At 41.2% G+C, this 57,671-nt stretch carries 51 protein-coding genes (1 of these 51 running past the window's edge); 28 read left to right on the forward strand and 23 right to left on the reverse strand.

Annotated features, from left to right (window positions below; translation table 11 throughout):
- Positions 1-91 precede the first annotated feature (91 nt).
- Positions 92-217: a hypothetical protein gene (locus ACFQZJ_RS12230; RefSeq protein ID WP_379934889.1), complete on the forward strand. Its 126-nt coding sequence runs from the start codon at positions 92-94 to the stop codon at positions 215-217.
- Between the two features lie 179 nt (positions 218-396).
- On the opposite strand, the gene ACFQZJ_RS12235 is transcribed toward ACFQZJ_RS12230, so the two are convergent.
- Complete coding sequence (locus ACFQZJ_RS12235; protein WP_379934890.1) at positions 397-2,874, reverse strand: TonB-dependent receptor domain-containing protein; 2,478 nt, start codon at positions 2,872-2,874, stop codon at positions 397-399.
- A 1,162-nt stretch (positions 2,875-4,036) separates the two neighbouring features.
- On the opposite strand from ACFQZJ_RS12235, the gene ACFQZJ_RS12240 reads away from it, so the two are divergent.
- A complete protein-coding gene (locus ACFQZJ_RS12240) occupies positions 4,037-4,288 on the forward strand; it encodes a hypothetical protein (protein WP_379934891.1) in 252 nt (83 codons plus the stop codon).
- Positions 4,289-4,310: 22 nt separating this feature from the next.
- Here the strand turns inward: ACFQZJ_RS12240 and ACFQZJ_RS12245 are convergent, their stop codons facing one another.
- Positions 4,311-5,012 (reverse strand): arylesterase, encoded by a 702-nt coding sequence (locus tag ACFQZJ_RS12245; RefSeq protein ID WP_379934893.1) that lies wholly within the window; start codon positions 5,010-5,012, stop codon positions 4,311-4,313.
- Positions 5,013-5,074: 62 nt separating this feature from the next.
- Here ACFQZJ_RS12245 and ACFQZJ_RS12250 point away from each other — a divergent pair, with 62 nt between their 5' ends.
- The 17 genes from ACFQZJ_RS12250 to ACFQZJ_RS12330 all read left to right on the forward strand — a co-directional run bounded on the left by ACFQZJ_RS12250 (position 5,075) and on the right by ACFQZJ_RS12330 (position 23,341).
- Entirely contained in the window at positions 5,075-5,764 is a 690-nt protein-coding gene (locus ACFQZJ_RS12250) for an ABC transporter ATP-binding protein (RefSeq protein WP_379934895.1), read from the forward strand.
- A gap of 47 nt (positions 5,765-5,811) precedes the next feature.
- On the forward strand, positions 5,812-8,310 hold the full coding sequence (locus ACFQZJ_RS12255; RefSeq protein ID WP_379935305.1) for an ABC transporter permease: 2,499 nt from the start codon (positions 5,812-5,814) through the stop codon (positions 8,308-8,310).
- A 113-nt stretch (positions 8,311-8,423) separates the two neighbouring features.
- Positions 8,424-8,918, forward strand: coding sequence for a GNAT family N-acetyltransferase (locus ACFQZJ_RS12260; RefSeq protein WP_379934897.1), 495 nt, complete (start codon positions 8,424-8,426; stop codon positions 8,916-8,918).
- A 522-nt stretch (positions 8,919-9,440) separates the two neighbouring features.
- Positions 9,441-9,974: a dihydrofolate reductase family protein gene (locus tag ACFQZJ_RS12265; RefSeq protein WP_379934899.1), complete on the forward strand. Its 534-nt coding sequence runs from the start codon at positions 9,441-9,443 to the stop codon at positions 9,972-9,974.
- 243 nt (positions 9,975-10,217) lie between these two features.
- A complete protein-coding gene (locus tag ACFQZJ_RS12270) occupies positions 10,218-10,769 on the forward strand; it encodes a TetR/AcrR family transcriptional regulator (RefSeq protein WP_379934900.1) in 552 nt (183 codons plus the stop codon).
- A gap of 2 nt (positions 10,770-10,771) precedes the next feature.
- Positions 10,772-11,158 (forward strand): hypothetical protein, encoded by a 387-nt coding sequence (locus ACFQZJ_RS12275; RefSeq protein ID WP_379934902.1) that lies wholly within the window; start codon positions 10,772-10,774, stop codon positions 11,156-11,158.
- A complete protein-coding gene (locus ACFQZJ_RS12280; RefSeq protein WP_379934903.1) occupies positions 11,151-11,732 on the forward strand; it encodes an NAD(P)H-dependent oxidoreductase in 582 nt (193 codons plus the stop codon). Before ACFQZJ_RS12275 ends, ACFQZJ_RS12280 begins: the two co-directional genes overlap by 8 nt.
- 444 nt (positions 11,733-12,176) lie before the next feature.
- Positions 12,177-12,413: a hypothetical protein gene (locus ACFQZJ_RS12285; RefSeq protein WP_379934904.1), complete on the forward strand. Its 237-nt coding sequence runs from the start codon at positions 12,177-12,179 to the stop codon at positions 12,411-12,413.
- 472 nt (positions 12,414-12,885) lie between these two features.
- On the forward strand, positions 12,886-13,281 hold the full coding sequence (locus tag ACFQZJ_RS12290) for a DUF7079 family protein (RefSeq protein ID WP_379934905.1): 396 nt from the start codon (positions 12,886-12,888) through the stop codon (positions 13,279-13,281).
- Positions 13,282-13,553: 272 nt separating this feature from the next.
- Complete coding sequence (locus tag ACFQZJ_RS12295) at positions 13,554-14,852, forward strand: M24 family metallopeptidase (RefSeq protein ID WP_379934906.1); 1,299 nt, start codon at positions 13,554-13,556, stop codon at positions 14,850-14,852.
- Positions 14,853-15,114: 262 nt separating this feature from the next.
- A complete protein-coding gene (locus ACFQZJ_RS12300; protein WP_379934908.1) occupies positions 15,115-16,041 on the forward strand; it encodes a ClpXP adapter SpxH family protein in 927 nt (308 codons plus the stop codon).
- Positions 16,042-16,170: 129 nt separating this feature from the next.
- Positions 16,171-16,818, forward strand: coding sequence for a hypothetical protein (locus ACFQZJ_RS12305; protein WP_379934909.1), 648 nt, complete (start codon positions 16,171-16,173; stop codon positions 16,816-16,818).
- 338 nt (positions 16,819-17,156) lie between these two features.
- Positions 17,157-18,509, forward strand: coding sequence for a DEAD/DEAH box helicase (locus tag ACFQZJ_RS12310; RefSeq protein WP_379934910.1), 1,353 nt, complete (start codon positions 17,157-17,159; stop codon positions 18,507-18,509).
- 553 nt (positions 18,510-19,062) lie between these two features.
- Positions 19,063-21,270, forward strand: coding sequence for a DNA (cytosine-5-)-methyltransferase (gene dcm / locus ACFQZJ_RS12315; RefSeq protein WP_379934912.1), 2,208 nt, complete (start codon positions 19,063-19,065; stop codon positions 21,268-21,270).
- The gene (locus ACFQZJ_RS12320; protein ID WP_379934914.1) at positions 21,267-22,445 is read left to right on the forward strand and encodes an MvaI/BcnI restriction endonuclease family protein; all 1,179 of its coding nucleotides are present in this window, start codon (positions 21,267-21,269) and stop codon (positions 22,443-22,445) included. The genes dcm and ACFQZJ_RS12320 overlap by 4 nt, the downstream gene beginning before the upstream one ends.
- A gap of 259 nt (positions 22,446-22,704) precedes the next feature.
- A complete protein-coding gene (locus ACFQZJ_RS12325; protein WP_379934915.1) occupies positions 22,705-22,881 on the forward strand; it encodes a type II toxin -antitoxin system TacA 1-like antitoxin in 177 nt (58 codons plus the stop codon).
- A gap of 238 nt (positions 22,882-23,119) precedes the next feature.
- Positions 23,120-23,341: a hypothetical protein gene (locus tag ACFQZJ_RS12330; RefSeq protein ID WP_379934916.1), complete on the forward strand. Its 222-nt coding sequence runs from the start codon at positions 23,120-23,122 to the stop codon at positions 23,339-23,341.
- Here the strand turns inward: ACFQZJ_RS12330 and ACFQZJ_RS12335 are convergent.
- On the reverse strand, positions 23,325-23,897 hold the full coding sequence (locus tag ACFQZJ_RS12335; RefSeq protein WP_379934918.1) for a TlpA family protein disulfide reductase: 573 nt from the start codon (positions 23,895-23,897) through the stop codon (positions 23,325-23,327). The two genes, ACFQZJ_RS12330 and ACFQZJ_RS12335, sit on opposite strands and share 17 nt — an antisense overlap.
- Before the next feature lie 210 nt (positions 23,898-24,107).
- On the opposite strand from ACFQZJ_RS12335, the gene ACFQZJ_RS12340 reads away from it, so the two are divergent.
- Positions 24,108-25,412 carry an alpha/beta hydrolase family protein gene (locus ACFQZJ_RS12340; protein WP_379934919.1) on the forward strand — a complete coding sequence of 435 codons (1,305 nt, stop codon included), beginning with the start codon at positions 24,108-24,110 and terminating at the stop codon, positions 25,410-25,412.
- A 752-nt stretch (positions 25,413-26,164) separates the two neighbouring features.
- Positions 26,165-26,422, forward strand: coding sequence for a hypothetical protein (locus ACFQZJ_RS12345; RefSeq protein WP_379934921.1), 258 nt, complete (start codon positions 26,165-26,167; stop codon positions 26,420-26,422).
- Between the two features lie 183 nt (positions 26,423-26,605).
- On the opposite strand, the gene ACFQZJ_RS12350 is transcribed toward ACFQZJ_RS12345, so the two are convergent.
- From ACFQZJ_RS12350 to ACFQZJ_RS12435, 18 genes are all read right to left on the reverse strand, one after another.
- Entirely contained in the window at positions 26,606-28,192 is a 1,587-nt protein-coding gene (locus ACFQZJ_RS12350; RefSeq protein ID WP_379934923.1) for an amidohydrolase family protein, read from the reverse strand.
- A gap of 42 nt (positions 28,193-28,234) precedes the next feature.
- Positions 28,235-30,754 (reverse strand): M14 family zinc carboxypeptidase, encoded by a 2,520-nt coding sequence (locus ACFQZJ_RS12355; protein ID WP_379934925.1) that lies wholly within the window; start codon positions 30,752-30,754, stop codon positions 28,235-28,237.
- Between the two features lie 111 nt (positions 30,755-30,865).
- Positions 30,866-32,080 carry a sensor histidine kinase gene (locus ACFQZJ_RS12360; protein WP_379934926.1) on the reverse strand — a complete coding sequence of 405 codons (1,215 nt, stop codon included), beginning with the start codon at positions 32,078-32,080 and terminating at the stop codon, positions 30,866-30,868.
- 112 nt (positions 32,081-32,192) lie between these two features.
- Positions 32,193-33,587 (reverse strand): Gfo/Idh/MocA family oxidoreductase, encoded by a 1,395-nt coding sequence (locus ACFQZJ_RS12365; protein WP_379934928.1) that lies wholly within the window; start codon positions 33,585-33,587, stop codon positions 32,193-32,195.
- Positions 33,588-33,996: 409 nt separating this feature from the next.
- Complete coding sequence (gene secA, locus ACFQZJ_RS12370; protein ID WP_379934930.1) at positions 33,997-37,359, reverse strand: preprotein translocase subunit SecA; 3,363 nt, start codon at positions 37,357-37,359, stop codon at positions 33,997-33,999.
- 406 nt (positions 37,360-37,765) lie between these two features.
- Entirely contained in the window at positions 37,766-37,990 is a 225-nt protein-coding gene (locus ACFQZJ_RS12375; protein ID WP_027064442.1) for a DUF2795 domain-containing protein, read from the reverse strand.
- Positions 37,991-38,123: 133 nt separating this feature from the next.
- Positions 38,124-38,699 carry a cob(I)yrinic acid a,c-diamide adenosyltransferase gene (locus ACFQZJ_RS12380; RefSeq protein WP_379934932.1) on the reverse strand — a complete coding sequence of 192 codons (576 nt, stop codon included), beginning with the start codon at positions 38,697-38,699 and terminating at the stop codon, positions 38,124-38,126.
- 195 nt (positions 38,700-38,894) lie between these two features.
- Positions 38,895-39,035: a hypothetical protein gene (locus tag ACFQZJ_RS12385; protein WP_379934933.1), complete on the reverse strand. Its 141-nt coding sequence runs from the start codon at positions 39,033-39,035 to the stop codon at positions 38,895-38,897.
- A 30-nt stretch (positions 39,036-39,065) separates the two neighbouring features.
- The gene (locus tag ACFQZJ_RS12390) at positions 39,066-39,560 is read right to left on the reverse strand and encodes a hypothetical protein (protein ID WP_379934935.1); all 495 of its coding nucleotides are present in this window, start codon (positions 39,558-39,560) and stop codon (positions 39,066-39,068) included.
- A gap of 191 nt (positions 39,561-39,751) precedes the next feature.
- The gene (locus ACFQZJ_RS12395; protein ID WP_379934937.1) at positions 39,752-39,988 is read right to left on the reverse strand and encodes a hypothetical protein; all 237 of its coding nucleotides are present in this window, start codon (positions 39,986-39,988) and stop codon (positions 39,752-39,754) included.
- Between the two features lie 415 nt (positions 39,989-40,403).
- Positions 40,404-41,378 (reverse strand): aldo/keto reductase, encoded by a 975-nt coding sequence (locus ACFQZJ_RS12400; RefSeq protein ID WP_379934938.1) that lies wholly within the window; start codon positions 41,376-41,378, stop codon positions 40,404-40,406.
- A 154-nt stretch (positions 41,379-41,532) separates the two neighbouring features.
- Positions 41,533-42,753 (reverse strand): bifunctional alpha/beta hydrolase/OsmC family protein, encoded by a 1,221-nt coding sequence (locus ACFQZJ_RS12405; protein ID WP_379934940.1) that lies wholly within the window; start codon positions 42,751-42,753, stop codon positions 41,533-41,535.
- A gap of 211 nt (positions 42,754-42,964) precedes the next feature.
- Entirely contained in the window at positions 42,965-43,426 is a 462-nt protein-coding gene (locus ACFQZJ_RS12410; RefSeq protein ID WP_379934942.1) for a carboxymuconolactone decarboxylase family protein, read from the reverse strand.
- A 10-nt stretch (positions 43,427-43,436) separates the two neighbouring features.
- A complete protein-coding gene (gene msrA / locus ACFQZJ_RS12415; RefSeq protein WP_379934943.1) occupies positions 43,437-43,946 on the reverse strand; it encodes a peptide-methionine (S)-S-oxide reductase MsrA in 510 nt (169 codons plus the stop codon).
- A 153-nt stretch (positions 43,947-44,099) separates the two neighbouring features.
- On the reverse strand, positions 44,100-44,330 hold the full coding sequence (locus tag ACFQZJ_RS12420; RefSeq protein ID WP_379934945.1) for a peptide methionine sulfoxide reductase: 231 nt from the start codon (positions 44,328-44,330) through the stop codon (positions 44,100-44,102).
- 294 nt (positions 44,331-44,624) lie between these two features.
- Entirely contained in the window at positions 44,625-45,155 is a 531-nt protein-coding gene (locus ACFQZJ_RS12425) for an N-acetyltransferase (RefSeq protein WP_379934946.1), read from the reverse strand.
- A 359-nt stretch (positions 45,156-45,514) separates the two neighbouring features.
- Positions 45,515-47,386 (reverse strand): ABC-F family ATP-binding cassette domain-containing protein, encoded by a 1,872-nt coding sequence (locus ACFQZJ_RS12430; protein ID WP_379934947.1) that lies wholly within the window; start codon positions 47,384-47,386, stop codon positions 45,515-45,517.
- A gap of 152 nt (positions 47,387-47,538) precedes the next feature.
- Positions 47,539-48,711 (reverse strand): lipoprotein N-acyltransferase Lnb domain-containing protein, encoded by a 1,173-nt coding sequence (locus ACFQZJ_RS12435; RefSeq protein WP_379934949.1) that lies wholly within the window; start codon positions 48,709-48,711, stop codon positions 47,539-47,541.
- A gap of 244 nt (positions 48,712-48,955) precedes the next feature.
- On the opposite strand from ACFQZJ_RS12435, the gene ACFQZJ_RS12440 reads away from it, so the two are divergent.
- The 7 genes from ACFQZJ_RS12440 (at position 48,956) to ACFQZJ_RS12470 (ending at position 56,004) form a co-directional block, all read left to right on the forward strand.
- Positions 48,956-49,711, forward strand: a complete 756-nt coding sequence (locus ACFQZJ_RS12440) for a CDP-alcohol phosphatidyltransferase family protein (RefSeq protein WP_379934951.1) — start codon at positions 48,956-48,958, stop codon at positions 49,709-49,711.
- 45 nt (positions 49,712-49,756) lie between these two features.
- The gene (locus ACFQZJ_RS12445) at positions 49,757-51,463 is read left to right on the forward strand and encodes a hybrid sensor histidine kinase/response regulator (RefSeq protein ID WP_379934953.1); all 1,707 of its coding nucleotides are present in this window, start codon (positions 49,757-49,759) and stop codon (positions 51,461-51,463) included.
- Positions 51,464-51,594: 131 nt separating this feature from the next.
- The gene (locus ACFQZJ_RS12450) at positions 51,595-52,887 is read left to right on the forward strand and encodes a sensor histidine kinase (RefSeq protein WP_379934955.1); all 1,293 of its coding nucleotides are present in this window, start codon (positions 51,595-51,597) and stop codon (positions 52,885-52,887) included.
- A gap of 104 nt (positions 52,888-52,991) precedes the next feature.
- On the forward strand, positions 52,992-53,531 hold the full coding sequence (locus ACFQZJ_RS12455) for a GNAT family N-acetyltransferase (protein WP_379934956.1): 540 nt from the start codon (positions 52,992-52,994) through the stop codon (positions 53,529-53,531).
- 44 nt (positions 53,532-53,575) lie between these two features.
- Positions 53,576-54,847: an MFS transporter gene (locus tag ACFQZJ_RS12460; protein WP_379934957.1), complete on the forward strand. Its 1,272-nt coding sequence runs from the start codon at positions 53,576-53,578 to the stop codon at positions 54,845-54,847.
- Positions 54,844-55,230, forward strand: a complete 387-nt coding sequence (locus tag ACFQZJ_RS12465) for a DUF4345 domain-containing protein (protein ID WP_379934959.1) — start codon at positions 54,844-54,846, stop codon at positions 55,228-55,230. Before ACFQZJ_RS12460 ends, ACFQZJ_RS12465 begins: the two co-directional genes overlap by 4 nt.
- Before the next feature lie 204 nt (positions 55,231-55,434).
- Positions 55,435-56,004, forward strand: coding sequence for an arsenate-mycothiol transferase ArsC (locus ACFQZJ_RS12470; RefSeq protein WP_379935307.1), 570 nt, complete (start codon positions 55,435-55,437; stop codon positions 56,002-56,004).
- Between the two features lie 109 nt (positions 56,005-56,113).
- On the opposite strand, the gene lptB is transcribed toward ACFQZJ_RS12470, so the two are convergent.
- Both lptB and tatC read right to left on the reverse strand, forming a co-directional pair.
- Positions 56,114-56,854: an LPS export ABC transporter ATP-binding protein gene (gene lptB / locus ACFQZJ_RS12475; protein WP_379934960.1), complete on the reverse strand. Its 741-nt coding sequence runs from the start codon at positions 56,852-56,854 to the stop codon at positions 56,114-56,116.
- Between the two features lie 87 nt (positions 56,855-56,941).
- Positions 56,942-57,671, reverse strand: partial view of a twin-arginine translocase subunit TatC gene (tatC, locus tag ACFQZJ_RS12480; protein ID WP_379934962.1) — the 3' portion only. The gene runs 194 nt beyond the window's last position; 730 of the gene's 924 nt are visible here — the last part of the coding sequence; its start codon lies beyond the right edge, outside the window; it ends in the stop codon at positions 56,942-56,944.

The following is a 57,671-nucleotide window of genomic DNA, read 5'->3' on the forward strand; positions in this document are numbered from 1 at the left end:
AAAAATGCTAGAGTAACTAAGGCATTATCTTTTACTACAAAAAGAAACAAGGCTAAGATGGCTTAATGCAGACCAACTAAAATCAATACAGATGAAAAATTTAATTATTGAAAATATCAAGAGCTTGCTAGATAAAGTAATCGTAGCTCAACAGCCCAAACGTGAGGCAAAAATGGTTTTGGTTTATGTGAGAAGAGATGATAACTCCGAGAGATAAATCAATCTAAAAAAACAAGAATTCATCGTACTATATTTTGATGATCAAAGTTCTTTGATTGTTCTACTTTAGACCTGCCAGGTTTTTAATCTTGTCACCTTGGTTATTTTAAAAACCTATTTTTTAAATACTATTCTTTAAAACAGTTAGCCACATAGCATAGGGTATAAACAAAACACCTAAAACTCACGCTTACCAAACTCGCTTTCTATAAACTTAGATTCGTTTTTATTCTTGTTAAAGGAATAGGATAGATTCAGCAACACCATATCTACTTCGTACACATAATTTGTGGTGGTAAAAAATTCACCTCGCCTTGCGGTGGTAATTCGTTGTTCGTTTGAATTGAGTACTCCTAAATCTATTTGTTGCCATTGTAGTGTGGCTATCAATCTATTTTCCAAAAACGATTTTCGAAATGTCAAATTCGGTGAATAGAATTCCGAATCTTCACCTTGGGCCGTATTTCTGGCGGATAAATAATTAAATGTAAACTGTAGGGATGCGCTGTCGGAAAATCGTAATGTGCTATTCGCATTTATAGAAAAGTTAAAAGCACTTGTTGATATGGGTTTATTGTCAAAACATCCATCAATGGAATAGGTATAAAAGTTGGCTCCCAAAAAGTTGCTCCAATTTTTTGTAGGTTTAAATTCACTTCCCAATTCCAGACCCAATGCCCGCCCGCGACCTACGTTGGAATAAATACGGTTGAGGATACTATCATTAAAAATAGTGTTTACCCTATTTACTACATTTTTTACGTTTCTATAATATGCCGTCGCAAACAGGGAATTGCCGCCCTTAAGGTTTCGGCTAAGTCCCAGTTCTAACAAATCTATAAACTCCGGCAAGAGTTCCGGGTCTCCCTGCTCTAAGGTTTCCGAATGTTCCCGTTCTGGAAAAGGGTTCATTTTAAAGGTAGTGGTACGTTCTATCCGCTTACTGTACGCGGCTTTAAGTTTTGTGTTTTTTGTCGTAGTAAATTGGACAGATGCGGATGGAAAAGGGCGAACAAAATTATAGGTATAGGTAGTATCTATGGTATTGTTACGGTCCCTTAGGTCAAAGTTACGATCCATAGCTTCTAGCCTTAGACCTGCAGCATAGTCCCATTGGTCTTTGGTACCGTTTAGTTGGGCATAGCCAGAATGTATCGTTCGGCCCAGGTCTACCGCACTTGAAAATTCGGGTACTAGCTCAAAAACTCCAGTGTCATTGTTGCGCCGTTCATAAATAAAATCTCCTTTGTGGTCCAGACTTCTATATTGATATCCGGTTTCCAGGGTTCCAAAAGAAAAGGGCTTCCATTCGTAATCAATTGAAAAACGAGTGCCGTATAGCGGGTTATCGTTTGTATTGAATTCGTCCTGTAAAACAATCGATGTGTCGGGAAAACCTAGATTACGATTTGTAGTTGGGCCGCCCAAGAGCGTATATTCGAATAAAAAGGAAGTAGTTAATCGGGATAAATTGCCAAAAACGTGCGCATAGTCAAAACTCCCCAAGACAAAATCACCTTTTCTAATCCTTAGGTTTTCGTTAAAATATTGAAAGTCATATAACGTACTGCCATTGATTACCGGTGTACGTGCCGTGTTGTTAAAGTATAGGATATCTGCGGTGCGGTCTTTACTTCGCTTGCCACCATAGAAACCTAATGAAAAGCTATTTTCTTCGTCCGGTAAGTAATCTATGGTAAAGCGACCGCTATAATTAAGTTCATCAAAACTGCGTTCCCCGTCCGATGGGAATTGGGTCAGCGTATCGTTAATGATGGTAAAAACGTCCCCTTCGCGTCTTCCGGCCAGGTCGTTTCGTTGATAGTTGGCACCAAAAGCAAAGTTCCATTTATCCGTTCGTAATGTATAGGTCGCATCCAAACCATAACGTTGCGGGGCTTTGGTATTGGCATAAGATTCTATGGACGGCATTCCCGCACGTACATTTACCTGGGCAAAAGTACCGTTGGCAGCTCCTTTCTTTGTAAGAATGTTGAGGATGCCCGATTTCCCTTCGGGGTCGTATTTGGCGGATGGTGCCGTGATGACTTCCACACGCTCCACCGAATTTGCCGGTAACTGATCCAAAAGCGTTGTTGCATTTCCTTGCACGGGTTTGCCATTAAGCAGCACCACAAAACCGGAACTTCCCCGTACCTGCAACCCGCCAAGTCCGTTCACGGAGACCGATGGTAGGTTGCGTAACACATCGGTTGCCGTGCCGCCTTGTGCATTTTGGAATTTTTTGGCATCGAATACTTGCCTATCTATTTTGTTGATAAGGGTTGCACTTTCTGTAACGACCACGACTTCATTTAGCTGATTGGCACCCAGAACCAAGGCGATTGTCCCTAGATCTAAAACTGCTTCATTTTTTGATAGGTCGATATTTTCTATGCGTTGTTTGGCATAGCCTATAAAGGAGACTTCTAAGAAATAGGTGCCTTCCTTTATAGATGCTATTGTAAAACTTCCGTCCGATGCTGTAATCACTCCTGTAATCAAAGCCTCGCTCTGTTGGTCGTACAAAGCTGCTGTAGCATATTCTAGCGGTTCTTGGGTATTGGTATCGATTAATTTGGCTGTAATGCTTTGTGCCGAAACGCTTGTTAGGTGTAATAATATTGTAACTAGGAAGATATACTTGAATTTCATTTTGTGTTTCGGTAGGTTGAAAAGTTTAAAAATAAGCGATAATTCTATAGCTGTAAAGAAGTCTTATAATTCTTTACAATTAGCTGAAAGGTTGTTCATTTTCTTTATTGATTTTAGGGTAGTACAGAAAATGGTTTTTGAACTAGTCTATTGGTAGTTAGCTGCTGCATAGATTTATTAGGGTTAATTTAAAGACCGAGAGAAGCTTCTCCCTTCAGGCGAAGGGAGGTGGCTTCGCTTTAGCGAATGCGGAGGGTTTGACCACGTACTGCTTTGCCGTCCCAGCCAGAAAAACAACCTGTTCCTGAGCAAGTTTGCGGGTCAAACCCTCCGTCCGCAAGCGGACACCTCCCTTTATCCAAAGGGAGGAGCTTATAATCAAGGAGATTTGGAATTAGGGTTTTGAACCTCGAATGATTTTGACGTAGGACTATTAGACCTAGGACTTAAGACAAAAAATGTTTTCAACACCATACATCAGTAGTGAATAGCAACAATAGTGATAATTACACGGAAAAAGTTCTACGTCTTAAGCCCATCCATCTTATGTTAAATTTCAATGTTCAAAATACTTACCTACAGAAATAATGGCAGAACTTTTTTTTGGCTCTCCACTTTGGACAAAGGTGAGAATGAATCCGCCTTTGGCGGAGAAAGAGGGGTTTGACCCGTAAAGATGCTCACGTATTAATAGGCACATGAGCAGTGCCGTTCCAGCAAGAAAAGAAAGCTGTTCCTGAGCAAGGTTGTGGGTTAAAGCCTCCGTCCCCGATAAATTGGCGCCACCTCCCTTTGAAAATAAAGGAGGAGCATTTAAAAAGTCACTCTGGTGTTTACGGATAATTGGGTTAACACTTCATATTCAAGTTAATCCATCTTTTGGCAGCTAACTGGAAGTTTTAGGGATGCCGCATCAAGATGAATAGGATAGTAAAATAGCCGAAATCATTATGTTACTTATTATTTTGTAAGAAAAATACTAATAAATCGATTAAAGGTCATATTATATCGATTAAATACAAAACGCTTTGTAGGAATTTCTCTTACAGATACCGTAGTTCATCGAATAGTTTGAAGTTCATCGGTAAAACCGACCCATTTGTCGAAAGGGAAATTCTATAACCCTTGTATGTAGAGTTATATAGAAACCAAATTACCTACCATGCGAATTGTATTTTTTTCATTTCTTTTTCTTTTTAGCGTTTCAACTGCGGTAGCGCAGGACCAAAACTTAAACGGCCCGGCCAAAGAAGTAAAAGTAGAAACCCTGAGTTTTTCAATTGCTACAGTTGTACCATCAAACTTTTCACTAGAGGGGACGAATGCCACAGCCGGAATTTTCGTTATGAAAAATTCCAGGGTAAAGCGCGCCTTGAGTTTTAAGGTAAAAACAAGAAATCCAAAATTAGCCTAAACCATGAAAAATTTCGACCAAGCTATTTCAGAATGGGTTTCAATACTTGCCAAACGGTATTCGCAACAATTTTTTGACCATCAGCAGTGGGGTGTATCCCATCTTCCAAGTTTAGTTCCGGTACGCCGGCAACCCCTTCCAGTAAAAAGGGAATCAGGGCAACATCGTTTGCCTTGGCCAGTTCCGGATAGATATTCCTAAATTCCGTCGTATACTCCATTCCCATGTTTGGGGGAATCTGCATGCCGGCCAAAACAATACGGGTTTCCGGGTTTTTCTCCCGCACCAAATCGATCATGGCCTGTAGGTTGGCGCGTGTTTCCGTTAGGGGAATACCCCGTAGTCCGTCGTTGGCCCCAAGTTCCAGTACAAAAATATCCACTTCTTGGTTCAATACCCAATCCAGTCGGTTGCGCCCGCCCGCCGTGGTTTCGCCACTGAGTCCGGAATTTATCACCGTATAGTTCAATCCCAGGGAATCTATCTTTAGTTGAATTTGATTGGGGAAACCTTCCTCGGTATCCAAACCATAGGCAGCGGTAAGGCTGTTGCCAAAAAAAAGGATAACGGCGTCGTCTGTTTCTTCGGTTTCCGTAGCAACGCTATTGGTTTCTTCCGTTTTGGTGGTAGGGGTATCTTCTGTTTTCTGCTGTTTTGGGGTTTCTCCGCAGTTCCACAACAGGAGCGCCACCAAAAAATAACGAAACTTTAATACTCTGTCCATACACATCTCCACTTTAAATTGAAATCATTTCCTTATTTTGGGTGCTTGACCGAAAATGAGTTATGACAAAGATATTAAACGTAAGTAAGCTACGGAAAACCTATACCAGTGGTTCCAAAGATTTAACTGTTTTAGACGATATTTCCTTTAGTATAGAAGCCGGTGATACCTTCGCGATTGTAGGGCCCTCGGGCAGTGGAAAAACAACCTTATTGGGCCTTTGCGCCGGACTGGACCGCTCCGATGACGGAACCGTGACCCTGTGTGGGGAAGATCTGGGCAGCTTGAACGAGGACGAACGCGCCTTTTTACGCAACCAGAAAGTAGGCTTTATTTTTCAGGATTTTCAATTGTTGCCAACACTCACCGCCTTGGAAAACGTAAGTGTTCCCTTGGAACTGCAAGGGGCGTCCAATGCCGCTGCCGTGGCTTTGGAACTTTTACAGAAAGTAGGTTTGGGGGATCGTTATGATCACTATCCCTCCCAATTATCGGGCGGGGAACAACAGCGAGTGGCCCTGGCAAGGGCGTTTTCTACCAAACCCGATATTTTATTTGCGGATGAACCTACAGGAAATTTGGACGAGGAAACAGGGGAGAAGGTCATTAAATTATTGTTCGACCTGAATAAAGAAGCAGGCACCACCCTGGTCATCGTAACCCACGATCTGGATCTCGCCAGATTGAACAATCACGTCCTGCGTTTAAAAGGCGGAAAAATAATCGCGAACGAAACTACGACCGTATCTTGAGCACTACTACAAAACAGAACAAAGCCCCTTTTAGCTGGTTGCTAAAAATGGCATGGAGAGACGGAAAAGCGAGCGGAAAACGATTACTGTTGTTTATGGCATCCATTATTTTAGGGATTGCCGCCGTGGTTTCCATACAGTCCTTTAGTCAGAACTTGGAAGAGAACATCGGCCTACAATCCAAGGCCTTGATGGGTGCGGATTTTCTAATCGATAGCAACCAACCCGCAAACGAACGGGTGGTGCAGATCATAGACTCCCTTGGCGGTTCGGATGCGATGGAAGTAAAATTCGCTTCCATGGCCGCCTTTTCAAAAGACAACGCCAGCAAATTTGTACAAGTACGCGGGGTTGAAGGCGGATTTCCCTTTTATGGCGAACTGGAAACGGAACCCAAGGAAGCCGCAAGCACCTACCAACAAAAGGAAGGTGCTTTGGTAGATGCTACCGTAATGCTACAGTTTGGGCTACAACCTGGCGATAGTGTTACCCTTGGCACCACCAAATTTCCGATTATCGGGTCCTTGATTACCGCACCGGGTAGTACCGGAATAAGCGCCTCGGTGGCACCTCCCATCATGGTGCCCTATAAGTTCATGGAAGCGAGCGGACTCTTGGAGAAGGGGAGCAGGGTAACCTACGCCTACTATTTTAAAAATACCGAGGCCGATTTAACTGCTTTGGACGAAATAGTAGATCCCCTATTGGACGCTGAAAATGCCGATATGGATACCCATACGGCTACCAGCGAACGTTTGGGAAGGCGGTACAATAATGTAGGTCGGTTTTTAAACCTGGTCGCTTTTATAGCCCTATTATTGGGCTGTGTGGGTATTGCCAGTTCCGTCCATATTTATATCAAGGAAAAGCTACGGGCCGTAGCCGTGTTAAAATGTATGGGCGCCAGCAGAAAGCAGACCTTTTTGATTTTTCTCATACAGATTGCGGGCATGGGCCTTATCGGAGGTATCATAGGAACCGGTGTTGGCTTGCTATTACAGCAATCGTTTCCGTTGATTTTACAGGAATTTTTACCTTTTGAAGTTGTCATAGGCACCTCCTACCAGGCCATTGCGGTGGGACTTCTGTTGGGTGTGTTCATGTCGGTCTTGTTTGCCTTGTCGCCCTTGATCAATACCTGGTATGTTTCGCCCTTACAGGTCTTGCGCGTACAGGAAAATGTGGGGGCCAGATCACGGCCCGCTCAGATAGGCGTGCTTATTGCCATTGTTGTTTTTGTCTTCCTTTTTGCCTATTGGTTGTTGAACAACTTAGGTTATGCCGCCGGTTTTGTGTTGGGTATCGCCTTTACCTTTGCGGTATTGGGCGGTATTGCGCTGCTCTTCATGCGCTTGGTAAAACGCTATTTTCCCAAATCGTGGAGTTTTTCCGCACGGCAGAGTCTATTGAATCTGTTCCGGCCCAATAACCAGACCGCCGTACTTATCTTGGCTATCGGTATTGGTACTTTTTTGATCAGTACCTTATATTTTACCAAGGATTTTCTATTGGCCAAGGCTACGATGGAAAGTAGCGCGCAAACCCCCAACATCATCCTTTTTGATGTGCAGAGCCACCAAAAAGAGGCCGTTGCACAGACCATTGCACCCAGGGGATTGCCCATTTTGGATAATATTCCCATTATTACGATGCGCATTCAAAAGATAAAGGACCGCAGTGTAAACGAACTCCGTTTGGACAGCACCGGCACCATGCGCCGCTGGGTATTGAACCATGAGTTTCGCGTAACCTATCGCGACTCCCTAATGGCCTCCGAAAAATTGGTTGCCGGTGAGTGGGAACCAAAGGTTGCGGCCAAGCGTCCCGTTCCCATTTCCATATCCGAAAACGTGGCCGAAGATGCCCAAGTAGTGTTGGGCGATACCCTACAGTTCAATGTCCAGGGTATGTTGATGGAAACCGTTGTTGCCAGCATTCGCCAAATAGATTGGGGACGCATGCAAATGAATTTCAATATTGTCTTTCCCAGTGGGGTCTTGGAAAAGGCGCCCCAGTTTCACGTACTCAGCACCAATGCCCCGGATAAGGCCACCTCCGCTTCCCTGCAGCAAGAACTCGTGCAGAAGTTCCCCAATGTCTCCGTTTTGGATTTGCGGCAGGTATTGGAACTGGTAGAAGGGATCCTGGACAAGATTTCTTGGGTCATTAGTTTTATGGCCTTTTTTAGTATTATCACGGGAATTATTGTGTTGATAGGCTCCGTGCGTAATAGCAAGTACCAACGTATTCGGGAAAGTGTCCTCCTGCGTACCTTGGGAGCCAAAAGCGGACAGATCCTGAAGATTACGGCTTTAGAGTATCTGTACCTGGGCGTTCTAGGAAGCGGGATCGGTATTTTATTGTCCTTGGTGGGGAGTCAGTTATTGGCCTTTTTTGTGTTCGATACCGCCTTTGTACCGTCTTGGGTGCCCTTCTTGGTAGTGCTGCCGGGGATCACCCTGCTCGTTTTGGCCATAGGGCTTTCCAACAGCAGGAGTGTGTTGCAAAGTCCGCCGTTGCAGGTGCTTCGGAAGGAGGGGAGGTAGTTGGCGTTTTCTGTAAATTGAATGCTTGGATTTAGTATCTTGGTTGCCATATAAAAGCTTATATAGATCATATTGGCTATATCCATACTGTTAAGCCATTAAAAAAAGCGTAATTGATAATTCGAGAAATAGCGAAAAGTGAAATTGGATTCTTAAAGGAAATGCTTTATGATGCGATTTTTGTGGAAGAGGGACAACCGAAACTACCAAAATTTATTATTGAAGAACCAAGTTTGGCAAAATACATAACAAATTTCGGGTCGAATGAATATGATTTATGTTTAGTAGCCGTAGAAAATGAAGAACTCATAGGAGCCTGTTGGGGACGAATTTTTGACGAATACAACAAAGGATACGGATTTTTAGATACTGAAACACCTGAACTTAGCATTGCTGTAAAAGAACAGCATAGAAACAAAGGAATTGGAACTAAATTAATTTACAATATTGCGGAATACTACAGCGGATTAAACATAAAAACTCTATCCTTGAGCGTTGACAAAAAGAATTTAGCAATTGGACTTTATAAAAAAATTGGATTTACAACAATGAAAGAAACGGAAAAATCAGTCGTTATGCGGTTGGAATTAAGTTCGGACGGGATTTAAAATTAAAAGGTAAATATTATGCAAATCGACTTTACCCCCGCTACCGCCAGTTTGTAACTGGAGGCCACAACCGTAGGACTACAATAACTAGCCTAAAAAACCAACCCCCCCGCTGTCGCCAGTATGTCAACAGCAGCGTGAATGCTAGCGCCCCGCTACCGCCAGTTTGTACCTGGTGGCCACAACCGTAGGATTACAATAGTTACCCGCTAGCGCGAGCATCTTTCTGCTCGTGCCCTCCACAGTAAGAAACCCACAGTAAGTTGCAGATAATAGTTTCACAACTAAATAAAATGAAGCCCCGAGGGATTTGTCCCCTCTTTTTGCGCCATAGGGCTTTCCAACAGCAGGAGTGTATTGCATAGTCCGCCGTTGCAGGTGCTTCGAAAGGAGGGGAGGTAGTTGGTGTTTTCTGGAGATTGAATGTTTGGATTTAGTATCTTGGTTACACATATAAAAGATTATATAGATCATATTATCTATATCCATACGTTGTGGCTAATACAAAAAGAGACGAAATAAATGACAAGAATAATTTACTACGTAGCAAGTTCAATTGATGGATTCATAGCAGGAAAAAATGACGACATAGGCGATTATGCAGCAGGTGGAAAAGGCGTGGACAAATATTTAGCTGACCTACAAAATTTTAGGACTGTGATAATGGGTCGAAGAACCTACGAATTTGGATATAAATATGGACTTGAACCAGGTAAACCTGCATATCCGCATATGGAACACTTCATTTTTTCAGATTCATTGAAAATTGAAACCTTGGCTGATACAGTTCACATTGAGAAAAAATCTATTGACCGAATTAAGGAAATAAAAGAGTCAGCCCAGTCTGACATATACTTGTGTGGTGGTGGAGAATTTGCAGGTTGGCTTTTTGACAACGGACTTATCGACCAGTTGAAATTGAAATTAAATCCAATTATTCTTGGAAACGGAATTAGACTTTTTGGCAACTCACAAACTAAAGCGAAATGGAACCTAAAAGAAACCGAATCATTTGATGATGGACTCAAAATCCTAACATATGACATTGAAAAATAAAAGTACTAGCCAAAACAACACCTATACGCAATGTCCTGCGGGACACTGCGCATAGCCAAAACGTTGTGCCTAATGTTGAAAAATCCACCGACCAAAATTTTAAGAGAAAAATAGAAACTTCTGCTCGACAAATTGATTTCCCTAGCGAACGTTAGTAAGAATTAGAGAACAAATCCTATTAGACGGTATCGTTTATTAAAATATTGTATTACATTTACCAAATAGACGCAAACGTTTAATAGAATGCCGAAAATAATCGCAACAAAAGAAGATTGGATTAAGCTGGGATACAGGCAATTCTCTGATAAAGGAATTTCGGGAATTGTAATCGAAAGTATGGCAAAGAAGCTGAAAGTAAATAAATCTAGTTTCTATTGGCATTTCTCAACTAAGAAAGCATTTATTCAATCGATAATCAATTTTTGGGAAATTGAAAGCACTTCAAAAATAATTTCATTGGTCCGGAATAATGTAAATCCAAGAAGCAGATTTGAAAAATTAATTGAACTTTCATTTCTAAAGGACAATGAGATGGACTTCTTTTTTTACCTCAAGAAATATGCAAGATCCAATAAGTCGATCGCAGACAAAATAGAAGAATTAGATAAGCAGCGTATAGATTTTACTGCAGATACTCTTTGCCAATTAGGCTACCCAAAATCTGAAGCTAGAGTCAAATCAAACATATTTTATAAGTATTTAATCGGGTATCACGAAATGATTAGGTACAAGAAACAGAATTCAAACTACGTGACACAAGTAAAAAGTGAATTAAGCCATTTTATAAAATTCTAATAATGAAAAATAGATACATTAAAATAGCAGGAACCCTAAACCTCTTAACCGCATTCCTTCACTTAATTGCTGGACAAATAGATCTGGTTAATCCGTTGTTGGGTAGTAGTCTAACTCTTCAACAAAAAGGTGAATTAACTGGGGCTTGGCATATTGTTACCATTCTTTTGTTTTACACGGCTTTCATCGTCCTTCAATCAGGGTTTAGGAATAGGGGTGATCAAAATTTTCAAAAACTCAAATCACTTGCCATTTTCTACATATTATCGGGTATTCCGTTCATAGGGATAAGTGTGTGGTTTGGAATATTTGCACCCCAATGGATATTATTGATGCCGATTGGAGTGCTACTATTATTTGGACTACGAAAACCAACTGACGATGAGTAAGCGGATAGTAATTATAATCGGACACCCAGATAAAGAGAGCTTCAATTTTGCTTTGGCACAGGCGTATAAGAAAGGAGTGGGTAAATCAGATTCCGAATTTCAGGAAATAATAATTAGAGACCTAAACTTTAACCCTAATCTTCAATATGGATATAGGAAGCGAACAAAACTTGAACCTGATTTAATAAAGGCACAAGAGACTTTAAAATGGGCTAACCATATTGTTTGGTTTTATCCTGTCTGGTGGGGTTCAGTTCCTGCAATTATGAAAGGTTTTTTAGACAGAGTTCTTCTTCCTGGATTTGCATTTAGGAAAAGAGAAGGTTCTGTATGGTGGGACAAATACTTTACAGGAAAAACATCTCGATTGATTTGTACGATGGATCAACCAAGTTGGTATTACCGACTAATAAACAGAAGTCCATCTCACAGTGCAATGAAAAAACTAACAATGAATTTCATTGGAGTTAAGTCCGTAAAAATCACATCAATTGGACCGTTAAGATTGTCAAAGGAAGAATGGCGAAAGAAATGGTTGAATAAAGTTGAAAAACTTGGCGAACAGAATAAATGATAATTGGCTACAACACTGTATATGAAATCATAGCCGTCTATCGGCAGGCTACCCCGCTAGCGCGAGCATCTTTCTGCTCGTGCCCTCCAGGTAAGAAACCCACAGTAAGTAGCAGATAATAGTTTCACAACTAAGTAAAATGAAGCCCCTAGGGATTGGCCCCCTCTTTTTGCGCCATAGAGCTTTTCAACAGTAGGGGTGTGTCGCATCGTCCGCTGTTGCAGGTGCTTCGAAAGGAGGGGAGGTAGTGGGCGTTTTTTTAATGTTGCATTGGCAGATCTCTTATGTTAGTTCTACATAGAAAAGATATACAGATTATCTGATTTATATCTTAGCCTTAGCGGTAAGCTAAAAATTATCGTACTAAAATTGACTATATCTGGAAATTAAAAAGCTTCGTATCTACTTGACAAAAAATATTATCTTGTTTAAAATATTTGCGTTATGAAAACAATAGAAATTAAAAGGAAATTAATTAACGAGATTAACCTATCTAAGAACAAAAAACTATTTGAGGAATTTTATTGTTTCTTAAATCTCGAAAACGAGATCGAAGAAACCTACAAGCTCAATTCGAAACAAAAATCTGCAATTACCAAGGCAAGAGAACAAATTAAAAATGGCGACTGTTTGACAAATGAACAAGCAAACCAAGAGATTGATGAATCGTTAAACAAATAATTTGGTCGAAAATAGCGCAAACCGACAGAAAAGAAATTTTTAAATATTGGAATAAAAGAAACAAATCCAACCGCTACAGCTAAACGCTGAACGAACTTTTCAAAGCGGCTGTAATACTAATATCGGAATACCCAGAAATTGGTAAACCCACAGATGACAAAAACGCACGAATTAAAATCGTTGGAGATTATCTAAATAATTTATTAAGTTGATTTAAAAGACCGCATTATTGATTCTTACAATTTGGGACAGCAGACAAGACCCGAAAAGATCAGAAAGAATATTGCGAAAATAGCCTACCGCTAACGCGAGCATGCCCTCCACAGTGAGAAACGCCGATGGGGAAGGTTTAAGGGTTTGGTGGTTTTTATGGAATTTTTCGCTCTTTGGCCTGCTTATAGGGCTATTAACGGGATACCATAGGAACTCCGGCAAAAAGTAACACATCCCTAGGCATAATATATTTATTCAAATGATCGATAGCGTAAATTATGAAGAGCGTAAACCTATTTGGATAGCCTTGTCGGAATTGTATTTGGATACGGAATTACAAGCACATGATTTCCGATATATTGCCCGTGTAATCATGGAAAGTCCATATACCTTTGATGAAGTTAAGCAAATAAATACCTACGAGGTTTTTCCTGTGTTACAGTACAATCTGTTAAGCGTAGCAGGTGTATGGTCCGGTTTTCAAGAAGAATGGTTGGTCAAAGAAATCAAGGAGGCATTAAAAAGGCAATCAAAAATCAAAAAAATTGGGATTTCAATTCGGTGGAGGATGGGTAAATGGATGCAAAAAACATACTGGCAAAAACTGGAAGAAATATACACGGAGCTGACCGCTACCCCCGATTCTTTGGCCTAGAATACCTGCCCTTTGGACACAACTATAACGAATTAAAAAAGAGCGTATGCGTACGTCCATTTAATTTTTATTGTATCATTCTGGGGGAAAATCCCTCGCCCTCAGGCGACGACTTTAGTAGCTCCTGGAATAGTTATTGGTTAATAGTTATTAGGTCGTAAAATTTTGGGGTTTCGGTTCTTTAGTCGCCTTTAGGCGAAATAAAACCCATCTGTCTTTAGTCGATGGTAGTTTAGTTTTCCTATTTTTAAGCCAACGTAAAACCACCAACCATGAGAAACATCGTATTCTTCTTAGCCCTACTGATTACCGCACAAACCTTTGGACAGGAAGCCATGCGCCGTTGGCGCAAACTAAATCAGGTACGTGCGGATAAATTTGACCTGGTCTTGCCAGAGGCCATGCGCGATAACAAGATAGACATGTGGATCGTGACCAATCGCGAGGGAAATCTAGACCCCTTATATACCGACATGGGCGAGGGCTACGTGACCAGTAATGCCTATTACATTTTTACGGATATTGGGGAAGAACGCATTGAACGGGCCGCCCTTGGCGTTGGAGGTTATTTGTTAGAAGAAGGTGATACTTATGATTACTACGGAAGCGCGGAGGAACTTAGGGAATTTGTAACTAAGCGTGACCCCAAAAGGATCGGACTTAATATCTCCAAAAATTTTGGTGGCGCGGACGGCTTGACCCATTCCGCCTACCTGGAACTGACCGAAATTTTAGGAGCCGAATATGCCAAACGTTTTGTCTCCGCAGAAAAATTGGTTTCCGATTTCAGGTCCAGACGGGTGGCGAGTGAAATAGCCATTTATGGGGAAGCGGGCGAGTTTTCGTATACCATTGCAGAAAAGGCATTTTCCAATGCTGTGATCACGCCGGGCGTTACCACCTTGGAAGATGTGGCCTGGTTTATGAAAGACGAGCAATTCAAGAACAATTTAGGGTCGTCGTTCGGGATGCCGTCGGTGTATGTAACCGGACCCGATGGGGTAATTGCGACTTCCACCGATCGTATCATCCAACGTGGCGATGTGCTAATGTTGGATTGGGGCGTAGGCCTCATGAATATGTTTACCGATATGAAACGTATCGCCTACGTGCTCAAGGAAGGCGAAACCGAAGTGCCGGCCGGAATAAAAAATGCTTTTGACCAAGGCGTTAAAGTTCGAGACATCATCAAAAAGACCATTAAACCGGGCGTTACGGCCCAAAAGGCGGAGGACGCCATCTATGAGGCCCTTACCAAAGCGGGATTCAATAAAATGAAAGGCTTTAACCAATACACCGATTTGGATAAGACCGATGTTATTATTGGCTGCCATTCGGTCGGGAACTGGGGACACGGTATTGGTCCGTCTATCGCTTTTTTTAATCCGGTGCGTTTGGGTTATGAGCTAAAGGTCTCCAATCTCATTTCCATAGAGTTGTTCGCCTATACCAAGGTACCGGAGTGGGGCGGTAAAAAATTACGCGTTCCCCTAGAGGACGATGCCTTGATTACTGAACGCGGTATCGAATGGCTGTACCCCATCAACCCTAAGATATTAGTGATCAAATAGGAGGTATCCATAACACTGGTTATCTGTTATTTTTCCGATGTAACTTTACAGTTTTGGGGCACGAAAAAATTATCAAGTTGCTAAAATGACATGTTATTGTTTCAATTTTGCAATAGTGATAAGTAAAGGCGCCCTGAAACCACTTCCCAAAAGGAAATCCATATTAAAAATACAGGTATTTCCGCGTACCTTTGTATAGGTATACAGTACAAGAAATCGTCGCTTTGTGCCTTGCGCCCAAGAGACCTTAAAAAAGAATAAAATGAAGAAGGAAACGGTAACGAACAACCCGCTTATATGCGATCCGGAGACTGGAATCTGCGAAATTCCCGGAACGGAAAGCAAGGAGAATACGGCAAAATCAGAAAAGGCCTCCGAAAATAAAATAAAACTGCTGTACTTTACAGACCCTATCTGTTCCTCTTGCTGGGGCATTGAACCACAACTGCGGAAATTGAAATTGGAGTATGGCGATCATATCGATATCGAATACCGTATGGGCGGTCTACTTCCGGATTGGAGCTATAACAGTGGAGGGATCAGTAAACCATCGGACGTAGCCCATCACTGGGACGAAGTCAGCCTACATTATGACATGCCAATTGACGGTGATCTTTGGTTGGAAGATCCGCTGGATTCGTCCTATCCGCCATCCATCGCTTTTAAGGCGGCGGAGTTACAGGATGCGGAAAAGGCCTTGTTGTTTATGCGGGAAATACGGGAAATGGTTTTCCTACAAAAGAAAAACATTGCCAAATGGGTGCATTTGGCCACTGCTGCCAAAATAGTGGGACTGGACGTTTCACAACTAAAAGCTGATATCGATGCGACGGCAAAAAAGGCATTTCAAGAAGATTTGGGTATCGCAAGGGAAAATGGGGTACGCGGTTTTCCTACCATTTTTGTTGTAGACGATGCCGGCAATAAGGAGATGGTCTATGGGGCACGGCCCTATGCTTTTTACGAAATGGCAATCCTAAAGTTAAACCCGAACATCATAAAAAACGAGTATGGCAAAGGGTGGGAAACCCTGTTTTCCCTGTACCCTTCGCTCACCGTGCGGGAATTCTCCGAACTATCGGGAAACCCGAGGGCCGAAAGCGAGCAATTGTTGAACGACCTAACCAAAGACGGAAAGTTGGACGAGTGGAACACCAAGAACGGGTCCATCTGGTATCGCAAAGGATAGGTCATACCGGCAGACAGTCTATTGGACCAACAGTGTTTAGGTTTTGTCCCTTTGGTTATGGCACAATAACGAGATGTGTTTCGAGTTTTCTTTATACGCATGTTGTACACCATATCCCAAAACCCCCAAATGAACAATAAACAGCACCATTATATGAAAATTAAAAGCTATCTATTTTGTAGTGTTGTTCTTCTAGGTATCTCGTCCTGCAAGACAATAGCGATTACGAATAACGAACCTTTAGATACTATGGTACTCGTTACAGGAGACACCTTGTACGGTAAGGTCGATTACTTCAAAGAAGGATTTGCTTGGAGTGAGTTCTACAAGAAAATAAGACTGACGGATACAAAAGGCAGAAAAAAAAGATTCAAGCGTAAAAAAATACGTTCTTACAGCATAAACGGAGACGACTACGAAAGCTATAGACTGGATTTAGAAACGAAACTGTTTCATAATGGGCGTCTTTTTGACACCAAATATTATATCGACGAAAAAGGGGATCAACATTTTTTAAAAGTAAAAACGAAAGGAAAATTATCGCACTATGAACTGGAGTGGATAGACCGTGATAACAACGATCTGGAATCGGTGGATTTGATAAAGAAAGCGAAACACGGTTTCTTCGTTCCCGCGGAGAATGGACTAAGCCGAGTATTAAAAAAAGTGGTTAGTGACTACCTTTCCGACTGCCCAGCGGTACAGAAGAAAATAATGGAAAAGGAGTTTAAGTATGTTTTTCAGGTGGTGGACTTTTACAACGAGAATTGTGAATAAGAAAGATGGGCTTTGTCCTGCAATTTGATAAGGCTTTAGTTCGGAATATAACAAAATTACCTTATACCGAAATGGTTGTGGGTAATTTTCTGTTTTACCCTACGTTGAAAATGCCACAGGATTTTCTAAGGTGTTGCAAAGGTACAAAGGTAAGGGACACCTCTGGCAACTATGCATGGCCCGGGCCACATCAAAAAGACCGGGATACAAGATAGTTAGCTAAGCCGAAGCGACCGTGATACTAGGGTAGTGCCTTAAACGCCACATATTATTCACCAATTCCCCCTATTTTTAAAATTAACCCATAGCTTTGCAACGGCAACAAAGAAGCCGCATGTATGTCCGTATTTACCGACTTTAAGATCAACAATATGCTACTGAAGGCCCTTTCGGATTTAGGGTTTCGTGCACCAACACCCATTCAGGAACAGGCCTTTCCTGTGGTCATGAGCGGCGCCGATGTGGTGGGAATTGCCCAAACAGGAACGGGAAAGACCTTCGCCTACCTGCTTCCCATACTTAACACGCACAAGTTTTCTAAGGATATCCATCCCAGGACCATGATTTTGGTGCCTACCCGCGAACTGGTGGTGCAAGTGGTAGAAGAGGTAGAGAAGCTGGGAAAGTATGCCTCCGTAAGGGTCTTGGGAGTGTATGGAGGTACCAGCATGAACAAACAAAAAGAGGCCTTGGCCCTGGGAACGGACATTATCGTAGGTACCCCGGCACGGCTCTATGATCTGGTCTTGTCAAGGGCCTTGCAGTTGAAGAACATAAAAAAATTGGTCATCGATGAGGTCGATGTTATGCTGGATCTAGGGTTTCGGTTTCAGCTCATCAACCTGTTTGAACTCTTGCCCGATCGCAGACAGAACATCATGTTCTCCGCCACCATGACCGAGGATGTGGAATTACTGATCAACGACTTCTTTGCAGGCGTAAAGAAAATATCCGTAGCCGTAAGCGGCACGCCATTAGAAAATATTGCACAATCCGTATACGCCGTTCCCAACTTTTACACCAAGGTAAATTTATTGGTGCACCTGTTGCAAAACGCAGCGCTATTTCATAAGGTATTGGTATTTGTGTCCAGCAAGCGCACGGCAGATCTGTTGTTTCAGGAATTGGCAGAATTCTTTAGCGAGGAAATCTGTGTCATACATTCCAACAAAACGCAGAATTACAGAATGCGTTCCATCAATCAGTTCGATTCCGGTCAGAATCGGATCCTGGTCACCACCGATGTCATGGCCCGTGGTCTGGATCTGGACGAAATTTCCCATGTCATCAATTTTGACACCCCCGCGTTCCCCGAAAATTATATGCACCGGATAGGTAGAACGGGCAGGGCGGAGAAGGAGGGGAAATCCATACTCCTGTATACCGAAAAGGAGAAAGAAGCCAAAGAGGCGATCGAGCACCTTATGGCGCAGGAAATTAATGCGGTCCCATTGCCTAAGGCAGTTGAAATCTCAAAACGATTAACAAGGGACGAACAGCCCAAACACGTAGAGCACGAGAACCCATTGCGCGAGAACGAAGACGAACGCGGTGCCAGCTTTCACGAAAAATCCGCCAAGAACAGTAAGCAGAATCAGGGCGGTTCCTACAAACGCATCATCAAGAAAAAGTACAGCAAGCCCAAGACCAGGGGCGATAAGAACTTTGGCAAGAAAGGTAAAAAAAGGTAGTGTTCCGCTGGCTATTTCCCCAGTCGTGCTAATGGCAAAACTTAGTAAAAAAAAGGTGATTTGGGCGTGCCCCACAAGGGGTCGGGCTATACGTTACAAGTCCGCGCTCGTGCCTCGCTGTGGGCTTTTCACTCCTATCCCTCACGCGGGGTCAACGTATCTATGAAATACTTGCCAAATAGCAGGGCGCCTTGGCACCATTTCCCCAGTAGCATACCGATTCTAAAATTAGGTATTACCTTGTGTATATCCCAAATATAATAAACAAAGGTATCGCCTATACCCGATTGTAATTTAAAAACTTGAGAATGGCACCGAGCTATTTTAACCAGAAGGAATATGGATTTGGGTGGTTTTATGTGGGGTTAGATAAACTTTTTGTTAAGTGTAGTTGTAGTTTTAAAAAGATTGAACAAATTCATCTTTAAATGTAATTGTTGTCGTATCTCATAGTTCGCAGAAAATAATACAAATAGTTTTGATATAATATTTAATTTGTCCGTAAATTTGTCCGTAAATTTGTCCGTGTACGTAAAAACGTCCGTGAATAATTATGGCAACAATTAATTTTTATTTGGACAAACCTGACAAAAAAGGGTTTGCGCCAATTCATCTTCGAATAAACTGTAATGGAAATCAAGTTAAAGTTTCTACAGGACAGAAAATAGAACCGAAAAACTTCAATAAAACCAAACAAAAAGCGATTGGATTGAGTGTTGAATCTCACGAAATTAATCATTACTTAGACTTCCTAAGAGAACGAGCGGACGAACTTTTGCACCATTCAAATAAAAAAACTTTTGTGCAAGACGAAGTTAAAAGCGTATTGAACGAGCATATCAAAAACTACAAAGAAAGTAACAATGTAAATATTGTAAAAGAGCAAGTTGCGCTTTATGGAAAACCATTCACTTTTGTAGATTTATTTGCTGGAGCAGGCGGTTTTAGTGAAGGTTTTTTACAAGCCGAGCATAATAATAAATTCTTTGATTTTGTTGTTGCCAATGACATCAATGAAAATTGTGAATTAACTCATGTTGTCCGTTATAATCATCAATTAGGATTGGATGCGGAATTTCTTAAACAAGACATTACAGAGCCAGACTTTTTAGATAATTTATTAGGAAAAATTGACGGTCGTCAAATTGATGTTGTCTGTGGTGGACCACCTTGTCAAAGTTTCAGTCTTGCAGGGAAAAGAAAAAAGTTTGATAAAAAAGATGATTTGTTTTCACATTATTTAGAAGTAATAAAGGTTTTGCAACCAAAATACTTTGTAATGGAAAATGTCAAGGGAATTTTGACAAAAGAAAAAGGCAAAATAAAAGAACTAATCATCAAAGAGATTAACTCTATTGTGGACACAAAAGAAATCCCATTACTAATTTCTTTTATCAAAAAAATAGGCAAGGAATCAAATTCATTTCTTTTTGACAGTATTGTAAAGCGAGTAGAACTAGAAAAACTACTTGAAAAAGATAAAGAAACTGGAAAAGCTGATTTCATCACTTTTGTAGAAAATAGATTTAGAAAATTAACGCCAAAAATTGCTGATTACAAAACGAGTAAAACGGATGAAAACATCAACACCATACGTCACGGTTTTAACCTTTTGGCTAGAACAAAAGAATGGGAAAAGCTAAAACGTGATATTATAAAGGAAAAAGATTTTTGCAATATTGACAGCGACAATTTCGCAAATGCGTTCACAGATTTCCTTACAGAAATCAGTTCTGAAAATGTGATTTCAAAAATTGAAGACGCGTTCAAAATTTTAAAAGTACCAAGTACTTATAAAAAAGATTGTGAAGACATCATTACATCTTTAAAAATCTACACAACGTCTTTTGATGAATCCATTGAAATATTAAAATCGCATTGTGATACTAAACAAAATAAAGAGTTAGAAACTATCCTTGAAAGCATAAGGCTTTACAAAATAGAAAAGCCATTTGTTGCTAACGCATCAGATTATGGTGTTCCACAAAATAGGGAAAGAGTCCTTTTTATAGGTTGTCGCAAAGACCAAAAGTATATTTCTGAAATTCCAGCAACAGTTTCAGAAGAAGAAAAAGTCACCATTTTTGAAGCTTTGTATGATTTAGATTTTATTGGAAATAATCAAGAAGCACATCGTTATGAAGAAATTGATATTTCAGCACAATACAATGGAACAGCTAAGAAAATGGCTAAACTTTTGAAGAAACGTAGAATTGATGGAAAGCCAATTTCAAAAGGCGGAAAATCATTTGCCGAATGGTCAAAAAAAGGTCGATTGATTGAGCGATTCAAGCCACTGACTAAGCCGTTTTATGTTAGAAATAGCGAAGCACTTGAGAATGGAGAAAAGTATTTCGACTTACTGAATAATCACAAAACAAGTAACCAAAACGAAACTGTTATTGAAAGACTTGGTGTCATTTTAAAAAATGGTAGTTACAAAAAAGCACAACCAGAACTTGAAAAATTAAATCTTTCTACAAACAAAAGAAACTACAATGTTTTAAAGCCAGACGAACAAAGTTCTACGATAATGACTATTGCAGACGATTATGTTCACTATAATTCACCAAGGTCTTTAACTGTTAGAGAAATGGCACGTTTGCAATCTTTTGACGACTCTTTTGTATTCCAAGGCAAACGCTCAACAGGTGGAAATAATAGAAAAACAGAAGTGCCACAATACACTTTAGTGGGTAATGCTGTTCCACCATTATTAGCAAGAGCAGTTGCAAGTGAAATTTTAAAATATATTAAGTGAGAAAGCTTACAGACGTAGAACAGGAAAAGATAAAATTACTGACAAAAAACCAAGTTTCTCTTACTTTAATTGAACCAACCGAAACTGGATTAAAAAAATCCATAATGGATGCAACTGGTTCTGTTCGTAGTTATTTAAAAAGTGAAAATATTCACGATTACGAATTACAGAATCAAGGAACAGAGAGTAAGATATTAATCCCAACGGTCATTCATACTGGATATAAAACCATAAAATCCAAAGCGTCTTTGTATCGACCTTTAACCAAAAAAGGCGATCCTAGAATTTGGTTTTATAGTTTAACAAAAGTTGCTGACCCAAATGACATTATTGCACTTACATATTTTGATAATCAATTTCAAGTTTTCAACTTGACAAAATTGGACATCAGAGAATTGATTAATTCTTCAATTTTGAATCCATTTCAAGAGTTAATTAATGCAATTAACATAACTGAGAACGAAGTCGCTTTTGAGCTTTTGGCTATGTTAAGAAAAATAGCAAATGCTGGTCCAATTCCTTCAATGGTTGATGCTGATACTTCTGTAGGTCGAACACTTGAAACTGCACTCGGAATAGATATTAATTCTTCCAAACAACCGGACTACAAAGGAATTGAGCTTAAATCGTTTAGAAATAGTAGAGCTAACCGAAAAAATTTGTTTGCACAAGTTCCAGATTGGAAATTGAGCAAGTTTAAAAGTTCAGCGGAAATTCTTGATAATTTCGGATATGAACGTGATGAGGATTTTAAACTTTATTGCACAGTTTCGGCAATTACCAGAAACTCTCAAGGTTTAAATTTAAGAATTGACAGCGACATAAAACAACTAATTGAAAACTCTGATAAGCATGAGATTGGAGATTTTGTAGTCTGGACATTAGACAAGCTTCATAATCGGCTAAGGTCAAAACATAAAGAAACGTTTTGGGTAGAAGCCGAAAGTACCAGAATAAATGACCGAGAGCATTTTCAATATAAGTTGGTAGAACATACTAAAAAGCCAATCACTTCTCAATTTGATTTGTTAATTGAGCAAGGAATTATAACACTTGACCATTTAATTAAGCGAAACTCAAGAGGAAAAGTAGTCGAAAAAGGTCCATTATTTAAAATCAAGCCAAAAGGAATTGAATTATTGTTTCCACCAAGTGAAAGATATACGTTGAATTAAGGATTGGCTTATTGTAATGGAATTCTTCATATTTATTAATAAGTACTTTTTCATTAACCTGTGTATTTGTGCAAGACGTTATCCATTTTATAAAATAGCCTGTATATGCAAAAAATCGCTATCGATGATAGATTTACAAGCTTTTAGAATAAGTAGGTATTAGAGTAATTTTTAATAGTGTGATACGTTACGAAATATATTCAATTTTAATAAGTTTATTATTTTTACGAACATTAATTTTAAAATAAGAGTTAAAATATTGCGAACTAAAGAATTGAAACAGAAAAAGGCCTTACTAATCATTGCCGAAAGTAACCGTGTTATTGCTTCGAAAAAAGATAGTGAGGTATTTTTTGATGCTATCACCAGTAATCCAAAGGCAAACAGAAAGCTTGCAGATGCGGTGACTGAATATTGCAAAGCTTACAGGATATAGCGCTTATAGAGCCCTTGCAATCTATGTTAAAAAATAGGGAATCACTCCCTTCAAAGGCACCTATAGTTCTGGATGAAGAAATTTAAGAATTCGGTTTAATTACAATCGTACCTTTTGCGTTAAGAAAATGGGAGTTGGACAATGGTCTTGCGATAGCCGAATTGCACACTTTCTATTGGATCGGTGCTATTACGAATAGAGAAGCCGAAGATCAAGAGGTTATGGAAAATTGTAAGCAATGGCCTCAACGTGTTTTTGGAAAGAAGATATGCTTAAAAAGGGGTATCCCGACCCTAAAGCCAATTACTTGGTCGTAGAAATTGAAAAAGTAGAAGATCCCGCCTTTGCCAACGTGAAATGGGATTTTAGAAAATTGGCAGGTTTTGGGAATGGCCGTGGCTCCGGAATACCATTTGCGAGCAGTTTGGCGGCATTGATGCGGGTTAAAGTGATGCCTTGATCAAACCATCCAACAACTCCCGTACCTTTTTACTGTTCCAATCTGCCGCTCCCTTTTCCTTCACAACGATGTTGCCTTTGCTATCGATGATGTAGTTGGTGGGCAGGCTATTGGAATCTAAAGCATCAGGGGTTTGCATTTTTGGGAAATACACGGGCAGCGTGTAGCCCTTCTTATCCATAAACCGCTTTGCTATTGCCGGGTCTTCGTTCGTAATGAGGATGAATTGTAGTTGATCTCCGTAATCGGCATGCAAGGCTTGGATACTGGGTAGTTCCGCAATACAGGGCGGGCACCACGTAGCCCAGTAGCTAATAAAGCTTATTTTGCCATTTCCAATGGGAATGGCTTTATGGTCCCCGGAGAGGTCGCTAAGTACATATTCAAAAGGTTCTATCTGTACCTGCTCGTTTTCATCCATGGCCGAAGGCGAAAAGACAAACATCTTCAACTGATTTACCGCAACCTGAATCGGTGTTCTCGTTTGCGGAATCAAAAGCAATACAATAAAGATTCCAAAAAGTAGATTGCTAAGGGAAGGTCTTTTTAGTTTCATAAAAGCAATAGTAGTAAAAGTTGTGTATTCCTTTCAGAATACCTAATAAAAATCAACTGGTAAAAGTTGTGAAATGAAAGTTGACCGTCGACCTAACAAATAAAATAAATGGAGGGTTCCTATTTCAAAAAGTTTGGATCTGGCGGTAGCCATCCTTATTTTCGGTAAAGGTAAATGACGTATCTTGTATAACAAACCAAAAACTAAACTATGAAACGCCTTTTATGTCATTCGCTATTCCCAACTTTTCTTATTCTTTTTATCTTCTTTATAGGTGCCGATGTTTCGGGGCAACATACCTTTGTCTACGGCGACCAAATGCCGGACGCCCCTGAGCTTTCTGCAAGGGGAGCGCATGCCGTTGGTGTACGGACCTTGGATTTGGTACACAAGGACCAAGTAGATATATTGAATTCCAAAGATGGCAAGGAAGTGCGGTATGACCGTCCCTTGAAAGTGGAACTTTGGTATCCCGCCATGGCTGGGGATAATGCCGATCCCATTGAAACCTATAACGAGCTAATGGGAACCCGTGGTGACAGCCTTCGTCCGTTGCTTCCATTTACATTTAAAGGTAGGGCTTTGCGAGATGCGAAACCGAAAACCGAAGTAGGGAAACTTCCATTGGTGGTGGTTTCTCACGGATATGTGGGCAGCCGGTATTTAATGACCTACCTTACCGAAAACCTGGCCTCAAAGGGTTATGTGGTCGTAGCGATTGATCATACCGATTCTACGTTTAAGGACGCTAATGCCTTTTATAGCACGTTACTTAACCGTGCCAAGGATATTTCCTTTGTAGTCGATGCAATGGAGAACCTTGGTAAAGCAGGTAGTGGAGATTCACTTGCTGGTGTTGTAGATGCCTCTAACACGGCAATTATTGGCTACTCTATGGGTGGCTACGGTGTACTTAATGTGGGTGGTGCAGGCTATAGTGCCGGATTGGGTCAATTTTTTGGGAGTATGACGGGCGGTAGCACCGCAATAAATTCACTTTTAGCAGGAAATGAAAACTTTAAAGGAGGTGCCGATACCCGTATAAAAGCGATCGTTGCCTTTGCTCCTTGGGGAATGGAGCGTGGTATTTGGGATGCCGAGGGACTTAAAGGCCTGAAAACGCCTACATTTTTTGTGGCAGGTAGCGAAGATGATATATCCGGATATGAAAAAGGGGTCAAGGCTATTTTTGATGGGGCAATGAATGCGGACCGCTATATGCTCACCTATTTAAATGCGCGGCATAACGTAGCGCCAAACCCTCCTCCGGCAGAATCTCTGGCACCAGGACTTCATATAGACGAATACTATAGATATGCCGAACCTTCATGGGACCAGCGCAAAATGAACAATATAAATCAGCATTTTGTTACCGCGTTTTTAGGAACCCATTTAAAGGGAGAAAATTTTTCCAAATACCTAAACCTGCCACAGGATTCCAATGAAGAGACGTGGGAGGGTTTTAAGCCAAGGTCCTCTACCGGAATGGAGCTTCGCCATGCGAAAGGTATGTAACTTGTTCACATCTGGATTAAAACGCAATACAGTAGTACGGAATCTTTAGTCCGAATAACTCCCCGACGGCCCTAGCTCGGGGTTTTCCATTTATCGCTCGGCTTCCACCCAAAGCCGGACGCGATATGTGTGTCACAGCTTGGAACCGTCCTTCCTTCCTCATGGAAAGGTGTTGTTAGGCAACATACAATCCCAAGGCAGGAGGTATGGTTGTTGGCTCCTTAGGCCAAAAGTAAGCTGTCAAAATAGCATATTGCTCCTCGCTACACTAAGCAGTTTCAAGATTTTTTCAATACGCATAAATACAAGTTGTTTGTTCTTCGGCAATAGGTTGATGATGGGAGCTATGTCGTTTACTATATCTCCGTAAGTCAGCGCTATTCTTTAATCTGAAGCTGTGAAGATTTTATGGGGCACTTGATCGGTAGCATAGGATTGCCACTGTGCTCAGCCAGCGATTTTTCTTAGTAAAGGCACGTATACCGTGCGACAAAAATCAAGCGCTAAAAAGTGTAATATTCCCTCTAAAAAGGGAGCTCAAATAAAAAACATAAGCTTGAGTTTTCTGCTTCCTTCATCGGTAAAAAACCATATTTTTCGATTACCGGAGTGCAACCTATTTTCTTTTCACCGATGCTTTTCATCCTGTTGTCCCAATTTCTTTCATAGGTCTAAAAAGACTGTATTTCAGCGACATAGTGCTACAGGTGTCTTGGTCTTGAGCTTATCTTTAAGTGACCCAAACGCATGTTATGAAAACACTTTTAACCTTTATGTTCGTCTTACTTATAAACGCTACCGCGGTAGCACAACACACAAAGAACCATGATAAAGTTAACATTGCTCAAATGGATGTTGTTTTGGTTGGTGGCCTACCTGTTTTTATCGCTTTGGAGAAAACTGGGATGGAAACGCAAAACAATCTAGTCCGCTTATACCGTTATAAAAATTCCAGGGTAAAAAAAGCACTATCGTTCAAAACAAAGAAAGACAAACCTAAATTGGCCTAGTAATTGCTAAAGCATAGAGGAGAGTACACCACTGTACTTTTATAAAAACACACGTATGACATTTACCATTCTTTTGATTCTCGCTGTTTTGATCGCTGTTTATGTTTTTGGCACACCAAAAACAAAAAAGGTACTTCGCCCTATAAAAGTTCGAAGTACCCATAAAAAATTCTAAGAAAGGGATTAGTCCTTTATCCCAGGTTGTTTAATGGTGTAGTTGGCTTCGGTTTTCGCTTCGTCCACCTGCCTTTTTACATCCGCTAGTAAGGCTTTGGCGTCATATACGATTCCATCTTTTATAGTGTATTTAACTCCGCCGGCCCGGACCACCTCGTTATCATCGGTGAGGCGTACCGCACCCGTTCCATAAAGTACTTTAAGGTTTTTAAGCGGGTTTTCTTCTACCACAACGAAATCTGCCAGTTTTCCTAAGGCCACAGAACCGATTTTATCTGCCATTCCTAGTGCCTCGGCTCCATTTAAGGTGGCAGCGCGGATGACTTCTAGCGGGTGAAAACCTGCCTCCCGCAGCAATTCCAATTCCCGTACGTACGCAAAACCATATAACTGAAATATAAAACCGGAATCGGAGCCGGCGGTTACACGACCGCCTCTATTTTTGTATTCGTTTATAAAGGTCATCCATAGTTTATAATTCTTTTTCCAAGCCACTTCCTGTTCCGTGCCCCAATCGTGCCAGTACGAGCCATGTGAAATTTTGCTGGGTTGGTAGAATTCCCATAAAGAGGGTAGGGTGTAGGTCTCGTGCCATTCTGCCCGTCTGGCTCTTTGTAAATCGCGACTTGCCTCATAAATATTGAACGTAGGGTCTAAGGTGAAATCTAGTTCCAATAACTCGTTCATTACGGCATTCCAATGATCGGAATAGGGTTCGGCTGCCTGTTCCCATAGTTTACCAGCGTTTTCAAAGCGGTGTTGCTCGTTCTGGTAGTTGTAATCCAAGGGATAGTCCTGTACCGTTCTATCATCGAATAGTGCCTCTGGTAAGCCGTACCAGTGCTCCATGGAAGTAAGTCCGGCACGTGCGGAGTGCAGCACGTTCCAGCGTGCTACGGTCAACTGTGCATGGTGTGCCGCAGAACCAAGGCCTAATTTTTTGTTCTCGTCCAATGCCGCTTCCATGATTTCCGGTTCGGCACCAAAAAACTTGATGCCGTCCGCGCCTTTTTTTGCATTGGCGCGCACCCATTCCCTAGCCTGTTCCGGGGTAGAGATTGGAATATCGTTTAAGGGATTGAAGGTTTTGCTCGTTTGTCCAAATCCGGTATAGGCCATAATACGCGGGGCTATAATCTCGTTCTTGGCACTTTTACGTTTTAGGTCCATAGCAAAATCAACACCTCTACCGCTGGGCTCCCTGACCGTGGTGATGCCATGTGCCATCCAAAGTTTGAACACATAGTCCGGTTCCGCACCCTGCGCCGTACCGCCAATATGACCGTGCATATCTACAAAACCGGGAAGAAGGTACATCCCATTGCAGTCCAGTTCCTTTCCTCCCGGTTTTAGTTTGGGTCGTTTGCTTTCATCTATTGGGACACCATCGTATCCTACCACCTGTATATTTTTGATGATGTTGTTTTCTACCACAATATCTATAGGACCTTGCGGTGGCGCACCGTTGCCGTTAATAAGCATTACGCCCCTAATGATCAGTTGTGAATGTGGGCCGTCTCCTTGTAATGATTGGGCTAGTAGTCCTCCTATAGAAAAAAGGGACGCTAGTAAGAATGATTGTATTTTTTTCATTTTGTATGTTTTTGGTTATTGTGTAGGAATCAATGGAATTAGCTAGTTTTCCGATGGGATATTTATTTTATCACCCAGAAAAAGGGCATTGAGGAAGAGTCTATTAGTGCCATACCAAGAGCCTCTAAAGTTGGGATTGTCGGCAAAGAGTACCGCTCTTCCGCTGCCGACTTTACTTACGATCAAGGAGGCGGAAGGTTTTATATTTTCTTCCATGTTCTTCTTGGTAATAAAACCATCTATATGTGGATTTTTGCTATACTTGGCAACGGTAGCATACGAATTTTTGCTAGGCGCCAACCAAACGGTATTGTTCTTGTAAACGGGGATAGTTGCATCCCTATATCCGTAGGCTAGGGGATGGGTCACATCCAAATCTACTTTTAAAATAACACCTCCAAGGCTTTCCTTTCCAATATTTTCACGGGCGTCCACGTAAGGTTTTCTAGTGGTAATTTTGGTGGAATCCTTTTCTGTTTCTGTAAGTTTCTCCTTCACGATTTTCTTGTCAATGGCCCATTTACTTGCCGTTCCTATGGTAATCAGCGTATTTCCCCTGCTGGTCCAATCCTTAATTTTGGCCAGTTGTTTTTCCGATAGGTCATAGTTGCCCGATACCATGACCAGACTGGTGTATTTGTCCAGATTTACGCGATTAAAGTTTCGCATGGGGATTTTGGTGATCGGCATGTGTACCCGGGTATCCAACAAATGCCATACTTCCCCTGCTTCGTAAGAACGTACCCCATCCCCAATAAGCATGGCTGCCTTGGTTTTTTTAATGGGAGACATGTTGCCGCTGCCCAAATCAATACCGTTTAGGCTGAGCCCGGTATCTACCGCAAAAATGGGAACATTGAATTTGTCCTGTGCCTCCTTAAGCATAGTGTAGACCGATGCCGCATCTTGTTTTTGAAGGCTGACACTGATCAATACCGCACCATAATTGAATTTTTTGGCTTCTTTTCGTGTTTTAGCCGTGAAGGGTTTCTTGGCCGACGAGGCTACAATCCCTTTTTGTTGTAAATAATAAAGTGCTGCAGGAGCATTGTAATCGTCCCAATCCATAATGTAGGCGTAGTCCGATTTTTCGACAGGACTAGGTTTTGCCAAATTGGCTACGCTGGTGATTTTTTCTCCAAGTTGTAGCGTGTTTACCGCTTTATATTTCATGTTATAAAAGTTGCCTACAGACCACGCAGAGGCATCGTAATACACGCTATCCCTGTACTTGTCGTAGGTTTCGAACATGGTTTGCACCATCCTGTATTGCGGCTGGTTGGTTGGTACGGAGTAGGTGTCGCCGGAGCGGTATACGTCAATTTTATGCAGCAATAATTTATCGATAAAGGCCTTGGTTCGGTTTTGGTCATGAGGATCACCGAAGGTATAACCCTTGGTTTTTTTCTTGGAGGCGTTGGTCAGGGCACTTTTGAAAAAATCCTGCTGGTACTTTCGCATATAGCCCTTATTGTTCACAGCTGTTTTTACGGTAGAAATGCTGGATACATATTGGTTTCTAATGGTAAAGGCAAAGGTGATTTCACCAAAGGCGGTCGTTTGTCTATGCCCTCTGGAACTAGCTTGTTCAAACAAGAGTCCAAGTCCTCCCTGAAGATCAGGGTATGAGGAACCATACCCCGGGTAGGTGCCATCAAAAACCTCCTTGGTGAAGTAAAGCGAACCGATACTATCCAGGTCTTTTGCAAATCCGTTACCAAAAAGGGTATTCAGGTCCTCATAGTTTTCCTTGGGCATGATCGGGTCCCAAGAGGCGTTGTCTTTCATAGGCTCAAAGAAATAGGTGCTTTGCGTGCCCATTTCATGAAAATCCGTAACCACGTTGGGGTACCATTGATGGTACCAATTTAATTTACCCCTACTTTCTGGATTAATGCCCAGTAGCCAATCCCGGTTAAGGTCAAACCAATAGTGGTTGGTCCTGGCTCTTGGCCAATATTCATTATGTTCCGCATCTTGAGGGTCGGCCACCTCCGGGTTTCCCTGATAGGCGTTTGCATATTGGGTGTGCCGATCACGACCGTCCGGATTTATGGTTGGGTCCAAAAAGAGGACCGCGTTGTTGAGATAGTTCAGTATTTCCGGATGCTCGGAAGCAACAAAGGTATAGGCCGTTAATAATGCAGCTTCTGAGCTTGAGGGTTCGTTGCCATGTACATTATAGGCCAGATTGATGAAAAGGGGAACCTCATCATAATTGGAAACCGATTTGGAGGGATCTGTAAAGGCCAAGTGGGCCTCTTTTAAAGTTTCCAGATTCCCTAAGTTTTCCGGTGTGGTTATGGTAAGCATTACCAGCTTTCTCCCTTCATGGGTTTTGCCATATTCCTGTATACTTGCCCGGTCCGAAACTTCTGCCAATTTCTCCAAATAGGCCACAATAAGGTCGTGCCGGGTGTGGTGTTCCCCTATGCCATACCCCAAAAAAGCCTCTGGAGAGGGAATGTCCTGATTAAAGGGTTTAAACTTTTCATAAAAGTAATCCTGCGCGGTAACGGTACTCCCATAAAGGAGGACTAGTACTAGTAATTTTTTGAACATGAGACGATTTTTAAGTTAGCCGTCTAAATATAGCCATTATCTCTTTAAATTGTGTTTGGAAAATGTACTTTGTAACCCGTAATACAAAGTTGAATGTAGGAAATTCTATGTTTATACCGCAGGGTGTAACTGTTGGGTTATTTCGTGGAATCGAATGATGTAATTGGTTCCTTTTTTACTGCTGTCTTTTTGGATGGTCCCTTTTAACTGTCTTGTAAGGTTATGAATGAGTTTTAAACCTAAGGACTTCGAATTTTTATAGGTAATGGTTTCCGGGAACCCTTTACCGTTATCACCAATATTCAACACATATTGTTTGTCCAATTCTTTTTTAAGGACGATGTATATTTCGCCCTCTTCCTCATCTGCAAAGCCATATTTTAGGGCATTGGTAACGGCTTCGTTTATCAACAGTCCTAACGGTATCGCTGTGTCTATTCCCAGTTTTATATCCGGAATATCTATTTTGAGCTGCACTTTGCTATCCAGCCCTTTTATGGACCTGATCAGGTATTCGCTCAACTCTTGCACGTAGGACTTATACTCTATTTGCGAAATATCGTTTCTCATATAAAGCATCTCATGGACCATGGCCATGGATATCACTCTGTTTTGTGTGCTTTTGAGCAGTGTTTTCATTTTTGCTTCCTCCACATTACGGGCTTGAAGGCTCAATAGACTGGATACCGTTTGCAGGTTGTTTTTAACCCGGTGGTGGACCTCTTTTAACAGGGTCTCTTTTTCTTCCATTTGAACGGTAAGTTCTTGCTTGGAACGGTACAATGCGTGGTGGGTCTTTAGCAAGTTTTTGCCAAAGATATTTCCCAAAAGAAACATGGAGAATAGTACGGAACATAAATTGAAAAGCGCTTTGGAATCTTCTGGGATTACATTTTCCGTAACGCTGAATTCCGGAATGCTTTGAGAAAATATCAAAAGTACCAAACAAAATACAAGAATAAGATAGACTTGGCCGTAGCGCTTGGTGGTTACGTAACCCGCGAATACGATCAAGGCCAAGGTAAAGATAAAGGAGCTATTGATGCCACCACTATACACCGTTATGATAAGGGCGCTGATAAGTGCGGTGATCGAAGAGATATTGTAGGTAGCGGTAATATTCTTATGCTTGTGGAACGCCCAAGTATTTAGGAGATTGCCTACGCCGAAGGCGATAAAAACGTAAGGGATGATTTGAGTAATGTTAAGAACAAAATAACAAACCAGACCAAAAACCAAGGCCAACGCGCTGGAGACATAGTTTACCTTTAAAACAAGGGAAACCTTATCCTTAAGGCGCTCTTGATCTACATTTGAATCGGTCATATCTAAGGTTTTACTGCGATAGTAGTGGTTGTTAACGATATGTAAAACTAGTCATGTTTCCTCAATAATTCCAATATTTTTTATATTTCGAAATGTAGCGGGTAAAAAATAACTATTTACGTACTTTTCTTGGTTTCAAATCTGTTAAATCGCCTATGGAAATCGGTTTTTTCTCTTGAATGCTTTTATGTGCTGCAATCCCTATTAAGATGGACATTGCCCCATCTCTTAGCCCCGCGGTTCTGTCGAAGTCATCTGGGGTTTCGGGAGTAACGAATAGTTTATTGTGCAAGCGTTTGTCTCCACCTCCGTGTCCGCTTTTTTCCATGTTTACGGCTACGGTTTCATGTTCTCGCCATAGCTTGTGCACAATTATGGATTCAACATAGCTTTCTTCTTGTTGCGTCTGTTCCATTTCCTTGGCGTGTTTCTCGGCCTCTGTAATGGTACTTGTTTTATGATAGGGAATATCCTGCCAAGCTTCTAAACGGCCTTTGGTACCGTTGAATGCCACGCGCCAGCCTTCAAAAGGGGAATAGGTGGTCAAGGAATAATTGAGGATGGTATTGTCCGTATATTTTACTTGGGCCGACATTTTATCGTAAATATCTATTTGCTCCCTAAAAAGGCAGTTATCGCGAATGTATTCGTCTACATGTTCATGGTCTACATATAATTTTTTTGTAAACTGGTCTTTATTGATGTCCCAATAAAATTCACAGGAGTTTTTAAAATCACATGATCTGCAGTTAGCCCCTCTTTGCGGGCCATTCTTCCCGTAAAACTCTAGGTCGCCATAGGCAAAAACTTCATTTGGCTCGGAATTGATCCACCAGTTCAGCAAATCAAAATGATGGGTGGCCTTGTGTACCCATAAGGAACCGCTACTTGCCATTTCGCCATGCCATCGCCTAAAGTAGGAGGCGCCGTGATAGGTGTTCAAATACCAATTAAAATCGACCGAAACCAATTTCCCTATGGCATCGTTTTGTATGAGCTCCTTAATTTTGGTGGCATACGGACTCCATCGGTAATTAAAGCCAACAATGAGTTTTTTGTCGGACTTCTTCTCCGCATCAATAATGTTTTGGCATTTATCCTCATCCGTGGTCATTGGTTTTTCGGTAAGTACGTCACAACCCATTTCCAGACCTTTTATTATGAATTCGTGGTGATTGGAATCTTTGGTGGTAACAATGATCAAATCGGGCTTTGTTTTTTTGACCATGTTGGTAAAGTCGCTAAAAACAGGGCAATCTGCACCTATATATTCTTTTGCGTAGGCCAATCGGCTCGCATTGCTATCGCACAGTCCCACAAATTCCAGAATATCGGGATAGGTATCCAACAAACGTTTTCCCCAAAAGGTAATGCCTCTTACACCGGTGCCCACCAAGACTATTTTTAATTTGGAGGTCTTTCCAAATGCAAAACTACTTAAGGGCAATGCCGTACTTGCGGCAAGCATACTTATAGAACTCAGGAATTTTCGTCTTGTAGTGGTCATCTTGGTCAGGTATTAATGCCTTAACAAGTTACTTAAAATTGAGGTATTGTGTACGTATCACCACCGGAATAAAAAAACTTATTTCAAAAAGTAGTTGTAAATATAATAGGGACGCGGTAGTTATACTGCAATAGTGGTAGAGGGTTTGCACCAATTTAGATGCTTTATGTCGCATAAAAGCGGTTTTCTTTGTACTCATTTATTCTCATAAAATGGAATCATAGCTACTGCTATACTCAGATTCTATTCCTAAACTGAGAAAATTAATTCAAATTTTAAATACACATTTAAAACCTGGATTGGTATTTTTTTTAGGAGGTGTCCGCTTTTTATACTCCCATAAGCGTTGGGAACTAAAGCAAAAAGGGCATCCATACGGTGCCCTTTTTAGTTCTGAAAAATTACGCTTTTAATCTTGCGTAATTACCCATTCCCCTTTTTGGATAAGGGGCTCCGCCTGTTTGTATTTTAAGGTTTTGCTTTCCCCGGACATAACATTTTTAATGGTCACCCGTTCGTTCCTACCTATTTTTGGTTGTTCCCTTGTGATGGTTTCCGTTACCTGCGGGCGTTGACCTTGATTTTGGCCTACGGCCCTGCTACGTGCTGCAAGTTCATCACTATTTGGGATTTCTGCTTTGGAGGTTTGCAGGTTTTCCTTCCTACGCTGTACGTTCCTAGCTTCTTGTATATCGTTGGGGTTGCCGGAGGGCAGTTCTCCTTTAAAAAGGAAAGAGACTATTTCCTTGTTCACTTTCTCGATCATCTCTTTAAAAAGCTCAAAAGCTTCGAACTTGTAGATCAATAAAGGGTCTTTTTGTTCGTGCACCGCCAATTGAACGGACTGCTTTAGCTCGTCCATTTTTCGTAGATGGGTTTTCCAAGAATCATCTATAATGGCCAAGGAGATATTCTTCTCAAAATCCGTTACCAATTGCTTACCTTCACTATCATACGCTTCTTGTAGGTTGGTTACTACATTAAGACTTTTTATGCCATCCGTAAACGGCACAACGATACGCTCAAAGTTGTTGGAGTTGTCTTCATATACCTGCTTAATAACGGGTAGGGCGGTGGCCGCATTGCGTTCCATCTTTTCCTTGTAATAAGCATACGCAGCCTTGTAGACTTTGCCTGTAATTTCCTGCTCGTTTCCTTTTCCAAATTCGTCCTCCGTTACGGGAGAGGTCATGGAGAAGTACTTGATCAGCTCAAATTCAAAATTCTTATAGTCGTTGGCACCTTTGTTGCTTTCTACGATTACCTCGCAGGTATCGTATACCATATTGGCAATGTCCACCTTTAAGCGCTCTCCCTGTAAAGCATGCCGTCTTCTTTTATATACGACCTCTCGTTGGGCGTTCATTACATCATCATATTCCAATAAACGTTTACGCACGCCAAAGTTGTTTTCCTCTACTTTTTTCTGGGCGCGTTCTATGGATTTGGTCATCATGCTGTGCTGGATCACTTCGCCTTCTTCCAGCCCCATCTTATCCATCATTTTGGCCACCCTGTCCGATCCGAACAAACGCATGAGGTTATCCTCTAGGGAAACATAGAACTGAGAGCTTCCCGGATCTCCCTGTCGTCCGGAACGTCCTCGTAACTGCCTATCTACCCTACGGGAATCGTGCCGTTCCGTTCCTATAATGGCGAGTCCCCCCGCTTTTTTTACCTCATTGGAGAGTTTAATATCCGTACCACGTCCTGCCATGTTGGTAGCGATCGTTACCACGCCTCCATAACCGGCTTCTGCAACAACGTCTGCCTCTTTTTTGTGCAGTTTCGCGTTCAACACATTGTGCGGAACCTTACGAACACTTAACAGTTTGGAAAGCAATTCCGAAATTTCTACGGAAGTGGTACCAATGAGCACGGGTCTTCCGGCCTTACTCAATTTAGTAACTTCATCAATAATAGCGTTGTATTTTTCACGCTTTGTTTTGTAAATTAAATCATTACGGTCATCCCTGGCAATGGGTCTGTTCGTAGGAATTTCTACCACGTCCAATTTATAAATTTCCCAAAATTCCCCAGCTTCGGTTACCGCAGTTCCTGTCATACCTGCCAGTTTACTGTACATTCTAAAGTAATTCTGTAGTGTAACTGTTGCAAAGGTTTGGGTCAAGGCTTCAATTTTAACATTCTCCTTGGCTTCGATGGCCTGGTGCAATCCGTCCGAGTAGCGGCGACCGTCCATGATACGTCCTGTTTGCTCATCAACGATCATTACCTTGTTGTCCATCACCACGTATTCCGTATCCTTTTCGAATAGGGTGTAGGCTTTTAGTAACTGACTCATGGTGTGGATACGTTCACTTTTTATGGTAAAATCCTTAAAAAGTTCTTCTTTGAGTTCCGCCTCTTTTTCTATTTCTAGATTCTGTTCTTCAATTTTGGCAATTTCCCCGCCAATATCCGGCATCACGAAAAAGTCCCTGTTCTGTTCCCCGGAAATATAATCTACCCCTTTATCGGTAAGTTCTATCTGGTTGTTTTTTTCGTCGATTACGAACAATAGGTCTTCGTCCACTTTGGGCATTTCCCTATTGTTGTCCTGCATGTAAAAGTTCTCGGTTTTCTGCAACAGCTGCTTTACACCTTCTTCACTTAAGAATTTGATCAGGGCTTTGTTCTTGGGTAATCCCCTGAACACACGAAGTAACAAGAACCCGCCTTCTTTGGTATCGCCCTCGGCAATCAACTTTTTTGCTTCGGCCAGCACGCCTGTTAAGTGCTGCCGTTGTTTTTGTACGATTTCGCTAACCTTGGGTTTGAGTTCGTTGAACTCATGGCGATCTCCTTCCGGTACCGGGCCGGAAATAATTAATGGTGTACGAGCATCATCGACCAAAACGGAATCTACCTCATCTACAATGGCATAGTTATGTGGGCGTTGTACCAAGTCCTTTGGGGTATGCGCCATATTGTCCCTTAGGTAATCAAAACCGAACTCGTTATTGGTACCGTAGGTAATATCTGCATTATAGGCTGCACGTCTACCATCGGAATTGGGTTTGTGATGGTCTATACAATCTACGGAAAGACCGTGGAATTCAAAAATGGGAGCCATCCAAGCACTATCCCTTTTGGCCAAATAATCGTTCACGGTAACCAGATGTGCCCCGTTGCCGGTAAGGGCATTCAGGTATAGGGGTAGGGTAGCGACCAAGGTTTTTCCTTCACCGGTCTGCATCTCCGCAATTTTTCCTTGGTGCAAGGCGATACCTCCAATAAGTTGTACATCGTAATGTACCATATCCCAGGTAACTTCTTTTCCTGCGGCGTCCCATGAATTTTTCCAGATGGCCTTCTCTCCATCCAAGGAAACGTAGTCCTTGCTACCGGATAATAATCTGTCGTTCTCGGATGCCGTAACCGTAAGGGTTTCGTTATTGGCAAAACGCTTTGCGGTCTCTTTAACAACGGCGAACGCCTCGGGTAAAATTTCGTTAAGTGTAGCTTCCGAAATTTTGTACGCCTCTTGTTTTAGCCGGTCTATTTCGGCATAACTATCTTCGTTCTTGTCGATATCGGTAGATTCAAGAACTTCTTTTTCCAGTGCTGCTATTTGCGCGGTAATATCCTTGTAGGAATCCTGTATTTTTTGCTTGAAATCGATTGTTTTCCGGCGGATTTCATCTAGGCTCAGTGCTTCCATTTCTGCTTCAAAGGACCTTATTTGTTTTACTAAAGGTTGAAGCTCTTTTACGTCTTTTTTTGATTTATCGCCAACAAAAGCTTTTAAGACGGAATTTATAAAACTCATAGTGTTTGTATGTATTTGTAATGAAACCTTGGAAATTAAAGAATCTCCAATACGTTTTACTAGTATAGTTTAAAGTCGTTTTTTAGAAACAACGTTGCTGTTAAGAACAAAAGCCATTCCAGTCTGGTAATTTCCCTAAAATACCCTTTTGTACTGCCAAAATTACATAAAAAAAAAGCCTCCAAGGAGACTTTTTAGTAGTAATTATGATATGTAAGCCCAATCTGGGCATCTCTTTAAGAAATACTATGTGCTATAATATTTAAGTTGTTTACAATCAATAGTATAGTACTCTTTAACTCGATAATCGAGATTTAAATCCTCTGAAGCTAGTGCGGAAATTATACGTGAATTTCTTTTGAATACCTAAGTGGGCTCGTACCAAGATAGTTTACAAGGACGACTGTTAATATTCGTCTTCGTTCCAGAGGTAGTCTTCTTCCGTGGGATAGTCTGGCCAAATCTCTTCGATCGACTCGTAGATTTCCCCACCTTCTTCCTCCATGGATTGCAAGTTCTCCACCACCTCTAAGGGTGCTCCCGTCCTGATCGAATAATCGATCAATTCGTCTTTACTTGCCGGCCAAGGTGCATCGCTTAAATAAGATGCTAGTTCTAATGTCCAATACATGGTAATAGTGTAATTTAAAATTTTTGCAAAAATAATTTTTTAATGATGACAGTCAAGATAATTCGTAAATATTTAACGCTACTTATCAACATTATGAACTTGATAAATTGATAACGAAGAAATTAGGGATTTATTAGCCCTTTTTTTCGGGGATCCATTTTACCTCATCTGCCTGTAGCTCTTGTGACAATTTCCGTGCCAATACAAACAAATAATCGGACAGTCGGTTTAGGTACCAGAGTACGCGCTCATCAAAAGGTTCATTTTCATGTAAGAGCGTAGCCATACGTTCTGCTCGTCTACAGACCGTTCGTGCGATATGACAGTATGACACGGTGGTATGCCCACCAGGGAGAATGAAATGTGTCATTTGCGGTAAACTTAGCTCCATGGTGTCTATGGCGACTTCCAGTTTATGGATGTGCGTTTCCTCAATTTTTGGAATATTAAGGCGCTCTTTACCATTTTTAAGCACTGCCTTTTCTGGATCGGTCGCTAAAATTGCCCCAAGGGTAAAAAGGTCTTCCTGTATTTTGGTAAGTTCTTGTTTGGAAGCACCCGGAATTTCCTGGTCCCGAATAAGTCCCAACCACGAGTTTAGTTCGTCTACGGTGCCGTAGCTTTCTATTCGGATATGGTGTTTAGGAACACGTGTTCCTCCAAAGAGTGCCGTAGTTCCGGCATCGCCGGTTTTTGTATATATTTTCATTGATTAAGTTCAAGTTTACGTCTGTTCGCCAAATAAGGTGGGTTCAATTTCAAATAGAAAAGTTACATCGTATGGGTGGGTTTTGGGTATGAATTGTCATTTTTTATCTTACTGCAAGCTACTACGAGCCACTGCCCATCGCAACCTCTAGGATATTGCACATCGACCGCCCCTGTCACTGCCCACTCCGATTACCTACTCTTTTTTCTCCTTCCGTTTGTAGTCTTCCATAAACCTACGGGATTTCCTAGCTCTGGACTTTCCTCTATTCATTAAACGAAAACCTATATAGATGGCAAAAACGACTCCAAAGATGATGTATATGGTATTGTTCATAATCTAGGATTAGATCCTAAAATTAAGGGATTATATCCGGATCTTAAAATGTTCTTTTGCCTGCTCTCTTCTAAAAAAGACGATACCACAGTGGTAGAGGTCTATGGTAACGCGGACCTGTGCTTGTTTTTTGAGGTTGTTCCACCTGGCCAAATGTTCTTTTGAACTGTATATTCCTTCAACAAGGAGCATGGTTTCGTTATGTATGTACGCTTCGCCAATAGTCTTAAAGGGTTTTATGAATTCATTTACATAAATGATATCAAAAGGAAAAGTAAGGTAGCCAAGGTCATCAAAAATGGAATTCAGCGTTTTTTTAAGCGGGTTGGAATCTGTAACCAATCCTATTTTTTTATAGGAAAAATAAGAGATACTTTTTATTAGCACATTTTCGGTTACGGATAATGTTCGATTTCCTTTTCTGTACAATCCTTTGGTAACAAAATTATACACAAAGGGCGAGTGCACACCATGCTGATTGGTTGCCGTAAGTAGAAATCTTAGACGGGAAAGAAAACGAAACACGTTATTACATTCAGGTTTTTTCAAATTTAGCAATACCTATGAATATGAAAAAGTTTGTTTTCTTAATTAAAGCAAAATAGTATCCTATTTTCTTTTTTATGTATTGGAACTAAAAATGCCCATTTGTCAAGTACTCTGGCAGGAGGTTTGAGCAATGGGCACTTTAATCATCACAGTCGGTGAATATTGTATTAAGCCATTTTAGCTTTGTTTCTTTTTGTTGTAAAGGACAATGCCTTTTTTATTCTAGCGTTTTTGAACTTGTATAATCTAACAACCTCATTTTTGGTTTCCATCTTCAATTCCTTTGCTGTTTCGGTAACGATACTTGTTTCAATAGTCACTACTTTCACATCTGTTGTATTGTTCTGAGCTTGTGCGGCAGTTCCGATAAAGAAGATAAAGAAGATGGTAGCTATGGTTTTCATGACTTGCGTTTTGTTACACTATTATAACTCGCACAAGTGTATTTTAAAGGGTAGTGAATCGCCGAAAAAGCTATATTATTCGCTATCTGACGCTTATTGGGTTAATCGGTGAAGTTTGTTCGATGAACGGCCCTAAGTGCAAAAACATCATATCGATATAAGAGGTCATTATACCGATAGTATGACCACTACATCTATAGAAAATAAATGGTACTACCTATAGGGATACTGTATGTAACCCGAGGTTAAACGACGGAATTGATGTTTTGGATTGGCGAAATGTGAACTTAAGTTGCCTAGGCTCGAAGTCAAACCGCAAGCTATGTAATAAAGGCGATTCCTTCCATATATACTTGTGGTAGGCAAAGGATGGCTTAAGTGTGTTTGGATGATGGTAAATCCAAGTTGAAAACTTCTAACTCCAATCCAATCGGCTCCTTTCTTGCCAATAGGAAATAGGGTTTGCTTTTTCTTTGTCAAGTAATGTAAGGTCCTTTGCGTTTAGACAGAAAGACAGGGCTTTAAGGTTTTGATCCAATTGTCCGCTATTTGATGCTCCGCTGAGTAGGATATTTGGTCTTAATCTTTCTATGCAGTACCGCAGCGCAAGGGCATCTACACCCACCTTATAGCGTTTAGATAACATTTGTAGGGTATTGTATAATGATTTATAATGTGGAAATTCTGCATTGGGGAACAGTCTACCATTAGCGAGTGCCTCTTTAATAATAATGATTTTGCCTTGCTGTTTGGCACGCTGTAACATGTGAAAGGTGTCCTGTTCCAAAATGTTGTAGGTAACTTGAAAACTATCAAAGACTTCTTGTCCGTCTATTTTGGTTTCAAGTGCTTTTTGAATGATTTCCTTTTGATTTTCGCCGCTTGTAGTGATGCCTATTTTTATACCGGTCTGCTTTTTGATTTGGACAAGCTTCCGTAACACTTCACTATTATCCAAGACCCCGCTTTCAAAGGTGGCCGAATGAACCTGATACACATCAAGAGCCGGAAGCATTTGTTTGGAATACGACCATTGTTCCACTAATTTGTTTAGGGAGTGTTCTTTGATTTCATGCCGGCCTTCATATCCCAGTTTCCAATTCGCCATATAGGTATAGCCCCATTTGGTGCCTAAGTTCACATCAGGATGACGGTGTAGGTCGTTCCAATCTTTAAGAAATTGCTCGCCCTTGCCATAAGAAGGTGCGGTATCGAAGTAGCGTATGCCCTTAGCGTAGGCAAAATCCAGCATCCCAAAAGCATGTTGACGAAAAGCCATTTCAGATTTGTCCGTTCTTTCAATATCCGAAATATTGATGTATTCCGGCCTTCCCAATGCCGCCAGACCTAGACCTATACTCGTTTCGTCCGATAGGGTTCGTTGTTTCATTGTGCTTTTTGTTTTGTAGAATAACTTTGCTTAAACGAAGGTGTTTAATTGATTTTACCGGATGCAATGCTTATTTTTCACTGCTGCTATTACAATTGGTCGCCAATTACCTCGCTACCGCTAAAACATTAATTTCGGTTCGTTGTGGGTTCTATTATTCTAGCACCTCGGTATCGATAATAACCTCGCTTTGCAAGGTTTTGTGAACCGGACATTTAGAGGCGATTTCTTTTAAACGTTTTTTTTGCTCGGTGTCCAGATTACCTATTAACCGCAATTTTTTTTGTACATGGTCTATCCGCATGGGTTTTTCCACATCCAATTGTAGGTCGTCACTATGTTTTTTGGAATAGGTAATGTAAACGAAGACTTCCTGTAAGTCCCATTTTTTACGTTCGGCATACAGTTTTAAGGTCATTGCCGTACAGGCGGCCAAGCTGGCATTTAGGAACTCGTACGGCGAAGGGCCAAAATCATCGCCTCCCACGCTTGCAGGCTCATCGGCTATAAAGTCGTGCCTTTTGGTCTGGATAGACGTGGTGAAATTATCTTCCAAGAGGTTTAAATGGCCTACCAGTTGCTCTCCTTCGGTATCCAACATTACATTGTCCAAAGGCTCAAAATAGCGTTGTACCCATGTGCCGATCATATTACCGGCATATTCGCTGTCCCTTGATATCGACAAGAGATGATCGGCCTGGTCCAAGCTTATAAAGCTTTTTGGATGGTGGGCATTGTGATAAAGCCGATGGGCGTTTTCAATACCAACGATCTGGTCAAAAGGTGCGTGCATGATCAGAATCGGTTTTCGTAGATTTTTAGTGATTTCAGGCAGATCGGTCTTGCCGAAGTCGGCCACAAATTCCTGATTGATCTTAAAAGGCCTACCACCGATATTGATTTCCACTTCTCCCTTTTCCTTTACTTCCTCCAAGCCATGGGAAAACAGATGGGTAACATGGTCTACCGTGGCCGGAGCCCCTATGGTGGCCACCGCTTTTATGTTGTTTAGTTTTGATGCCGCTACGATGACTGCCGCCCCGCCTAGGGAATGGCCTACTAATAAGGAAGGTGCCTGGTAATGCGCTGCCAGGTAGTCGTTCACCGAAACCAAATCGTCTATATTTCCAGAGAAGTGGCTATCCGAAAACTCCCCTTCGCTGCGTCCCAGACCGGTAAAATCGAAACGTACAACACCAAACCCGTGCTGCGTTAAGGCTCTACTGATATTCTTGACCGCGCCCAAAGTGCTATTGCAGGTAAAACAATGTGCGAAAATAGCATAGTAGTTGGGCTTTTGATTGGCAGGAAGCTCTAAATAAGCCTGTAGGGCAAGTCCTTTTTTATTGCTGATTTCGAGTTTTGTACTTTTCATTTTGGATTTTTTAAAAGGTTGTCCGTTAATTTACTATCAAGGGTTAAAACAAAATGGTTTTATAGCTTGTTCTTCAAGGTCACAGCTATCTATGGTGTCTTTATATCCAGTAGCAAAGTTTTCAAAAAATGTTCTTTGCCCAAAAGTGCTGTTTTAGTTTTGCCATGTAACCCTCCAAAGGCCTTGGTAAGCTTGAACATTAACCAATGGACTATTTGTATACCGGAACTTCTCCCTGAGCCAATTTTAATCGTGTCCACACGTTCATGTTAATGACAATGGCGGCGATTTCGGCAATTTCCAATTGGGAGAAATGCGTTGCCATAGCATCATGGTATTGCTGAAAATTGTTGTGCACGCCCTCCGTGAGCACATCGCAATAGGCCAGTGCAACTTTCTCTTTTTTGGTGTAAAGCTCGCTGTTGTACCAAGATGAGATATTGTCCACTTTTGCACTGTCAATACCTACTTCTCTGGCTGTGTTCGCGTGTAAAATTACACAATACGAACATTCATTTTTCTGCGCCACACGCAAACGCATGAGCTGCGCCAAATGTTTATCCGTTTTTAGATCGGCAGTATAGCCAAAGGCTTTGGCCATTTGTTTTGCCAACTCCAAAAAGGGAGTGGAATCCGGATCAAATCTTTTGTTGGTGAATTTTATATGTTCCATATATCTTAATCTATGCTTTTTTCTGTTCCTCTAAAAAAGTACCGAACCGTTCAAAATGGCAGGTGTATCCGTTGGGGTGCTTGACCAGGTAGTCTTGATGCTCGGGTTCCGCTGGCCAAAAAACGGTGAAAGGTTCCAAGGTGGTAACGGCATCGGCTTTCCATCTTCCGGAGTCGTTCACGATTTTGATAACTGCCTCGGATACCGCTTTTTCTTCATCGTCCTGAAAAAAAATAGTGGAGCGGTAACTGGATCCTCGATCATTTCCTTGCTGGTCTATCGTGGTGGGGTTGTGGATTCTAAAAAAATAGTCCAATATTTCCTCGAACGAGGTAGCCCTAGGATCATAGGTAAGTTCTATTCCCTCTGCGTGTCCCGGATGGTTGCGGTAGGTTGGGTTTTCATTTTCGCCTCCCAAGTATCCGACTTCGGTATCTATGATTCCGGGTCGTACCCTAAAAAGGTCTTCCATGCCCCAAAAACAACCACCTGCTATGTATGCTTTTTTATAATTTTCCATTTTTATTTCGTTTTATAAAATTCCACTCTGTTTTTTGTATTGGCTTATTCAATACATTTTCCTCTTTTTTGCCACAAGTAAAGGATTCCAACGAATGGTTGGACGTGCTTTCGGAGACTTCCTTACTCCATTCTTTTATTCTTTGAATTCATTCTATCCATTAGCAATCCTATCATTTGTTTCTTGATTGTTTCTGCTTTTGTAATTCATTAAAAAGTGAATGACTTTTTGTTCCGGCATTTCACAGGGCTTTAAGCTGTGCGACTTTGTGGTAAGATAGTAATTCAAACTGATGAAATCGGCACCGCCCAATTCCTCCGCATACAATTTAATACTTTTTCCCTTGTTAAAATCCTTCCGCGTTACCCCATAGGTTTTGTTCATGTAGGTAACTTTTGAATATCCAATAGGCAGCCTTTGTATCCGCTTTAGAATCATGTTATGATTTACGTCTTTAAGAAATCAGAAGGTATGTATGTAGATTATACAAGCTACCAAATTTAAAATTATAAATTGCCTAAAACGGGCCGTTCAAATGCTTTGGAACCAGAAGTATGGAAAGTTTGATTTGAAAATCTGGACTCCTACATGCAGCCACACATTTTGGTAAGTAATTCAACCTTCAATAGGGTAGCTTATTACCTCCTTTTTCAATTTAGTTTTTGCAAGGACGTGTTTTTACCCAATAAGGGCGTTCCATTTTTTGCTGCGTTGCGCTACCGTTTTTATATACGGACAAACGGCAACCGCCTTGTAGCCTTCCTTGGTGAGCTTTTCAAAGGTCTTTTCTACCAATACCTTGCCAATGCCCTTGCCTCGTAATTGATGGGGCACCTCGGAATGTACCAAGTACATTTTATCGTTCTTTAAGGTGTAATCGACTTTGGCAATTTCTCCGTTGATGTTCAGCGTGTACTTTAGGTTTTCTTTATCGTGTTTTAGTTCCAATTGTTCCGGTATTAATTTGTTGATCCATTTTTGGAGCTCTTCCTTATACGGATTTCTAAGTTTCTTTTCTCCAATGGTGATGGTGGGAAAATTTAGTTTCCCGTTTTCATAGAGTGCGCGTAGTTCGGCGGCATAAGCTTTGTGTGCTTCCACATCCAAAAACTGGTAGGGCAGACCGGTTTCATTCAGTAGCAATTGGTAGTACTTGGTTTTATGGCACCTTGCCGCTCCGTAAAGTTTGATCTTGGCTATTGCATCCATAAACATGGTAAATGGGTAATACCAATTTAACTTCTAGATGTCGCATAAAACCAGTTTCTTTTTTACTCATTTGTCGTCATGAAATAGAACCATAGCTAATGCTATGCTTAGATTTCATTCCTAAACTGAGAAAAAAATAATTCAAATTTTCAATACGACATTCAAAACTTAAATTGGTATAACACCAGTACAAGTTACCACTTTATCATGATTTCCTCTTGGGTATTATTTCTAATGAAAGGAAACAAATTTGAAATACACAAAATCTGTATTTATAGACCGTCAGATTAACCTATCATCGAAACACAAGGTCCAGTTAACTATAGAACGTTCCAAACCGAAGTAGTACACCTTCTGTTTCACCCCTCCATTAATGCCGAAAGCTCAAACCAACGTTCTGTTTTCACATCGATTGTATCGGATATTTCTCCGAGTTCTATAGATAGGGCTGCGATTTCATCACCTGATAAAGAAGTGTCTGCAAATTTGGCCTGCAAGGCCTCTTTTTTATCTTCCAGTTTTTTAATGTCCCGCTCCAATTGCTTGTATTCTTTCTGATCGTTGTAGGATAGTTTGTTGGTAGGCTCGGTTTTTTTCCAAGAAGTTTTAGGGGTGTCGGCTTTTTCTTTTAGTTCCCGTTTTTCCTCCACTTTACTATCCTCGTAGGCACGGTAGTCGGAATAGTTGCCCGGAAAATCCTCCACCACGCCATCGCCCCTAAAAACAAATAAGTGGTCTACAATTTTATCCATAAAATAGCGGTCATGCGATACCACAAGGAGGCAGCCTTGAAAATCCAACAGGAAACTCTCCAAGACGTTTAGGGTTACAATATCCAGGTCGTTGGTAGGTTCGTCCAGAATCAAAAAATTGGGATTTTGAATAAGAACGGTACAGAGGTACAGGCGCTTGCGTTCCCCACCGCTTAATTTGTCCACAAAATCGTATTGCTTTTTGCGGTCAAAGAGGAAACGTTCCAACAGTTGTTGGGCAGAAATCTGTCTTCCCTTCATCAAGGGGATATAGTCTCCGAATTCGCGTATAACGTCTATCACCTTTTGGCCTTCTTTGATCGTGATGCCCTTTTGGGTATAATAGCCGAATTTAATGGTTTCTCCTACAATTACTTTGCCACTATCCGGTTGGTCCCGCCCTGTAAGTATATTTAAAAATGTAGATTTTCCGGTACCGTTTTTACCTATAATTCCTATTCGTTCCCCTCTTATAAAATTATATTCGAACTTATCTAGAATAGGTTTGTTGGGATAGGATTTGGAAACTTTTACAAATTCCAGGATTTTGCTTCCCATGCGTTCCATGTTCAGCTCTAACTGAACCTCATGTTCTTTTCTGCGATTGCTGGCCTTTTCCTTTATCGTATTAAAGTCGTCTATTCTGGACTTGGATTTTGTGGTACGTGCCTTTGGCTGGCGCCGCATCCATGTGAGTTCTTTTTTAAATAGGAGTTCGGTTTTATGCTGCTCCACGCTTTCTTGCTCCAAACGTTGCTCTTTCTTTTCCAGATAATAAGAGTAATTGCCTTTGTACGGGTACAGTACACCATTATCCAGCTCCATGATTTCATTGCACACTCGTTCCAGGAAAAAACGGTCATGGGTTACCATAAACAAGGTCATGTTCTCCCTGGCAAAATATTCTTCCAACCATTCTATCATTTCCAGGTCCAAATGGTTGGTGGGTTCGTCCAGTACCAAGAGGTCCGGTTTATTGATCAAGGCATCGGCCAAGGCAAGTCGTTTTTTTTGTCCGCCGGATAGCATCCCTACTTTGGCGTTGAGGTCTTCTAGTTTTAACTTAAAGAGTATTTGTTTGTACTGCGTTTCAAAATCCCAAGCCTGAAAACGGTCCATGGCCTCAAAAGCGGTTTGGTAGGCGTCCGCATCTTCCGGATTCTCCAGCGCTTTTTCGTATCTGGAAATTACTTGTAGCACCTCATTGTCCGATGCGAAAATGGTTTCCTCAACGGTCAGTTCTGGATTCATAGCGGGCTCTTGGGCCAAAAAAGAGACCCGTATATTCTTTCGATAATTTATTTGTCCGTTATCCGGACTGTCCGCCCCCGACAAAATATTAAGTATGGATGTTTTTCCGGTACCATTTTTTGCGATGAGCGCAATTTTTTGGTCCTTGTTGATACCAAAGGAAAGATTCTCGAACAGCACCCTTTCGCCGTAAGATTTAGAAATATTTTCAACACTTAGTAAATTCATCAATTCGAATATTAAGATTATTCCCGCATGGGCGATAATCTATGGTTTTAATATGCTTCCTCCTAAAAACCAACTATGACGCCTGTTCGCCGTAGAAGGATCCAAACACAAGTATCAAGTTCAAACGCAGCATGTTTTGCGGTCTCGAAAGCTTACGCAGTTTTTTTAAAGTGATATAAAAGAAACAGGTATCGGATTCCCACGGCCAACAAAACAAAAATCAGCAATAGGGAGAACATCTGAATTTTTACAAGCCACAAAATTACGCTAATTACCAATAGTGCCAGTACAATACTAAGATAAGTTACAAGCCATTTTGGAACTGCTTTTTTAACAAGGTAGAGCGCGACGATCAGGTTGGGAGCGAAAGCCCAAAGTATATTGTAATTTCCTTTTGTAGCATCATGGTCCGTAAGAAACCACAGAAAAAGGATAATGCACCCGGCGATACCCGTTAGGGAAAACAAAAGTACATCTATCCATCTGGTTCTGCTGTTGTGTTTAACATCTGTATAGGAGATGTAAAAAACGATTACCATTAGAAGTGCCAGCCAAAATACGGGCGTAAAGAGAAAAAAAGTATCGTCCTCTTGTGTAGGGATATCCAAAAGAAGCGATTCTTTTGTGACAATTGGTTTCCCGTCTACCGTAGTATGCTTTAATTGTTCATAGACATAAATAGGAAGGAACAGGTGCTCGTAAGGAGTTGCTTCCCTATCTATTACGGAGCCTAGGGCTAGGTCTATGCCAAAATTTGACCATGAGTTCACATTCAAATTTTGATGTATGAGCTGTCTAAAGGTATACCGCTCCTCCAAATGTGAATAATCGAACTGTAGGGCATCCCCAAGATTCTTTTCAAAGACTTCGGGAATTTTGGTGGCGCAGTTCTCGAACAGAAAATCGTATTTGTAGAGTCGGTTTTGGGGCAATAGATTAGTTTCCAAAAAGCCGATAATATTTTTTCGCTGTTCCAGATCTAGGTTCAGCTCTTGTTCTTTTATCCAACGCTTTTCTATGATGTAGCTCTTTTCGAACAGGCCAAATGGTTGCCGTGTAATCATATAATCCAACTTACCCCGTGTAAAGTTCAGATAAAAGTTGGGGTCCTCAAAGTTATAAGTGCCGTATCCGTAGACCACATCTATGCCCACCGCGGGGTCTTGCAGGCGTATACCGCTATGGCCAAATTTTGCCGCCAAATCCTGCCCGGTACCCGCAGTGAGCAGACTTAGCTTTGAAAGTTTGGACAATTGTGGTTCTTGTGCATATCCCAGATGAAACATCAAAAGCAATAGAATGGTACACTCGATTTTTTGAAACATAGGATTAAGCTAAAACTAATACGTACAAAGATGCAAATAATCCATAAGCTACCCTAAAAGGGATTTTCTAAATAGGCTATGGACTATATGCCAACGAACCTTGGTATGTTGTAAAAGCTAGGGTAGGTACCGATAAACCACCCCTAAAAAAGGTGTAACCAAAGAAATATGCTATTTTTAGGTTTTGTTTGGGTGTCGATTATAATTTTAAGCGACGTTGCCCAGTCCATAAGACCCTCTTTTTATGAAAAAACATATACCCAATTTTATAACCCTGCTCAACCTTTTCTGTGGTTGTGTGGCAACCGTTTTTGCTGTTTGGAACCAGCTAGAGGTAGCTGCCGTATTCGTGGCCCTTGGTATTTTCTTTGATTTTTTTGACGGACTGGCCGCACGGGTGCTCAACGTAAAGAGCGAGCTGGGACTACAGCTGGATTCCTTGGCGGATATGATTACGAGCGGACTGGTGCCGGGCATCGTTATGTTTCAGTTATTGGGCATGTCCCAGACAGGAGGGTGGAATTTGGATACCTATTCCCTGATGTCCTCCGAAGGTTTTAAGCTCACATCCTTACTTCCTTTTGTGGGCTTTATCGTTACCTTGGCCTCTGGTTATCGCTTGGCAAAATTTAATTTGGACGAAAATCAAGTGTCCTCTTTTATAGGGCTGCCTACACCGGCAAATGCCCTATTGCTGCTTTCCCTGCCCTTGATTTTATTTTATCATCCAAGTACTTTTCTGAGCGAGCTAATTCTTAACCAATGGTTTTTGATCGGAGGTATCCTCCTAAGTGCATTTTTGTTGAACTGCAACCTACCCTTGTTCGCCCTCAAATTCAAGAATTGGGGCTTTAAGGACAATGCCTTGCGTTATGTCTTTTTGACCGTAAGCCTGGTGCTTTTGATTACGATACAGTTTTTGGCCGTGCCGGTGATCATTCTTTTTTATGTGTTGAGCTCATTTATCAATCATGTAGGAGTACCTAAAGAAGGAAATTGATGATACTATTTGTAGCGATAATTATTATCTACAATACCGATTAAGATGGGTAGAATAGCAACACTAAGAGATTATCTTTTTGGAGACCGGGATAATATAACCTTAGAGCGCTATTTTGTTACTATATGTATTTTTACCGCAGCTGTTTTTACCTTTATCCGATGTGTTTTTCATATTATTAGTGGTTTAGCCCTTAACTCTGCCTTGCTGGCCGGGCTTGTTTTTGTGCTCTTTGGAGGCCTTTACTATGCTGTTAGGTTTCTTGGGTTTTTGTTCGTCCCAAAAGTTATTACAACAGTTGGAGGGCTTGTTTTTTTGGATATGGCATGGTATTTTCAAAGTCTTTCCAAGGGGCCTATCTTATTTTTTATTCTAATTTTCGCTGCATTTGTAATTTGGGTCTGGAAGGGTAAGCACCTGTTCTTATTCATGGTGCTTTATTTCTTGAATCTAATACTGTTGTTTAGTATCGATTATAATGCCTCTGAAGCTTTGGTTCATTATCCAAATCATAAAGTAAGGAGTGTTCATATTTTCTTGAGTCTATTCTGCTATGCCGCGGTACTTATTTTTATATTGTATACGGTAAAACAGGAATTTATAAGGCAGCAAAAAAAAGCGGTACGTTCGGAAAAATTAAAGACTGCCTTTTTAGCCAATCTTAGTCATGAAATAAGGACTCCAATGAACGGTATTCTTGGTTTTTCCGGTCTTCTTAAAAATCCAAACCTTACTGGTGAGTTACAGCGGCAATACCTAGGGATAATAGGAAGAAGTGGTGAACGAATGCTTAGTATCATCAATGATATTATCAATATTTCAAAAATTGAGGCGGGAGTTGTTCATATTGCCAGGAAGGAAGTCGATATCAATGAGCAATTAGAGTATATATATAAGTTTTTTAAACCAGAGGTTGAAGCCAAAGGGATTACCTTTTCCTACCCTAGTTCAAATACCTCGGAACACTTAATGATTAGGACCGATCCCGAAAAGCTAGTTGCAATATTTATTAATTTGGTAAAAAATGCCATCAAGTATAGTACGGAGGGTAGGATAAGTTTTGGGTACACCGTAGTAGGAAATGTAGTAGAGTTTTATGTGAGGGATACCGGTATTGGTATTGCACCGGAGCGGCATAAGGCTATATTTGAGCGATTTGTGCAGGCTGAAATCGAAGATGAGGCGGCAAGACAGGGAGTTGGTTTAGGGTTGTCCATTGCAAAGTCTTATGTTGAGTTGCTTGGGGGCAACATTTGGGTGCAAAGCCAAATAGGACTTGGTTCCAAGTTTACTTTTACCTTACCGTATAATTTCATTTCAAAAAAGAATAAAATGAACGAAAGAAAAACCGCTCTAGGCGAAAAGACAAAGGGAGGCCTAACGCTTAAAGTATTAATTGTAGAGGACGATGAGATTTCCGAGACCCTGATGGTTATTAATGTAAAGGAATTCTGTGTTGCGCCGTTGATAGCCAGGACCGGAGCTGAAGCCGTTGAATTATGTAGAGCGCATCCTGACTTGGATTTAGTTTTGATGGATATACAATTACCCGTATTTAACGGCTATGAAGCAACCAAACAGATTAGGCAGTTTAATGATGATGTGGTTATAATTGCCCAAACTGCATTTGGATTGTCCAGTGATAGGGAAAAGGCAATGGAAGCGGGCTGTAATGACTATATATCCAAGCCTATTGACAAGGATAAGTTGGTTGGATTGATTCGGAAACACCTCTCGAAAGATACGATATAGACTACGCTAGGTTTTAAATACGATGTCTGGGGTGTCACCTAAAAAAATAACATAGATAAAGCTTAAACTTAATTTTAAGTAGGGATAATTAAACGCGGTAGGCCTTTCCTATTGCCCGTGCTAGATCAAAAATGAAAAAATTTGAAGATTTAAGGAAGATGGCTTTTGGCGACAGGGACAAGATGTCTTCCGAGCGCTATTTTGTAGGGCTTACCTCTTTTACGGCAGGAGTATTTTCCCTTGTTCTTTGCCTATTTCATATCGCTAGTTCCCTTAATCGTATTTCTATATTTTTGGCTTTTGGAACCGCGGTCGTATTGTTTGTCCTATATGTTGCCGTTAGGTTTTACGGCTACCTTTTGGTTCCGAAAACGATCTTGACTGTTGGCGGTTTGCTTATTCTGGATTTTACATGGTATACCAAGTTTTTGTCCAATGGCCCTGTCCTCATGTTTATCTTAATTTTTGCAGCACTTATTTTACTGCTTTGGAACGGTAGGGCCCTATTATTTCTTTTAGTATTTTATTTTATTAACCTTTGTGTTCTGTTTTATATAGACTATAACGCAGGAGCATCTTTGTTGGAGTACCCTAGTGAAGAACAAAGAAGTGTCGACATTTTTGTAAGTTTTACCATCTATGCGTTCCTTCTCCTTGCGCTGCTTTATTTGTTTAAACAGGATTTTCTGAAACAAAAACAGAAGGCAATCCATTCTGATGCGTTAAAATCTGCATTTTTAGCAAACATGAATCACGAAATAAGGACGCCTATGAACGGTATTCTGGGCTTCTCTGATTTATTGAAAAATCCTCGACTAACCGCCAAAACACAAAAAGAATATCTTCGGATAATTGAAAGTAGTGGACTTCGAATGCTTAATGTGATCAATGATATTATGCTCATATCTAAAATAGAGGCTGGTTCATTAGCCGCTAGCATGAAACCTACGGATATTAATTTGCTTTTGCAAAACCTATACACGTTTTACAAGCCAGAGGTAACTGCCAAAGGAATGCGATTGGTTTGTTCAAATCTGGAAGAAACAGGAGCTCTGAGCATTCTTACCGATGAAGAAAAACTACATATTGTTTTCACCAATCTAATAAAAAATGCGATTAAATATACTACAGAGGGTACAATTGAATTTGGCTATCATGTAAAGGGTACTTATATTGAATTTTATGTAAAGGATACTGGTATTGGCATAGTAAAGGAAAGACAGAAAGCAATTTTTGAACGATTTATCAAGGCCAATATTGAAGATGTGCAAGCACGTCAAGGAGCTGGTCTTGGATTATCCATTACAAAAGCTTATGTTGAATTGCTGAATGGACAAATTTGGGTAGAAAGTGAGTTTGGTTCCGGTTCGGTATTTAGTTTCACACTACCCTTTGCCAATAAAACGGTTATAAGCATAAATTAATTGAAAAATGAGCATAATGCTGGTGTAAGGAATGCCATTCGAGAATTATAATTGCATGGAATTTTCTATGTTAGCAACCAAAATCCTGTAAGAATGTTTTTTTAATGACCATAATCAATTCCACCTCAGAAGACATCAATGAAATCTTTCGCCTGTACAAGCAGGCATCGGACTATCAGCGCACTAGGGAGGGCGTAGTGGTTTGGCCTACCTTTGAGCGGAATGTAGTGGCAACTGAACTGGCGGAAAAACGTCAATTTAAATTAATCATCAACAATTCGGTTGCCTGTATTTGGGCCGTAACCTTTATGGATGCCGATATTTGGGAAGAGCGCAACGCCGATGCCGCTGTATATATTCACCGGATAGCCACCAACCCAGAGTTTAGGGGGCATAATTTTGTGGCAACCATTGTTGCTTGGGCAAAAGATTATGCCAGGGCAAACGACAAGCGGTTTGTTCGCTTGGATACGGTAGGGAACAATTCCAAGTTGATTGCCCATTACACAAGAGCAGGTTTTAGTTTTTTGGGCTTGTTTGATCTACAGCATACGGATACTTTACCGGCACATTACAAAGAAGCCCCAGTGAGCCTGTTTGAAATTAATTTAAACACACAGGCGGATAATAAAGCGTCCCGATGATTCGGGAGTCTTTTTTATGTTAGCCGACGATACGATAAAAAACCATGAACCGACCACAAAAAGCCCCTTGGTACTACCTTTTATTATTGATTTTGGCAGGCGAGAGCGTGTTTATTCTTCCCTTTGTACTCGCTCGGGTATTTAGGCCCACCGTTTTGGAAGCCTTTCAACTTACGAATGTGGAGCTAGGGCTTTGTTTTTCGGTCTACGGCATCGTTGCCTTGGTTTCCTATCTGTTTGGTGGTCCATTGGCAGATAAATATCCGCCGAGAAAATTAATTGCCGTTGCCCTTTGGATGACGGCCTTGGGCGGACTCGTGTATGCGACCTTCCCGTCTTACGATGTTTTGAGAATACTGTACGGGTATTGGGGCTTTACCACTATATTTTTGTTCTGGGCGGCAATGATAAAAGCTACACGTGTGTGGGGCGGTGCCGCCTCCCAAGGAAAAGCATTTGGTTTTCTGGATGGCGGGCGTGGTTTGGTAGGTGCTTTGTTCGGTGCCATGGGCGTGCTTATTTTCTCCATTTTTATCACTGGGGAAATCGCTCAAGCTACCGTCAACGAAAGTAAGGCAGCATTTAGGTATGTAATTTTGGTATCGACCGGAATGGTAACCATTGTTGGGATTTTGGTGTGGTTTTTTATGCGAATGGACAAAACATTGGAAAGGGCCATTGTTTTGGACAAAATCACCGTTTCGCAAGTAAAGGAAGTACTGAAGCTGCCTGCGGTAGGGCTGTTGATGGTCATTATTTTGTGCGCCTACGTTGGCTACAAGATTACCGATGTGTTCTCGCTCTATGCCCAAGATGTTATGGGATACGATCAGGTGCAATCTGCCCAAGTAGGAACCTTTTTGTTATTTGTTCGCCCAGTAGTAGGGGTCGTAATAGGGATATTGGCAGACCGCTCGCAAACTACCTACTGGTTATTGGTCAGTTTTATAGTTTCCTTTTTTGGTGCCTTGCTTTTTGCTACGGGTATCATAACGGATTCTTCTACTTTGTTGTTCTTTATATCCATACTCACGGTAGCAACGGGGGTGTACGCGGCACGCTCCCTTTATTTTGCGGTAATGGAGCGTGGAAAGATCCCGCTTGTGCTCACGGGTACCGCGGTAGGACTTATTTCGCTGGTTGGGTACACACCGGATATCTTTGCAGGTCCGGCCATGGGCTATCTCTTGGATGCCAATCCCGGTGCTGTGGGGCACCAACATGTTTTTTGGATGTTGGCGGTATTTTCGCTTATCGGGGGCATTGCGGCTTGGTTTTATTATACCTTGTACCGAAAAATGAAAATCCAAGCATGAAAAAGAACCTGAACTTAATACTCTCCGGAATTATTGTAATTGTGGCTGGATGTGTTTATGGAGGTCACCCTTCGTACCTTATGCCCTTGCTGTTGGATTACCAGGTAGAGGCTTTGGAACTAAAGAATATGCTCCGAGCGCTTATGGGAATTTATCTGGGCATTGGCGTATTTTGGCTATTTGGAGCGTATAGATCAACATTTTGGTATGCGGCCACGCTAAGCAATGTACTGTTTATGGGTGGTATTTCTTTTGGTAGGATCGTAAGTACTTTTTTTGACGGAGTATCCATACCTTTTACACCTGCGCTTGTTTTGGAGCTGTTATTTTTTGCTTGGGGATGGTATAACCTTAAAAAGTATCCCGAATACCTCAGTGATTAGTGTTGCAGGAATCCTAGCACGGTTGGTTATTGGCACCGCCAAAGGGTTTGATACTCGGAGGCTTGCCTCGAAATTAAAAATCATTTTCTTATTAATGCCTCGTGGGCTTGCCCCGAGGTCGTTTGCTTTTTGTATTATTGATGCATGAAAAGAAAAAATATACTGCTTTTCCCCACACTTTCCCGTACTATAGAGGAAATCGATATGGCTGCCATTCCCGTAGAACGATTGTCCGTACTACAGCTTTTAATCGATTTTATACAAAGTAAAAAGGATGCCGGAATGCCGATCAACTTAAATTTTATCTGCACCCATAACTCCCGTAGAAGTCATTTGTCCCAGATCTGGGCGCAGACGATGGCGGCATGTTTTGGTGTGGAAAAAGTATGTTGTTATTCCGGGGGGACGGAAGCTACGGCAGTATTCCCCACCGTTATCGAAACTTTAGAGGAGTCGGGCTTTGGTATCGACAAGCTATCAACAGGGGCAAATCCCGTGTATAGTGTTAAATATGGTGCCGATATACATCCCATAATTGGGTTTTCAAAAAGATTTGACCATCCTTTTAACCCTAAAACCCACTTTGCAGCGGTCATGACCTGTTCCCATGCCGATGAAAATTGTCCGTTTATTGCAGGAGCGGAACAACGAATACCGCTTACGTTTGACGACCCCAAGGAATTTGACGGTACGCCGTTACAGAAGGCAAAATATCGGGAGCGGAGCATGCAAATAGCAACGGAGTTGTTTTATGTGTTTTCTAAGCTGAATTGAAATCCTTGCAAAGAATACATCAAAAGGTGAAATGAACGCGTTAGTGAATGTAAAATAGTTTTAGAGATAATATCGCTCAAACACGAAAATGTCTGAATTACGACTAAAACTAAAAATCCAATTTCTTCTTTCGGAGTTCAAAATTCTGTCCCAAGTAGACTTTGCGTACCATTTCATCGGCCGCTAGGTCTTCCGGAATTCCAGATTTTAAGATGCCACCTTCGAACATGAGGTAGGAGCGTTCGGTAATGGCCAAGGTTTCCTGTACATTATGATCGGTTATCAATATGCCTATGTTTTTGTTCTTCAACTGGGCTACGATACGTTGGATGTCTTCCACCGCTACTGGATCAACCCCTGCAAAAGGCTCGTCCAATAGAATAAACTTAGGGTCTGTTGCCAATGCCCTGGCAATTTCGGTACGTCTTCGTTCGCCACCGGACAACAAATCCCCCCTGTTTTTTCGAATATGCCCCAGACCAAATTCCTCGATCAAGGATTCCATTTTCATAAGCTGCTCCTTTTTGCTCAATTTGGTAAGTTGGAGTACGCTTAATATATTCTTTTCAATACTTAGTTTTCTAAACACGGATGCTTCCTGCGCCAAATAGCCAATACCGTTTTGCGCGCGTTTGTACATAGGAAACTTGGTAATTTCCATATCATCTAGATAAATAGCGCCGCCATTAGGCTTAATGAGTCCAACGATCATGTAGAACGATGTTGTTTTTCCTGCCCCGTTGGGCCCGAGAAGTCCAACGATTTCACCTTGGTTTACCTCCAACGAGATACCCTTGACCACTCTTCGGCCTCGGTAGGATTTCATGATGTTATCGGCTCTGAGCTTCATGTTTTCAAATCTAAACCTTCTTGGTTAGTACAAAAAGGTTTTATGGTTTATTTAACCTTGGGTGTCAATCACCTCAATAGTTGTTTATTATTTAGGTCGGATATCTGTATTTTCCTTGTCCGCTTTTTCTTTTTCGGCCCTTGCTTTCGCAGCTCTTTCTTTTTCTTTTTGGGCTTTTTCTTTCGCTTTTCGCTCTTTTTTCGCTTCGTTCTTTAGCACCCGTTTGGAAATACCGATACTAATTTGGTATAAGATCAACACTGGGAATGCAACGATAATTTGGCTCGTTACATCCGGTGGTGTAATTACAGCGGATAATATCAAAACAATAACCAAGGCTATTTTTCGGTATTTTTTCATTATGTCCGGCGTAACCAAGCCCACTTTGGTGAGGAAATAAATAATGATAGGAAGTTCAAACAGCACGCCACATGCCAGCACCGAGGTTCTTACGCTACCTATGTAAGAGTCCAGGTCAAATTCGTTCAAAACTATCTCGCTTACTTGGTAGGTGCCCAAGAAGTTGATGGATAGCGGTGCAACAACGTAATAACCAAAAAGGACCCCAAGAAAAAAGAGGAGGGAAGCGATAAATATAAAGCCTTTGGAATGCTTACGTTCCTTTTCATATAGACCGGGGCTTATAAATTTCCAAAGTTCGTAAAGTATATAAGGAAAGCCCAATATGATACCACTCCAAATAGCAGTCCATATATCTGCCGAAAACTGCCCACCCATGGTTCTGCTCTGTATGGTAAAAGGCAATTCGTCCTTGCAGAAATCCGATTCAATACCGATCCAGGTGGCGGCTTTGCAG

It is taken from the genome of Maribacter chungangensis (assembly GCF_042676845.1).
In the GTDB taxonomy this organism is placed as follows: Bacteria; Bacteroidota; Bacteroidia; order Flavobacteriales; family Flavobacteriaceae; genus Maribacter; species Maribacter chungangensis.

Coding starts and splice junctions, on each gene's coding strand:
- ACFQZJ_RS12275 (WP_379934902.1), top strand. CDS start 10,772: ATGAAAAATAGATACATTAAAATAGCAGGAACCCTAAACCTCTTAACC.
- ACFQZJ_RS12410 (WP_379934942.1), bottom strand. CDS start 43,426: ATGGAACATATAAAATTCACCAACAAAAGATTTGATCCGGATTCCACT.
- ACFQZJ_RS12440 (WP_379934951.1), top strand. CDS start 48,956: ATGAAAAAACATATACCCAATTTTATAACCCTGCTCAACCTTTTCTGT.
- ACFQZJ_RS12460 (WP_379934957.1), top strand. CDS start 53,576: ATGAACCGACCACAAAAAGCCCCTTGGTACTACCTTTTATTATTGATT.
- ACFQZJ_RS12385 (WP_379934933.1), bottom strand. CDS start 39,035: ATGAACAATACCATATACATCATCTTTGGAGTCGTTTTTGCCATCTAT.
- ACFQZJ_RS12355 (WP_379934925.1), bottom strand. CDS start 30,754: ATGTTCAAAAAATTACTAGTACTAGTCCTCCTTTATGGGAGTACCGTT.
- ACFQZJ_RS12420 (WP_379934945.1), bottom strand. CDS start 44,330: ATGAACAAAACCTATGGGGTAACGCGGAAGGATTTTAACAAGGGAAAA.
- ACFQZJ_RS12395 (WP_379934937.1), bottom strand. CDS start 39,988: ATGAAAACCATAGCTACCATCTTCTTTATCTTCTTTATCGGAACTGCC.
- ACFQZJ_RS12300 (WP_379934908.1), top strand. CDS start 15,115: ATGAAGAAGGAAACGGTAACGAACAACCCGCTTATATGCGATCCGGAG.
- ACFQZJ_RS12375 (WP_027064442.1), bottom strand. CDS start 37,990: ATGTATTGGACATTAGAACTAGCATCTTATTTAAGCGATGCACCTTGG.
- ACFQZJ_RS12290 (WP_379934905.1), top strand. CDS start 12,886: ATGATCGATAGCGTAAATTATGAAGAGCGTAAACCTATTTGGATAGCC.
- ACFQZJ_RS12265 (WP_379934899.1), top strand. CDS start 9,441: ATGACAAGAATAATTTACTACGTAGCAAGTTCAATTGATGGATTCATA.
- ACFQZJ_RS12350 (WP_379934923.1), bottom strand. CDS start 28,192: ATGAAAAAAATACAATCATTCTTACTAGCGTCCCTTTTTTCTATAGGA.
- ACFQZJ_RS12270 (WP_379934900.1), top strand. CDS start 10,218: ATGCCGAAAATAATCGCAACAAAAGAAGATTGGATTAAGCTGGGATAC.
- ACFQZJ_RS12365 (WP_379934928.1), bottom strand. CDS start 33,587: ATGACCACTACAAGACGAAAATTCCTGAGTTCTATAAGTATGCTTGCC.
- secA (WP_379934930.1), bottom strand. CDS start 37,359: ATGAGTTTTATAAATTCCGTCTTAAAAGCTTTTGTTGGCGATAAATCA.
- ACFQZJ_RS12330 (WP_379934916.1), top strand. CDS start 23,120: ATGGCCTCAACGTGTTTTTGGAAAGAAGATATGCTTAAAAAGGGGTAT.
- ACFQZJ_RS12245 (WP_379934893.1), bottom strand. CDS start 5,012: ATGGACAGAGTATTAAAGTTTCGTTATTTTTTGGTGGCGCTCCTGTTG.
- ACFQZJ_RS12255 (WP_379935305.1), top strand. CDS start 5,812: ATGGCATGGAGAGACGGAAAAGCGAGCGGAAAACGATTACTGTTGTTT.
- ACFQZJ_RS12405 (WP_379934940.1), bottom strand. CDS start 42,753: ATGAAAAGTACAAAACTCGAAATCAGCAATAAAAAAGGACTTGCCCTA.
- ACFQZJ_RS12445 (WP_379934953.1), top strand. CDS start 49,757: ATGGGTAGAATAGCAACACTAAGAGATTATCTTTTTGGAGACCGGGAT.
- msrA (WP_379934943.1), bottom strand. CDS start 43,946: ATGGAAAATTATAAAAAAGCATACATAGCAGGTGGTTGTTTTTGGGGC.
- lptB (WP_379934960.1), bottom strand. CDS start 56,854: ATGAAGCTCAGAGCCGATAACATCATGAAATCCTACCGAGGCCGAAGA.
- ACFQZJ_RS12345 (WP_379934921.1), top strand. CDS start 26,165: ATGAAAACACTTTTAACCTTTATGTTCGTCTTACTTATAAACGCTACC.
- ACFQZJ_RS12425 (WP_379934946.1), bottom strand. CDS start 45,155: ATGGATGCAATAGCCAAGATCAAACTTTACGGAGCGGCAAGGTGCCAT.
- ACFQZJ_RS12360 (WP_379934926.1), bottom strand. CDS start 32,080: ATGACCGATTCAAATGTAGATCAAGAGCGCCTTAAGGATAAGGTTTCC.
- ACFQZJ_RS12380 (WP_379934932.1), bottom strand. CDS start 38,699: ATGAAAATATATACAAAAACCGGCGATGCCGGAACTACGGCACTCTTT.
- ACFQZJ_RS12310 (WP_379934910.1), top strand. CDS start 17,157: ATGTCCGTATTTACCGACTTTAAGATCAACAATATGCTACTGAAGGCC.
- ACFQZJ_RS12435 (WP_379934949.1), bottom strand. CDS start 48,711: ATGTTTCAAAAAATCGAGTGTACCATTCTATTGCTTTTGATGTTTCAT.
- ACFQZJ_RS12235 (WP_379934890.1), bottom strand. CDS start 2,874: ATGAAATTCAAGTATATCTTCCTAGTTACAATATTATTACACCTAACA.
- ACFQZJ_RS12470 (WP_379935307.1), top strand. CDS start 55,435: ATGGCTGCCATTCCCGTAGAACGATTGTCCGTACTACAGCTTTTAATC.
- ACFQZJ_RS12465 (WP_379934959.1), top strand. CDS start 54,844: ATGAAAAAGAACCTGAACTTAATACTCTCCGGAATTATTGTAATTGTG.
- ACFQZJ_RS12285 (WP_379934904.1), top strand. CDS start 12,177: ATGAAAACAATAGAAATTAAAAGGAAATTAATTAACGAGATTAACCTA.
- dcm (WP_379934912.1), top strand. CDS start 19,063: ATGGCAACAATTAATTTTTATTTGGACAAACCTGACAAAAAAGGGTTT.
- ACFQZJ_RS12335 (WP_379934918.1), bottom strand. CDS start 23,897: ATGAAACTAAAAAGACCTTCCCTTAGCAATCTACTTTTTGGAATCTTT.
- ACFQZJ_RS12230 (WP_379934889.1), top strand. CDS start 92: ATGAAAAATTTAATTATTGAAAATATCAAGAGCTTGCTAGATAAAGTA.
- ACFQZJ_RS12295 (WP_379934906.1), top strand. CDS start 13,554: ATGAGAAACATCGTATTCTTCTTAGCCCTACTGATTACCGCACAAACC.
- ACFQZJ_RS12240 (WP_379934891.1), top strand. CDS start 4,037: ATGCGAATTGTATTTTTTTCATTTCTTTTTCTTTTTAGCGTTTCAACT.
- ACFQZJ_RS12340 (WP_379934919.1), top strand. CDS start 24,108: ATGAAACGCCTTTTATGTCATTCGCTATTCCCAACTTTTCTTATTCTT.
- ACFQZJ_RS12400 (WP_379934938.1), bottom strand. CDS start 41,378: ATGAAACAACGAACCCTATCGGACGAAACGAGTATAGGTCTAGGTCTG.
- ACFQZJ_RS12280 (WP_379934903.1), top strand. CDS start 11,151: ATGAGTAAGCGGATAGTAATTATAATCGGACACCCAGATAAAGAGAGC.
- ACFQZJ_RS12305 (WP_379934909.1), top strand. CDS start 16,171: ATGAACAATAAACAGCACCATTATATGAAAATTAAAAGCTATCTATTT.
- ACFQZJ_RS12430 (WP_379934947.1), bottom strand. CDS start 47,386: ATGAATTTACTAAGTGTTGAAAATATTTCTAAATCTTACGGCGAAAGG.
- ACFQZJ_RS12250 (WP_379934895.1), top strand. CDS start 5,075: ATGACAAAGATATTAAACGTAAGTAAGCTACGGAAAACCTATACCAGT.
- ACFQZJ_RS12455 (WP_379934956.1), top strand. CDS start 52,992: ATGACCATAATCAATTCCACCTCAGAAGACATCAATGAAATCTTTCGC.
- ACFQZJ_RS12450 (WP_379934955.1), top strand. CDS start 51,595: ATGAAAAAATTTGAAGATTTAAGGAAGATGGCTTTTGGCGACAGGGAC.